Here is a 44,245-nt window from a genome sequence, read left to right as displayed (position 1 = left end):
CGGCAGCTCCAGATGTGTCTAAGAGACCGCCTCCCCAGCCTCGTCACCGGCGCTACGCGCCGGTTGCAAGCGAGAGCGAAGCTCTCGCCCTGTCGACCGCCCTCCGCTTCGCTCCGGCCGACCGACTCCCTCGCACGCGCTCCTCGCGGTCGTTTAAACGACCGCTCGGAGGCGCGCGCCACCAAGTTTGTTTATAAGTAACATCGCGAACGACCGCCTGTGCGATTCGGTACCGTCGTCTCGGCGGGAAGGTCAAAGCTTACTTACACGCACGCCGCCGTAGTTCGGGTAATGAGTAGCGACGTCCAAGCGGCGAGCGACGACCGGCGGAAGTACGAGTTCCGCAAGGTCATCGAGGAGCTCAAAGACTTCGAGGGCTCCGGCACCCAGCTCGTCACCATCTACATCCCCGAGGATCGGCAGGTTTCCGACGTGGTCGCGCACGTCACCCAGGAACACAGCGAGGCGTCCAACATCAAGTCCAAGCAGACCCGGACGGCCGTCCAAGACGCGCTCACCTCGATCAAAGACCGCCTCCGCTACTACGACACCTTCCCGCCCGAGAACGGGATCGTGATCTTCTCGGGGGCGATCGACGCCGGCGGCGGCCAGACCGATATGGTCACCCGGACGCTGGAGTCCCCGCCACAGCCCGTCGAGTCGTTCCGTTACCACTGCGACTCCGAGTTCCTCACGGAGCCGCTCGAACACATGCTGGAGGACTCCGGGCTGTTCGGGCTCATCGTCTTGGACCGCCGCGAGGCCAACGTCGGCTGGCTGAAGGGCAAGCGCATCGAACCCGTCAAGTCCGCCTCCTCGCTCGTCCCCGGCAAACAGCGGAAAGGGGGGCAGTCCGCCCAGCGGTTCGCCCGCCTCCGGCTCGAAGCGATAGACAACTTCTATCAGGAGGTCGCGGGGATGGCCGACGACCTGTTCGTCGACAAGCGCCACGAGCTCGACGGCATCCTCGTCGGCGGTCCTTCGCCGACGAAAGACGAGTTCCTCGACGGCGACTACCTCCACCACGAGCTCCAAGACAAGGTGCTCGGTAAGTTCGACGTGGCCTACACGGACGAGTCCGGGCTGAAGGACCTCGTCGACAACGCGAGCGAGGCGCTCGCCGATCAGGAGATCGTCGAGGATAAGCGCCACATGGAGGAGTTCTTCGAGAAGCTCAACACCGGCGAGGAGGCGACCTACGGCTTCGAGCAGACCCGACGGAACCTGATCATGGGGTCGGTCGACCGGCTGCTCATCTCAGAGGACCTCCGCTCCGACGTCGTCGTCTACGAGTGCCCGAACGGCCACGAGGAGTACGAGGTGATCGACTCGCGGCACTCGACCCCGGACCACGAGTGTTCCGAGTGCGGCGAGCCCGCGGACGCCGACGAGCGCGACGACGTCATCGAACACCTGATGAGCATCGCCGAGCAGCGCGGCACGGACACGAAGTTCATCTCGACCGACTTCGAGAAGGGCGAACAGCTGATGGACGCGTTCGGCGGTATCGCGGGCATTCTGCGGTACTCGACCGGCGTCTAAGAGCCTCCTGTCGCCGAGAGAATCGATCCCTTCGTCTCACTCCGACTCGACCGGTGCCACCGCGACCTCTAGACACGCGCAGGCGTCGGTCTCGGGGTCGAAACAGTCCGGACACTCCGGCTGGCGGTCGATGATCGTGTCGAGCCGCTCGGCGACGGTGTCGTCGATGACGGCCTCCAGCTCGCGGGCCTCCGCGCGGAACTCCTCGACGCTGAGCACGTTTGTGAGAAAGCGCTCGATGATACAGTACGTCTGGAGCGCGTCCCGCGCCCGGATGATTCCGTCGTCGGTGAGCTGGACCCCCTTGTACTTCTCGTGTTCGGCGAGCCCGCGCTCCTCTAACTTGCCGATCATCTCGTTCGCGCTCGCCGGGCTCACGTCGAGGGCGTCGGCTATCGACCCCGTCGAGGCCGGCCCGTCCTCCTGTTTCTGTACGACGTATATCGTCTTGAGATACTGGTCTGCGGTGTTCACGATGCTCCTCTGTCGGGGCTCGTCGTCGGTTTGATACGCCGATTCATCGTCGCTCCATGACCTCCGTGACCTCGCTGACGCCCTCTGCCTCCTCCTCCCGGATCGTTCGAAGCGTCTCTAAGAGCACGTCTCGGTCGACGGAGAACTCGGCGTCGGACGCCTCGATCGCCTCGATGAGGTCGTCGTAGAACTTGTAGGCCGTCTCCTCGTTACACAGTTGGTCGTAGAGGATCCCGTCGAAGTCCTCGGGCTTGGTCCGCCCGTAGCGGGCGTCGACGAGCGACTCGATCTCGTCGAAGGGGACGCTGTCGACCCCGAGACCGGCGATGAGCGACTCCAACCGCTCGCGGTGGTCGGCCGACTCCTCGGCCGCGTCCGCGAGCAACGCCTCGATTTCGTCGTCAAGCTCGTCGTTGACGCCCTGATAGTGATGGTGTGCCCGCGCTTCGACCACCTCCTCCAACACGATCCCGATCTGTAACAGCCGGGCGAGCTGATCGTCGGAGGCGATCCGCTGGCTCACGCTCACGGCCACCACCCGTCACCGCTCGATACGCCCGTTCGCATACACTCGCACTCGGGCGTAGTCCGACTTAAGCAGTTCCCCTTCAGCCGGGACTTGTCGGCGCGAAAAAACGGAACCTCCGACGACATAACCCTCGAAACGGCACCGACTACCGGAGCCGTTCGAGGACGAGATCTTCGACGTCGTCGCGGAACTCGTCGACCGCGATCTCCTCTAACACGGGCACGAAAAAGCCCTCGACGAGCATGTTCCGCGCCGTACGGGAGTCGATCGAGCGGCTCTCCAAGTAGAACAGGTCCTCGGCGTCGACCTGTCCGACCGTCGCGGAGTGGGACGCCTCGGTGTCGTGGTTGTGGATGATCAGCTTCGGCGACGCGTCGGCCTCGGCGTCGTCCGACAGCATCAGCGTGTTCTCGCGCTGGTAGCTGGACGTGTTCCACGCGTCCTCGCCGACGTCTTGGACGCCCTCGTAGACGGAGCGAGCCACGTCGTCGAGCACGCCGCGCGTGACGAGGTCGGCCGTCGTGTGCTCGGCTTGGTGCCAGACGCGGGCGTTCAGGTCGAAGTGCTGGTCGTCGGTGCCGAAGAACGTTCCGACGATCTGGCTCTCGGAGCCGTCGCCGTTCAGCTCGGTCTCGACGTCCGAGCGGGTGAGCTTCGAGCCGAAGTTGCTCTCGATCCAGTCGACCGTCGCGTACGCGTCCGTCACTCCGCGCTTCAGCGAGTAGGTGTACGAGTCGTCGTCGAGGTTCTGGAGCGAGCCGAACTGGACGGTCGCGTTCTCGCCCGCGGCGATCTCGACGAGGTTCGAGAAGTAGCGGTCGCCGTCGACGCCCTCCTCACCCGACTCGATCGATTCGAGGATCGTCACCGACGACGACTCCTCGGCGACGACGAGCGTCTGGCTGAACAGCGAGCGGGAGTTCATCTCCGCGCGCACCGTCACGTCCTCGACATCGACGCCCTCGGGGACGTAGACGAACGTCCCGGTCGTGAAGAGCGCGACCGACAGCGCGGTGAGGTAGTTGTGTTCGGGGTCGAGCACTGAGCCGAAGTTCGCCTCGATGACGTCGCCGTACTCGTCGAACGCCTCGGTGAAGGGGAGAACGACGACCTCGTCGTCGCCGGCCGTCCGCTCCGTGGCGTCGGACTGGTTCAGCGGGTCGACGAGCGTCTCGAAGTCGAGCGCCTCGAGGTCGGTCCAGCGGCGCCCGGGCGTCTGAATGACGTCTGGCAGCTCGGCCGTCTCAAGCGCTGAAAGCGCGTTCAGACGGGTCTCTAAGAGCCACTCGGGCTCGTCGCGTTCGTCGGCGATGCGTCGTACCGTGTCCTCCGAGAGGCTCTCGATTGCTTGCGTGCTCATGTTATCCGAGCGAGCCCTCCATCTCGAGTTCGACGAGCCGGTTGAGCTCGACGGCGTACTCGATGGGAAGCTCCTCCGTGATGGGCTCGATGAAGCCCGAAACGATCATCTGCTTGGCGTCGTCGTCGTCGAGGCCGCGCGACTGCAGGTAGAAGATGTCCTCGTCGCCGATCTTCCCGACGGTCGCCTCGTGGGCGACGTCAACTTTCGACTCGTTGATCTCCATGTACGGCATCGTGTCCGAGGTGGACTCGTTGTCGAACATCAGCGCGTCGCACTCGACGGCCGTCGAGGAGTTCTCGGCGCCGTCGGCGATGTGGACGAGCCCGCGGTAGTTCGTGCGGCCGCCGTCCTTCGCGATGGACTTCGACTCGACGGTCGACTTGGTGTCCGGCGCGTTGTGGTACACCTTCGCGCCCGTGTCGATGTCTTGGCCCTCGCCCGCGAAGGCGATGGTGATGTGGTTGTCGGAGGCGCCGCGCCCCTTCAGGATCGTCGAGGGGTACAGCATCGTCGCCTTCGACCCCATCGAGCCGGAGATCCACTCCATGCGCCCGCCCTTCTCCGCGATGGCGCGCTTGGTGTTCAGGTTGTACGTGTTTTTCGACCAGTTCTGTACGGTCGAGTACTGGACGTGGGCGTCCTCATCGACGAACACTTCAACGCCGCCACAGTGGAGATTGAACTTCGAGTACTTCGGGGCAGAACAGCCCTCAATGTAGTGGACCTCGGAGCCCTCCTCGGCGATGATGAGCGTGTGCTCGAACTGGCCCATCCCCTCGGAGTTCATCCGGAAGTACGCCTGTACGGGCATGTCGACAGTGGTGTTTTCGGGGATGTAGACGAACGAGCCGCCGGACCAGATGGCGCCGTGAAGCGCCGCGAACTTGTTGTCGCTCGGGGGAACGCACTTCGTCATGAAGTGCTCGCGGACGAGCTCCTCGTGCTCCTGGACGGCCTCGTCCATGTTGCAGAAGATGACGCCCTTCTCCTCCCAGCGCTCCTGCATGTTCTGGTAGACGACCTCCGACTCGTACTGAGCGCCGACGCCGGAGAGCGCGTTCTTCTCGGCCTCCGGGATGCCCAGCTTGTCGAAGGTGTCCTTGATCTCGTCGGGGAGCTCCGTCCAGTCGTCGACGCCAGCGCGGACGTCGACGTCCGGCCGGATATACGGGATGATCTCGTCGATGTCGACCTCGCTCAGGTCCGGCTGCCCGGGCCAGTCGGTCGGCATCGGCATCTCTTGGAACTGCTCGAGCGCGCGCAGGCGCCGCTCCAGCATCCACTCCGGTTCGTCCTTGTCCTCCGAGATGACGCGGACCGTCTCCTCGGTGAGGCCCTTCTCCGTCTGGAAGGCGGACTTCTCCTCCTTCTTGAACTCGAAGCGGGCCTCGGTGTCTGTCTCTTTGAGGTCGTCTTGTTGTGAACTCATGGTATTGTGTTACGTGGTCCCCCGTTTATTCCTGTTGCGTGACCATTTGTGGTTACGCCGCCTCGAACGCGTCCTCGCGGACCCAGTCGTACCCCTTGTCCTCGAGCTTCTCGGCGAGCTCCGCGCCGCCGCTCTTGACGACTTCGCCGTCGAGCATCACGTGGACGTGGTCGGGCTCGACGTAGTCGAGAATGCGCTGGTAGTGGGTGATCTGGAGGACGCCCGTGCCCTGTTCGTCACGGAGCGCGTTGATCCCCTTCGAGACGTCCTGGAGCCGGTCGATGTCGAGCCCGGAGTCGATCTCGTCGAGCACGGCGACGGCGGGCTCCAGCATCGCGGCCTGCAGGACCTCGTTCTGCTTCTTCTCGCCGCCCGAGAAGCCGGCGTTGAGGTAGCGCTGCATGAACTTCTCGTCCATGTCGAGCAGCTCCATCTTCTCCGAGAGGATCTGCTGGAACTCGGCGACGCCGATATCGCCGTCGTCGGCGGGCCCCTCCATCGGGGAGGTCTCGTACCCCTCGTCGTCCTCGTCGGCCTCTTCGGCGTCCTCGTCCTCGAACAGCTCCTCGCGCTCGTCGGCCTTCGCGTTGAGCGCCTGTCGGAGGAAGTTCGTCATGGTGACACCCTCGATCTCCGCCGGGTACTGGAAGCCGAGGAAGATGCCGAGCGCGGCGCGCTCGTTCGGCTCCAGCTCCAGCAGCTCCCAGCGGTAGTCTTCGTCGTTGAGCTCGGCGTCGACGTCGGCGACATCCTCCTCGTCGAGGTGGAGCAGAATCTCGCCGTCGGTGACCTCGTACGCCGGGTGACCGGCGATGATCTTCGCGAGCGTCGACTTTCCGGAGCCGTTCGGCCCCATCAGCGCGTGGATCTCACCGGACTCGACGGTCAGGTCGACCCCGAGAAGGATTCGTTCGCCGCCCTCTTCCGCCACTCGTGCGTGAAGATCGTTGATTTCGAGAGTAGCCATATGTATTCTCGTGCCTCGTACGTCGATGGTAGTGGTTGAGGAGGTTAATGGTTACGCATCTCCCCGTCAAAACTCTCAAATTTGGCAAGAATCTTTCCGATGATCAAAAACTCCTTTCGTGACGAGACGGTCAGCTTACATGAACGAGCCGAGCCCGGTCTGCTCCTGTCCGGTCTTGACCTCCTCCCAAGACATTCCGAGCGCCTCGATCACGCGCTCTATCGGCCCTTTCAGCGTCTTGTCCAGCATCTTCTCCCAGTCGACTTCGAACTCCTCGGGAACCTGGTCGGCGTACTCGAAGCAGATCACGTCCGGATCGCGCTTGAACTCCCCGTACAGGTGGTCCCGTTGCGGGTCGAGCCCCTCCCCCTCTTCCATCCGCTGCCAGAAGTCGGGGTGAACCTTCTCGATGTAGAGCCGCTTCGGCTTCGACCCGCTCCCGAAGTTGGTCCCGAGCATGAGATTCGCGTACTTCGCCCCCCGGACCTGTGCGGTCGGGGTGTCGTAGGCGTCTAGCTTCTTGCCGATCCCGCCCGGGATCCCGATCTCGTCGAGGTCCATGTCGCCGTCGAGCACGCGTGCGATGACGTCCACGAGGTACGCTTTCACCTCCTCCATGTCCTCGTCGATGTCGTCGCCCGTCACGATCGTCTCGATGACGTTCTGCTGGACCTCCTTCGTGATCTGTGCGATGTCGGAGCGCTTGTACTCGAAGCCAGTGATGTCGATGTCGTCGACGTCTTTCCCTTCCTTCCAGATGATGTGGCCGGCGTACCGCTTCTTCTTGCCCGCCTGAAAGAACCGCCGGTAGAGCTTCTCGAACTCGATCTGGAAGCGATGGAACTCGGCGTTCAGCTCGTCGCGCGCGAAGTCGTCGTAGCGCTCGTTGATATGATCCTCTATCTCGAAGGAGGTCTCGATTGCCTCTTGCTTATCTACTTCTTGGCCCAGGGACAACATGACCGAATCGGTGTTATGTAGGACGATACCGCCGACACCGTCGACGAAGTTCTCGTTCTCGGCGACGCTGAGATCGTACACGTACCCGTCGTGATCCACTTTCTCGACGACCGGGTCTCGTCCGCCGCGGTAGTAATCACACGTTCGAATCGTGTAGCTTCCTTTGTTTTCCCTGTACTTCAGCGAGTGTTTCTCCCCGCGCTGGGTGAGAAGCGTCGAGAGGCCCGCCGCGAGTTCCCGGCTCGTCGTCTCGAAGTCGAAGTTTCGCTCGCAGTATTCGGTCGAGTATCGCGGGAATTCGCGTGAGCCGTCGCCCTCCACGAGCACGTCGACGAAGAGCTGTTGGAGATCCTCGGGGAGATTGAACACGAACCCCGGAATACGCTTTCCACGCGACGTTTGTCCGGCGAATTCACGGAAGAACACCGCCGAGAGTTCGTTCATCATCTGGAGCTTGTAGGTGCCATCGTCGTACGTAACCGACTGACCTCCGTCGTCCGTTTCGTACTCGACCGTTCGCTCGTCAGACGTGTTTGACGCGATGACACTTGCAGTCGCTCCGTCGAACAGACGGAGGTAATCGTCTCGAAGGCTTTCTAGCCACTCCGTTCTGGATTCGGCGATGCTCGCGCCGAACCTGGAATCGGTCGTCTCGATCGTCGACGCGCTCCCTTCGGTGACGTACGCGGCGAGCAGCCGCACGAGCGCCCGACCCTCTTCCGAGTCCAACTCGACGTGTCGCTGTACCTTGATACTCCGCTCTATCGTGTTGTGGTGCTTGTGGCCAAACCAGACCCAATCATCGTTTGCGTGGACTCGCTTGACCTTCGTCTCCGCGTTCTCACTGCCGACGCTTCGACCGTCTTCGTACTCGCGCGTGTACCCCTCTAACACGTCGTATATGTCGATCCTCTCTACCGTTTTGACCTCGGGGAGACTGGGTACCCGAAGCGGCTCTTCGACGTCTTCCGGCTTCGTTTCGACGAGTCTGCCGTTTTCTTCGACGACGTACGAATGGTCTCTGGTCGTCGTGGACTCACCGAACTTATGTTGGAGGTTGACGACCGGCTTGTCGGTCTCGTGCCGGATCACCTGCTCGATCGGTTGCCACTCCGGTTCACCGTCCTCGGTCACCGAAAGAGCCTTCCACCCGTCCACGCGACCCCGTTCCTTCTCGACCGACATCGAAGCGACAGGCCCGCCGTCGGCGGTAACAATCAGATCCTCGCTCGCAGTCGCGTCCGAGCGCTCGAAGAGATCGGCAATCGGCAAGATTCGAACGATACCCTCAGGATCGCGCACGACGACGGGTCTGTCGCCCGTGACGCTGTCGCCGTACGCAACGTCGTGGCCGAGCTCGTTGGCTGCCTCCTCGGTGAAGTCGATGACCTCGCGACCGGTCGCCGTGACGGCCGCTGCGCCCTCTTTGTCGTACAGCCGGAACCGATCCCACCCTGTCACGCCGTATAACGACTGGCCGACAAACTGGAACTTCCCGTTCCGCCCCGCGAGGAGCGTGTGGTTGTCTTCGACGGTCACGCAGTAAACACCGTCTTCGGCCTCGCTTCGGGACCCGCTCCGATGCATCCGGAGCGTGTTCTTCCCGTCCTCCGTGACGTAAATCCGCCAGCTCCCGCTGTCGCGGTTGTAGCTCGCGGTGAGCCCGAGGTGGGCACACAGGCGGAGCACGTCGTCTCGAAGCCGCTCGCTCGATGTCGTGTACCGCCACGATCCGCTCTGCCGGTCGCCGTCGCCGTCGATCAGGGTTTCCAAGAACGCGCGTTTCTGCGCCCGCGTCGCCTCGAAGACGCGGTCCGGGATCCGCTTCTCGAAGCTCCCGGCGCCGCAGCGGTCCCGGAGGAGGTCCCCGAGCAGCTCCGAGGTGAACTGGTAGCTGCGGTCGTCGACGTAGTAGTCTAACCCCATCCGATCGAGGAGATCCCCGATCGTCTCGTGGTCGGAGTCGCCGCCGTCGGCCACGGCGTCCTGTGCGATCTGTACCGTGGTCGCGGGGCCGCGAAGGTTGCCGCCGAACCGCTTCTCCTCGGACGTGTACACGTTCCCCTCCGTGACGTACCACGCGAACAGTTCGAGGACGTCGTCGCCGTCGAACGTCCGCGGGATCCACTTCCGCCCGGACTCGCGGTGAACGTAGCTCCGCTCGCACACCGACTCGACGTACTCGCGGTGTTCCTCGAACTCCGCCGCCGTGAACACGTAGCCGGTCTCGCCGACGTCCGCCTTCGGAACGCGTCGCGGCGTCCAGCCGAGTTCGGCGGTGAACGTGTGGCCGTGGACGCTCGGTCGGACCCACACCTCGTACTCGCCGTCGACGAGTTCGGTCAGGTCGACCTCGTCAACCCGCTCCCCGTCCGGGCCGTCCCAGTCGTGGGGCAGTTCGTAGTTGGTCGCCCGATCGAGATTTCCGGCTTCCACGAAGCTGTATCCGTCCTCGGTGATCGCGTTCGTCTCGTTTTTCCGGACCAGCATCCGGTGGTTCGGCGTCACGCGGAAGTCGATCTTCGAGGTCTCGACATCGACGAGTTCGCCTCGATAGTCGGGGTACGCGTGTGTCTCCTCGACCGTCTTGAGTTCCATTTCCTCCGTGTCGGGATCGAGCGAGTACACGTCGTCGCCGACCTCTAGATCCGTGATCGACCGAATGCCGTCGGGAGTCACGACCTCGGTGTCCGGCGTGAAGCAGTTCATAATAACCTTGACGGCTCCCTGCTGTCGGTCGTACTGCTCGTACGGTTCGGTGCCGGGGTCGTGGTCGTTCCGGAGCGCCTTCTTCTCCTCGCGTTCGGAGAGGAGCTCGTCGACCATCTCGCGCATGATCCCGTCCGGCTCCTTCCGGAAGTGCGTCCCGTTGGGCGCGACGTACGTCTCGCCGTCGTACTCGACGGGGTCGACCTTCGTCTCCGGGCCGGCGTTGATCGTCACCATACACATCGGGTAGAGGCTCTTCAGGTCCTGGACCGTCACCATCTCCTTGACGCCCGTGATCGGGTCGAAGACGGCGCCGCCCTCGAACTCCTCCGACTCCTGCTGGCCCTTCGTCGGGAGCGCGAACTTCCCGAACGCCTTGTGGAGGACGTACATGTCGACGGTGTCGCCGGGAGTCGGCGCGTCCTCGATCTTGCAGCCGACGAAGGTGCGCACCTCGTCCCAGAAGGCGATCACGTCCTGTTTCCGGTCGATCTCGACGCACAGCTCGACGTCGCGGATGCTGTACTCGAGCAGACGCTCCGGATCCTGTTCCCAGAGGTCGCCGATGTCGCCCGTGTAGCGCTCCTTGCCGACGCCGAGCTCGCGCTCGCCGACGGCGTCGAGACGGTACGACTCCAGCTCCGTGAACATCGTCCGCTTGTACGCGTACAGCAGGTCGAAGACGACCCGACCCTTGATATCGGGACCGCCCCAGTCGGAGCGCCACACCTCCCCGATCCGGGAGAGCCGGTCGACGGAGAGGTCGTACTGGCTCCCGCCGTCGAGCACGTCCATCCGGTCGAGGACGTACGGCGCGTCGAAGTCCTCGAAGTTCCACCCGGTAAAGAGATCCGGGTCGGTGTCTTGGATGTAGTCGACGAACGCGTCGAGCATCGCGGCCTCCTCCTCGAAGGTGCGCACCCTAAAATTGAGCTTCTCGCCGTCGCCCACGATCCCCTCATAGCCGGGCAGGTCCTCGGGCGGCGGAATCTCGGCCTCGGGGGCGTCGTACAGCCAGACGACGTACTCGTCGTCGTAGGAGTCGTGACTGGTGAGACAGATGATCGGCTCCTCGCCGTCCTCGGGGAAGCCGCGCCGGTCGTCGACCTCGATGTCGAAGGTGTTCACGCGGAGGTCGGCGTCGACCTCGGCGGGCTCTAACTGCCCCTCGTGGACCTGTATCGTTCCGGAGCCGTCGTCGAGCCGGCGCTCCTCGACGCGCATCCCGCCGTTGAGCCCGTTGTCGATCAGGAAGCGGTTCGGGAAGAGGATGTCAGCCTCGAAGCTGGTCTCGAAGTCGTCGCGGATGTTCCCGACGTCACGGGGCGTCCGCGTCACGATCCGAGTGAGCGGCTCGCCGCGGATGCTCTCGTACGGCTCGCCGTCCGGGCCCTCCTCGCGCGTCCCGATCACGACGTCGTACGCCTCGACGGGGTCGCGGTCGAGGTCGGCCGTGGGGACGTAGAAGTACGGCTCGACGCCCAGCACGCGGACGTGCTCGCGGACGTCGTCCTCGACGTCGCCGTCGACGTTCTCCGCCGGCCGCCGGCCGAAGACGTGGACGACGGGGTACTCGTCGCTCCCGTACCCCTCCACGGCGTAGTCGATCTGCGTGATCATCAGCTCGACGGTCCCCGTCGGCTCCGGGAACTTCGCCTCGTCGACGTCGACGACGTCGCTGACGCGCCCTCGTCCGCCGCCGGCGACGACGGCCGCCTCCTGCGCGGCGAGGTCCTCCCGTTCGGCCTCCGTGCCGTCGTCCCCCCCGCCGCCCGCGTCTCCGGTCGGCGAGAAGTCCGACAGCCCCGACTGAGTCATATCGGTCCTTCGGCGGCACCCGGCTAAAAAACTCGGCTTTCGGGTCCGGCGAGGAGCCCCGTCACGGAAAGGCCTTTAATGTGTGACTACTTACCACGGTCTATGTCTTCGGACCCACGTTCGGAACCCCAGGGTGCTCGCCCGGCCGGTCGCGACGCGGTCGACGCCGAGGTGGAGGTGTACGAGGACGACGGTAACGTGGTGTTGTTCGACGCCGCGAACCCCCTCGCGTGGGTCGAGGCGAGCCGAACGGTCCGGCTCGTCGACGCGGTCTGAGGCGGTCGGCTCGGTCGCGACGGAACCCCTTTGTCCCGCCCCCACGTAGGTCGGCCGTGTTCAGTCTCGACGAGGACGACGAGGGCGAGGTCTCCTTCGGCGAGAGTTCCGACGCCGAGCGGGAGATGACCCCGGATATCCCGAAGGCGCCCTCGGTGAAGACGTTCGACGACGGCGGCGACTTCGAGGGGGCGAGCGACGTCGACTCCGGCACGCTCCGCGCGTTCGTCGTCGCCGTGATCTACGCGAACGCCGCAGTGCTCCTCGTCGCCCTCGGCCCGATGGTGTGGTACTTCGAGGGGTGGTCGCGGGTCGGGCCAGTCCTCCTCGTCGCCGGGGTTCTCGCGGGCGTCCGGACCTACCAGACGTACCGGGCTTGGAAGCGCTCGCGTGACGAGGCGGGCGCAGACGGCGACGACAGCGACGACGACCCCGCAGGTGGCGATGAGGGCGACGGCGTCGCACCCCCGGAAGCGTAATGACTCCGGGCCACGCTCCTCCACCCATGCAGACGGTCCGCGACGCCGACGGCGACACGTACCTCCTCGTGAAGCGCTCCGCGGAGTCGAGCCGGGTCCGCGACCCCGCCACGGGCGCGGAGCGCTACGTCGACAACGACGAGATCCGCGTCGTCGACGGGGAGTCGCCGCTCGCGACCGCGGCCTCCGGGATCCCTGTGTCGATTCGACGGACGATACGCGCGGTCCACGACGACCGGTCGCTCGGCCTGCTCGCGGTGGTCGTCGACGAGGGACCGATCGCCGTGATCGAGCTGCTCGATACGGCCGACATGTGCGAGTCCGACCTCCACGGAACGGTCACCGAACTGCGCGCGGCTGACCTCATCGACGAGGTGGACGTCGGTGGACGACGGGGGTACGCGGCGACCGATCCCGCGAGCGACGCGCTCGAACTTCTGCGGGGCGGACCGGACGCGAGCAACGACGCGTAGTCGGTCGCGTGCTTCCCCCGTGACGCGATGAGCGACACCGCCTCGCGCCCGATCAGTCGTCCGCGAGCGAGGCGACGTCGAGCTCGGCGGCGTCCGCGCGGCGGGCCGTCGAGCGGTTCGAGCGCGGCTCCTTCTCGACGGTGACCAGCTCGTCGGCGGCGCCCACCAGCTCGTCGTCGTGGCTGACGATGAGGATCTGCTCCACGCCGAAGCCGCGCATCTCCTCGACGAGCCGAACCAGTCGAGAGACGTGCCCGGAGTCGAGGAAGACGGTCGGCTCGTCGAGGATGAGCGGCGGCGTCGGCGCCGCGCCCTCGATCCCCTCGGAGAGCAGCCGGTAGATCGCGCAGCGCAGCGAGAGGTTGAATAGGGCGCGCTCGCCGCCGGAGAGCTGCCCGGGGTCGAGCGCCTCGCCGTCCTTCTGGTAGACGGTGAGCGCGTACTCGCCGTCGAGCTCGATGTGCGAGTAGGCGTCGTTGCCGTACACCAGGTCGAACGTCTCGTTGAGGGTGCGCTCCAGCTCGGCGACGTTGCGTTGCCGGAGCTCAGCGCGGAGGTCACCGTACATCGCCTCCAGGTCGCTCGTCTCCTCGTGGAGCCCCTCCAGCGCCTCGGCGGTCGCGGCAAGCCCCTCGCGCTCCCCGCGGAGATTCTCTAACTCCCGTACTTCGCCGTTCACGCTGCCGATAGCGTTCTCCAGCTCCGTCCGCCGCTCCGCGAGCCGGTCCAGCTCTCCGTCGACGCGTTCGAGGTACTGCTCTGCCTTCTCCTTCCGCTTCTTCGCCTCCTCGACAGCCGCCTCGTCGACCGCGGTCGCGAGCTCGTCGCGCCGCTCGCGCTTGTCGGCGAGCCGGTCGCGCCGCTCGTCGTTCAGCTCCGCGAGGGTCTCGCGCTTCTCGCGGCGGCGCTCGATTCCCTCTTCCGCGTCGGCGATCGCCTCCATTCGCTCTTCGACGGCGTCCACCGCTTCCCGGGCGTCGTCGACCTCCGCGAGAGATTCTTCGAGCTCCGAAACGCGGTCTCCGGCCGCCTCCGCCTGCTCGCGTTTCTCCGCGGCGATCTCGCGGGTCTCCTCGACCTGCCCGCGTTTTTTCTCGGCCTGCTCGCGCTTCTCCTCTGCTTCCGCGCGCTTCTCCTCTGCTTCCGCGCGCTTCTCCTCGACCCGTTCTTCGAGCATTTCGGTCGTCTCGTCGATCTCGTCGAGCCGGTCCGCCGCCGCCGCGAGGCCGTCCAGTCTCTCGATCCGGTCGTCGAGGTCCTCCTCGCGTTCGCGGGCCGACCCGATCTCGGACTCCAGCTCGCCGACGCGCTCGCGGTCTTCCTCGATCCCGGTCGCGTGCGGCGAGTCCTCGACCGGCTGGCCGCATTCGGGACACTTCCCAGCCGCGAGCAGCTCCTCGGCCTCTTCGACGCGCTTGCGGGCGTTCTTCAGCTCCGCGGACAGCTCCGCGATCCGCTCGCGGACCTCGCCGCGTCGCTCTCGGAGCGCCTCGCGCTCGTCGGTGACGTCGCCGCGGTCAACGTCGGCGGTCGCGAACCGTTCGCGGAGGGTCCCGGCCTCCCCGCGGAGCTCCTCGATCGAGGACTCGCGCTCGTCGGCCTCGTCGGCGGCCGTCTCGGCCTCGTCGGCGAGGTCGTCGGCCTCCGATTCCAGCTCCGTCGCGCGCTCGGCGAGGTCGTCGGCCTTCCCGGCGAGGCTCGTCGCCTGGTTCCGGAACGCCTCTGCGCTCACCCGCTCGTCGCCGAGCTCCTCGCGGACCGTCTCCTCCCGATCGTCGAGCTCCTCGCGGCGGGCCGCGATCGCCTCCGCGTCGGCCGCCTCGAGGCCGGAGTCGTCGAGCCCGTCGCTGATCGCGGCCTCGATCTCGCCGATCCGCTCTCGGGCCTCCCGGATCGCGTCCCGGTGCTCGTCGCGCTCGCGCTCGGCCTCGCGGATCGCCTCCTCGATCTCGCCGATCTCCGCCTTCACCGACTCCAGCTCCTCTCGCTTCTCCGCGTGGGTCGAGAGCGTCTCCGCGGCGTCGTCGCGCGTCTCCCGTGCCCGCTCGCGCTGGTCCTCGTAGCGATCGATCTCGTCGGTGATCTCCGAGAGGTCGCTTTCAAGCCCGTTGAGCCGCTCGTGGAGGTCGCGCTCCTCCTTCGCCGCGATCTGCTCGTCGAGCTGGTCGAGCCGCCCGCGGCGGTTCTCCAACACGTCCTCGACGCCGAGCCGGGCGTCGCCGGCGCGCTCGCGGTACTCCTCTAACTTCCCGAGCTGGAGCAGGTCGTCGATCGTGTCCTGTCGCTCCCGGGGTGTGGCGTTGATCAGCTCGTTCACCTCCCCCTGCCGCACGTACGCGCAGCCGACGAACGCCTCGGCGTCCATCCGGAGCAGCTCGGTGACGAACTCGCGCACCGCCCGAGCGCCGTCGCGACTCACGTCGCTCTCGTCGGTCGATTCGAGCGTGCATTGGTGGTCGACTCGGTCGTCGTACACCCGGAGCCGTCGCTCGATGCGGTACGGCGTTCCGTCGTGGGTGAACCACAGTTCGACCTCCGTCTCCTCCTCGCCTTTCGTGACGACGTCGTCGAGGGTGCCGTCGAGCGCTCTCGACCCGTACAGCGCGAAGAAACAGGCCTCCAACAGCGACGACTTGCCGCTGCCGTTGAGCCCGTGGATGACCGTGACCCCCTCCGTCAGACGGAGGTCGGCGTCGCCGTACGGCTTGAAGTTCGAGAGGCGGATTCGGTCGAAGTTCACAGGTAGTCCTCCATGGACACTTGACCGTCGGTCGCAGGGGTCTCGCGGCTCCGTTCGTCGGCGGTGTCGCCGTCGGTCTCGGTTTCCTCGTCGACGTCGCCGTTATCGGCGCTATCGTCTACCCCGGTGTCGCCGTTATCGGCGCTGTCATCCTCGTCACCGGCGTCGCCGTCGGCGTTTTCGCCCTCCGCGCCCGCGCCGGGCTCACTCTCGCCACCGACGGCGCCCCGATCGAACGCGTCGAGGTCGTCGATCCGCTCCTCGATCCGACCCTTCACCGTCGCCCTGACGTTGCTGTCGGGGAGCGTGTCGGCACGGACCGCCTCGTCGACATCGCGGGCGGCTTCGGACAGGCTCATCTCCTCGATCCGTTCGCGGACGGCGTCCTCCGGGTCGGCGAAGCTCACGTCGACCTCGGCGTCGGTCTCGACCTCGCGGCGGTCGGTGACCCGGGCGATGAGCGCCCCCTCCTCGGTCGCGAACTCCTCGATCGCGGCCGGGGTGACGGGGTCGCCGTCGCCGGTCACGTCGACGAGGACCACGGCGTCGTCGAGGTCGTGTTGGCGGACGCGCTCGCGCACCCGCGCCGCGCCCTCGCCCTCGCGGAGTTCGACCTCGACGAAGACGAACGGGCGCGTGTCGAGCGCGCGCCGCCGGATATCCACGCGGTCGTCGCCGCCCGCGGCGTCGGCGTCGAAGGTCACGAGGTTGTAGCCGCGCCCCTCGCGCTCGCTCGCGCTCGCGCGTTCCGTGGAGCCGGGATAGGTGACCCACGTGTCGCTCACCTCGGCGACGTCGGGCGTGTGGTTGTCGCCGAGGAGCATCGCGTCGAACGCGACGTCGCTCTCCGCGAGCACTTCCTCCGTGTCCCAGTCGGCGTAGCCGAACGGCTCGAAGAGGCCGTGCGCGACGAGGGCGGCGTAGTCGGCGTCGCGGTCGGCGAACGCGTAGTCGAGGTCGTCGCGGCGGGAGACGGGGACGTGGTCGAGTCCGTAGAAGGCCGTGTCGCCGACGACCATCGGCTCGTCGCCGAGGCGGGTCGCGAGTCCGAGCCGCTCGAACAGATCGAGCCACTGGCCGCCCCGCGTCGACTCGTGATTCCCGACGACCGCGAGGAAGGGGATCCCGGCGTCGTCGAGCCGGCGGAGAATCGATATCGTCCCCATCAGGTCGGCGAGCTCGGGCCGCCGGTCGTGAAAGAGGTCCCCCGCGTGGACCACCGCGTCGACGTCGCCGTCGATCGCGTCGTCGATCACGGCCGCGAAGGCGTCGAGGAAGTCTTGGCGTCGGACCGGCGAGTGGTACTGCGCGTACCCGATGTGGGTGTCGCCGGTGTGGATCACCCGTGTCATCTGCCCGGCTCTTGGCCGGTATCGGGTTTAGGGGTTCCGGGGGCGGAGCGGAAGTGGTCGGCGGCCCGCTCACCTCACTCTCCGCCGGCCGCCACTTCGCGGAACTCTCGGTAGGTCGCCAGCGCCGCACGACCCCGTTCGGCCGCGCCCTCGTCGCCGTCGCGCTCGGCGGCCGCGACCGCCTCCGACAGCCGGTCCAGTCCCACGGATTCGACGAACGCGGCGGCGCGCCGCAGGTCGGTTCGCGCGGCCTCGGCCTCGTCGATCACGGCGACGTACGGCCGAGTCGCGGTGTCGGTGCGGGTCGCCAGCGCGGCCAGGGCCCGCTTGACGGCGGTAGTCGAGACCACGTCGTCTCTGCGTCGGCATCGGGGATAAGCAGGGGCCTCCCGACCGTCGGCTGTGCGCCCTCGCCGTGGCCGCTTCGCCTGCGTCTCGTCGACTCCGTCGACCTACACCGCGAGCGTGTACAGCCGCTTCCGGGCGTCGGTGAAGGAGAACCGCGAGTCGACGACGTCCTCGTCTTCCAGCCGCGAGAGCGCGTACCTGACGGTCCGGGGCGGGAGCAGCGTCTCCTCGGCGAGTTCGCTCTGCGTCAGCGTGTCGTTGTAATCAAGGACCTTCGCCACGAGCTTCGCGCTCGGCGGCAGATCGCGGACGGCGCTCCAGCGGTCCGTGACGTCCTCGTCGGCGGTGACGGAGTCGGTGGTGCTCATGCGTACCTTCCCTTATCTCATGCTGTTAGATAATATTTACTATCCTATTTAATTACCATTGTGCATTTCTTTTCGATTCATCCCGCTCGACTCTCCCCCACCCGAAACCTCTTACGCGCGAGACGCCTTATTACGAACAATGACAGACACCGTCGACGACGTCGAGATGCCCTACGACGAGGGGGCGGCGTCGAGACAGGAGAAAATCGAGTCTCTCCAGGAAGAGCTCGACGTGCTGGAGTCTCAAAACGAGGAGATGCGCGACAAGCTCCTCGACGCCAACGCGGAGAACAACAAGTACCAGCAGAAGCTCGAACGGCTCACCCACGAGAACAAGAAGCTGAAGCAGTCCCCCCTGTTCGTGGCGACTGTCCAAGAGATCACGCCCGACGGCGCCGTCATCAAACAGCACGGCAACAATCAAGAGGCGCTCACGGAGATCACCCCAGAGATGCGCGAGAAGCTCGACCCCGACGACCGGGTCGCGGTCAACAACTCGCTGTCCGTCGTGAAGAAGCTGGAGAAGGAGACCGACGTGCGGGCTCGCGTGATGCAGGTCGAGCACTCACCCGACGTCACCTACGCCGACATCGGCGGGCTCGAAGACCAGATGCAGGAGGTCCGCGAGACCGTCGAGATGCCCCTCGAACACCCCGACATGTTCGAGGACGTCGGTATCACGCCGCCCAGCGGCGTCCTGCTGTACGGCCCGCCGGGCACGGGCAAGACGATGCTCGCGAAGGCCGTCGCCAACGAGACGGACGCGACGTTCATCAAGATGGCCGGCTCCGAACTCGTCCACAAGTTCATCGGCGAGGGCGCGAAGCTCGTCCGCGACTTATTCGAGGTCGCCCGCGAGAACCAGCCCGCCGTCCTCTTCATCGACGAGATCGACGCGATCGCCTCGAAGCGGACGGACTCGAAGACCTCGGGCGACGCCGAGGTCCAGCGGACGATGATGCAGCTGCTCTCCGAGATGGACGGCTTCGACGAGCGCGGCGAGGTCCGGATCATCGCCGCGACCAACCGCTTCGACATGCTCGATCCCGCCATCCTCCGCCCGGGTCGGTTCGACCGCCTCATCGAGGTGCCCAAGCCGAACACCGACGGCCGCGAGATCATCTTCCAGATCCACACCCGGAAGATGAACCTCGCGAGCGACATCGACTTCGACGAGCTCGCCGAGATGACCCCGGAGGCGTCCGGCGCCGACATCAAGGCCATCTGCACCGAGGCCGGGATGTTCGCCATCCGCGACGACCGCACCGAGGTCACGCTCGACGACTTTCTTGAGGCTCACGAGAAGCTCCAGCAGGACGACGACGGCGGCGCCGACGACTCGCTCGCGTTCGCCTGATCCCAGCCCGCCGCCTTCAGATCCGCCTTTTCCTCGTCACAACGCCCGCACGATCAGGTACGGGACCGCGAACAGCAGACCGAATATCAGGGCGGTCGCGAGCGCGTACCCGACGCCGACCCCCGCGAGCGCCCGCCAGCCGTCGTCAGTCAGGAAATCGATGTTCATACCTTCCACTCCGCGGCTCGACAGTTAAAAACTAGCGTCGAGCGCCGCGTCTCGTTCGCGGTCCGGCGACGATCACACGTCGCCGGCCATGGCTCGGAACAGCGCATCGGCGAGCTCGTCCCGATCGACCGTCTCCGGTCCGTCGTCGCTGGTCGGGTCGATCCGCGGCGCGATGGTTCCGCCGCCCATCCGGGAGTGGCCGCCGCCGTCTCCGCTTTCGACGTCCGACAGTACCGAGTCGAGCGCGTTACCCATGTGGACCCGGTCGTCCCGGGAGCGCCCGGAGAGATGGACCGTTCCGTCCCGCTCCCCGATCACCACGACGGCGCTGACCCCCTCGAGCTGGATCAGCTCGTCTGCCGCCTGCGGAATCGCGTCCACGTTGTTCACGCCGCCCACGTCGGCCACCGCGAATGACCCCTCGATTCGGCGCCCGGCGATGGCTCGCGCTTTCACCTCCAACACCTCCGCGTCGACCGCGGGGTTCGCGATGCGGTCGAGGCGGTCTTGGTCGACGCCGGGATACACGTACGCGGCGGCCGCGAAGTCCGGATCGCTGGCGCCGACGGTGAGGTGCTTCGTGTCGGTGAGGATCCCGTACAGCAGTCCGGTCGCGGTCTCCGTCGGAAGCGTGAACTCGCTGTCGGCTTCGCTCGCGTGCTTGTCCGGCGGGACCGGGGTCGCGTCGTTCTCCTGGAAGTATTCGGCGATGACGGACGCCGTCGCGCCGTAGTCAGTGCGGACGTCGGTGAACAGCTCACCGGCGCCGTCGCCGGGGTGGTGATCGACGACCGCCACGGGGAGCACGCCGTCCGCGCCGGCGAACCCCCGCGGCTCATTGTGATCGACCAACACCACCGACTCCGCGGCGAGATCGCTCACGTGCTCGATCGGCTCTAAGTCCAGGTCAAGCACCGTTCGGAACGCGCGGTTCTCCTGATGGCGGATCTGTCCGGGGTACTGCACCGTCGCGTCGACGCCGATCTGCGTCGCCAGCGACGCGACGCCGAGGGCGGACGACATCGCGTCCGGATCGGGGTTCGGATGCATCAGCACCGCAATTTCGTCCTGTTCGGCGAGCAGTCGCCTGAATCGCACTCCCGGCGTCCAGCGGGCGCGGAACAGGAAGTACCCACCGATGATCGCGACGAGCACGATGGCGACGGCGACCGCCGTCACCTCCGGATTTTCCCGGACGAGCGTCTCCGCCTGCGAGAGCCGCTCGCCGGCCGCGCTCAGGCTCCACATATGTGTCAGAGACTCCCTCCCGACACATGAAGGTTCGTCACTGTTCCGACCGACCGACGACGGGACCGGAGTCGGCTCACTCCTCGGCCGCGCGGAACGACCGCACCGCATCGTGGTATCCCTCCCGGAACGTGGGATACGCGAACTCGTAGCCGAGCGCGCGCAGCCGGTCGTTCGAACAGCGCTTGCTGGTTCGGATCCGCCGTTCGGCGGCCGCGGAGAGGTCTCCGGCGGCGATCCGCTCGGCCTTCGACCGCTTCGCCGGCCGCGGAACGCCGCACTCGCCGGCGAGCCAGTCGGCGAACAAGTGTTTATCGACCGGTTCGTCGTCGACCACCACAACCGACTCGCCGCGTGCAGCGTCCGCCTCGAAGAAGTACCGTATCGCCCCTGCGGCGTCGTCCCGGTGGACCATGTTGAGGTACCCCGCGGTGACGGGACCCTCGATGTACCGCTCCAATCGATACCGCCCGGGTCCGTATAGTCCGGCGAACCGGGCCACGGTCCCGTCGATTCCGGCGTCGTCCGCCGCCTCCAGCGCGATCTGTTCCGCCTCGGCGAGGACCCGCGTCTTCTCCGTGGTGGGCTCGATCGGCGTCTCCTCGTCGACCCACGCGCCGTCGTGGTCGCCGTACACGCCCGTCGAGGAGGTGTAGACGAGCCTGTCCGGCGGCGACGGCCGCCCGTCGTACGCCTCGATCACGTTCCGAAGGCCGTCGACGTACACCTCACGGGCCGCGTCGGCTCCCCGCCCGCCCGAACTGGCCGCGAAGACGACGGCGTCCGCGTCGGGTAGCGCGTTGAGCGACCCCGGATCGGTTGCGTCCGCGCGCACCGCATCGACGGTTCCCGCGGCTTTCCCGCCGCTCTCGGTAATCTCCGTCCCGACCGCCCCGATAGCGTCGAGGCCCGCGTCTGACCGCCGCACGCCCGTTACCGCGTGACCCCGATCGGCGAGCTGCGCCGCGAGTTCGAGCCCGACGTAGCCGCAGCCGACGATGACGACCCTCATCGCTTCCGGTGCTCGATGACCGCCATGAGCTCCGCGAGCTGTCCCAGCGTCATCCCGGCGCGTCCCTCGAGGGCCTGCTGGACCTCCTGCCCGGTGAGGTCGGCGTCGATCGCCGCCGCGAGTGTGTCGACGTCGAGCACCGCCGTCGCCATTCCCATCAGGAGGTGGTCGCGAAGCTCCGCGACGACCGTCTCGGCGTCGCGATCGGCGCTCACGGCCACGATTGCCGCCCCGTCGGTAACGCCGAGTCCGGCCACGTTGCCGTCGGCGGCCGCCTCGATCGCCGACTCGTCGACGCCGGTCTCCTCACCGATGCGATCGCGGCCGGCCTCGGCCACCGCCCCGCTCACCAGCGTCTCGAACGCCGCGAGGAGCGCGCTCGCGGTCACCCCGTCTGCGTCGGCGTCGGGGCTCCCACCGACGCCGGAGACATCGGGTACCGTCCCGTCTTCGACGACCTCGTGAAACATGGTCGCCCTCGGTCGGCGTCTCTCAAAACGACTGCGGTCGACTACGCGGCCGTACACTCCCCGTCTCCTCCACTCGGCGCTTCCGTCGGACCCGGACACGGCCACCCGGCGGAGGCCTCGTCGCGGGTGCCGTCGACGTCGCCGACGCCGGGCGGACCGGCTGGCACCGCGACCGCGACGACGGTTCCCGTCTCGAACCGGACCGGTTCCGTGGCTCCGAGCCGCACGGTTTTCCCGTCGAGATCGAGCGTCACATCGCCCTCCTGTCGGACGTACTCGAACGGTTCGCCCGGCGTGCCAACGTCGGCCCGCAGCGCGAATCGGGGATACTCCCCGCGGACCTGCACGCGCCAGGCGTTCACCGTCGTCACCCAGTAGCCGGGCACCGGTGCGACCGGCAGTCCCGCACCGACGCTCCGAACGGGCTTCAGCGACCACTCCTCACCGAGCTCTTCGGCTGCCCTCTCGCTCAACTCCCCAGTCGCGGCCTCACCCGCCCGCGCCGCCTCGCTCTCTATCGCGCTCTCCATGCGGTCTCTGAGCAGGAGCCGCGCGCCCTTCGTCGGAGGCTCGACGAACCGCGTCGGGACACGGGCGTCGTCTCGGCCGGCCGCCTGCCGGGTCGCGACGCGGAGATGCGCGGCCAGCGATTCCTTCCCCGTGGTCGAAAGGGCTCCTGCGGCAGCGGCCTCGACGGCGACGCGCTCGGCGTACTCACCGCCGCCGACCGCGGCTGCTCGTTCCCCCGCCGAACCGTAAGACTCGGCGGCCGCGTCGATCGCTTCACGCCGCTCCTCGGGCGTCAGCGAGGTCCGATCCCGAAGTACGCCTTCGAGCTCACGATCGACGGCGCGCAGCGATCCTTCCACCCGCTCCGCGAGCGCGTCTCGCTCGGTCCGGAGCTCCGGGTCGTCGCCCGCGGCCAGCGCCTCGTCAGCGAGCAGGAGCGCGCGCCCGGCGGTGCCGACTCGGATCGTGTCGCCGGCGCCGAGGATCCGGTCTACGATCCCGCTCGACAGTTCGCCGTACGGGACGGTGGCGTAGTTCACGTTCCGGACCACGAGCGGCCGCGTCGAGATTTCGCTCGCGCCGTCAGTCCGTTCGCCATCGATCGTCGTCCGCGGCAGGTACCCCGGTGACCCTCTCGGTGAGAACGTCACCGCTCCCCCGGGACCGTCGCCGGCGACCGTGTACGTGCCCGGGTTTCGGGCGGCCTCGCGGGCGGCGATCGCCTCGCCGACAGAGGGGCCGCCGAAAGCCCCGTTCACCCGATCGAGGAACCCGTCGGTCGCGCGTTCGCGGTCCGCCGCGGCGGCTTCCAGCTCCGCGACGACGGCGTCGACGTACGCCGCGCGTGCGGCGACCCGCGCCCGGTCGGTCGCGCCGTCGTACGTCGTCGGTGCGTCGACGAGCGCCGCGCGGCGGTCCCGGACCGCGTCCGCGAGGTCGGCGTACGGCTCCGCCTCGCCGACCGCCGCCGCCTCCATCGACGCGTCCGTCTCGAACTCCCGGACCGTGCTCGCGAGCGCGGCGACATCGGCCGCCACGCGGTCCCGCCCGGTGTCCGACCGAGATCCGTGGACGACCGTCGAGTCGTCGATGTCACCGCTCTGCACGGCGTCGCGGGCGAGTCGGTCCACGCCAGCCGCCGTGTCGATGCCGAGCGCCGAGCGCGCGGCCGCCGGCGTCTCCCGCAGGTCCGGGCCGCCATCTGAGCTCCCCGCCCCGAACGTCGCGGCGGGTCGGGCGGGCGCGCCGTCGGTCGGTGAGTGTCGGCCCGTCACCGAGACACGAACACGGTAGCGGTCGGTCGCTTCGTCGTACGTGGTCCTCCGGTGGACCGTGCGGTCAACGACCGTCCCGTTCGGGCCCCGTTCCACGATCTCTCGCTCCCACGTCGTCGTCGCGGTACGCTCGACTGTCACCTCGCGGCTCGCGTCACCGAACGAGACCGGCTCACCGGGTTCGACAGTTCCCGCGGGAATCCCTCTCGGCACGTCACTCCCGGAGATGCCCGTCAGGCGCTCCGACCGCGACACGCTGACGCGGTCCCATCCGCCGCCCGGTGCCGGCGGCGAAAGCCGCCCGCCGTCCGCGACCTGCGCCGTCGCGGTCTGCACGTCGGCCTCGACTCGGTACGCGCCCTCGATCACTTCGTCGAGATCGTCGTGGATGCGGGTCGCTCCGACGTCCGCTGCATGCCCGATCGGGACCGGCGTTTCTTCGTCGGTCCGGTCTCGTTTCGGCTCGAACGCCGCGTCCTCGATCGGCTCTCTGTTCGGATCTGTCCCGGCGTTCGGTCGCGGCGCGGCCTCCCCGTAACTGGTCGGCGTCGGCGCCCCGAGCACCGCGTCGGTCCACGAAGCTTCGTGGACGCCGGTCGGTGCGAGGAGATCGCTCACGCCGGTCCGCGCCGTCGCCCGTGCCACCCCGCCGCGGGCGTCCGGATCGCTCGTCCCGAAGACGGCCCGCTGAGTCCGGACGAGCCCAGCATTCGTCGACAGCTCCGCGTGTCGATTCGCGAGGACGTTCTCGACTGGCGCCCCGGCGTACTGCGCGTAACCGCGCGCCCAAGTCATCGGGTAGAGGCTCGCGGTGAGCTGTCGACCGAGTCCCGGCCCCTCGACCGGTCCCCTGTTGAGCCGTTCCTCGAACCGCTCCGTCCGTTCGTGAGCGGCGAGCGTCGGCACGGCCACCACGACGGTCCTGTTCTCGGTGCGGTTCACGACCGTCCGTCCGTTCCGGACCGCGGTCGTCGTGACCTCCTCGAAAGTCACGCTCGTCGCCGTCCCGTTCGCCGCCGGCTCGACGCGAACACGGTCGCGGGCCGCCGAGAGGTCCTCTCGATCATCGACTGCCGGTAACGACACCGTCGCGGTCACCGGCCCGATCTCGGTGTCGACGGCGGAAAGTGCATCCGCGCCGGCGACCCCGAGCCGGATCCGGAACGCGTCCGCGAAGGGTGATTCCTCGCGCACCGCCTCGGCTGCGGCACCGCCTTCGGGCGCCCGCGTCACCGGCTCGCGCGCCGCGTCGTGCGCCGCCTCTCGCGCTGCGGCCCGCAGCGCGGCAGTGGCGTCCGCGTCGACGCGCTCGACGGCCCGCTCGACGCTCCGGTCCTCGCCGACGAGCCCTTGGTCCGCGATCCCCGCGGCGTACGCCGTGCTCGTCACGAGGAGCAGCACGCCGATCAGCGCGAAGGGGACGCGCGCACGCTCGTCGACTGTGAACCGCCGCCCGACCCTCTCGCCGTCGAACGTCTCGTTGCGTTTCGACACGCTCACCACCTCCTCACGACGATGCGGACGGAGGCCTCCCTCCCGGTCGCGCTCGGCGCCGGGTGCGTGATGACCGCTGTCGCGACGTCGACGTTCCGCGGCGGTTCGACGCCAACGGCGACTGTCCTCTCGTTCCGGGTCGCCCCCGACCGCCGCCCTTCGTCTCCCCGCGGGTCGCCGTCAGCGTGGGGCCCGACTCGTCGAGGGACTCGCGGCGCGTTCGGCGTCCCCGTCACGGCTATCGGACCGGCGGCTCGCCGGCCGCCGCGGTGATTCGGGACGCGTCGGTCGGATGTCGGCCTCTGCGTTCCGCGCTCCCGGCTTTCGGGCGCCGGGACCGTCGCATCGATCCGCGTCCGTTCGTCGAGTCCCGTCGCGACCGCCGCCGCCGCTCGCGCTTCGAACCCGTTTACATCCGTGGCGTCGCGATCTCTGGTGGCACTACGTCCGCCATCCGTCTTTCCGGGACGCGCGACAAGCAGCGCGAGCAGCTCGGCGCGCGTCGCGTGTATCGTCCGGCTACCGTTCGCCGCTTCGGGCGCTCGGTATCGCACGGTTACCGTCTCGGTCACCAGCCGATCGGCCGCCTCGTCAGCGGTCGGCCCCCTCATGCCGACCTCGCCGCCGACGCCGCCGAGCGCGACGATGCTCGCCGACACGCACAGAAGCAAGACCGTCACGTCGAGCACGGTGCTCGTCACCGACGGACCACCACGCGAAACGTCCCGCGCACGTTCCGGCCCGGACCGACTCGCACGGTCACCGGTCGCTCGGTTACCGCGGCCCTGCCGTCGCCGCCGACCGCCGCCGGTCCAGGCGCGTCGTCACCCGAATCGATCCGCCACGTCCTCCCGCCGGCCGTCACCGTCACTGTCGTCGGATACCGAAACGTCTCAATGTCGCTGAGCCGCTTCGGCTCCACGACACCGCCGACCGTCGCCGTCCGCTCGGCTCGGTCGAGGGCCGTCTCGGCGCTCGGGCGCTCTCGATCGACCGTCGCGTCGTCGAGTGCGACGGTGTACAATCCCAGCGCCGCGCCGACGGCCAGCACTGCGACGAGCGCGGCGAGCGGTTCGACCGCCGCACGGTCCACGGCCGCATTCCGGGCGTCGGACGGCTCATCCGACGAGCGTGACATGTATTCCTCCGTAGTGGACTCGTCTCACGGTGAGCCGCTCCGGCGCCGGCCGCCAGCCGTGGTCGGCGCCCCGGGCGCGCTCCGCCGCCGTCGACAGCGTATCGGGATCGTCGAACGCGGCGTCCGGCGGGACGCCGTCGAGCACTTGCCGGAGCCGGTTATCGTCGGCCCCGCCTCGATCGCTCGGCGGGACCGGCGTTATCCGTGAGGCGTAAAGCGGCGCCCGAGCGCTTCCGCCGTTTCCGTCGAGGGAGACGGACCGGGGCGTGAGGCGGACCCGCTCCGCCGCGAGTCCGTGTTCCGCCGTCGCGGGATACTCTCCGCCGGCGACCGTCTCGATCGTGTGTGCGGCGCCGGCCGCGTCTGGTGGTGGCGACGCCGGGAGCGTTGCGGTGACGCCGGCCGTCGCAACGCTCACCACAGCGAGGCCGAGCCACGCGTACGTCGCGTCGAGGTGCGTCTCGAGCATGGAGCGGCTGGCCGCGGCTTGGTATTTAAATGTCGGCCGCAGACCCGAGCCGGTCGCTACAGCAGCGCCCCCGCACCGGCGAACGCGACGAGGTACGTCGCCGTCGCGGTCGGCAACGCGATTCCGATGCGGTAAGCCACCAGCGTCCGGTCGAAGCCGCGCTCCAGACCGGTCGCCAGCGCAGTGAGTAGCGCTGCGAGAATCAGCACGTAGACGCCGACGATCCGGCCGAGCACCGGAACCGAGAGCGCTCCTGCTCCGGGGTCGCCCGCGGAACCCGCGGTCGCCTCGGCCGCACTCGCGCTCTCGACGCCGGTAGTACCACTGGTCCCACCGACCCCAAGCGCGTCCGCACCGGCGGTCGCCCCGGCTCCCAGTCCCCCGGCGTCGACCGCGTCGATCCCCGTCGCGAGCGCGACCGTCGCACCGCCGACGAGCGGCGCGAACACCGCAGCGGTGTTCGTCAGCGTGCCCGTCACGGTCGCGAGTTGCCGCCGTGCGTCGGTTTCGAGCGCCCGGAGCTCCTCCAGCTGGTCGGCGAGTTCGAGGAGCACGTCGCCCGCCGGACGGCCCTCTCGCGCGGCGACGGCGAGCAGGGCGACCGCCCCCCGAACCCGCGGCGACGGAACCGGAACGGCGGGCCCGCCCCGGCCGAGAAACGCCTCTCGAACCCCAACCCGGAGGGTCTCGCTCCGGCGCCCGGCACGCTCGAACAGCTCGCCGGTGGCGCCGTCGAGTCGCTTGCCCGCGTTCGCGATCGCCGTCTCGACGGCGACCCCTTCGGCCACGTCTCCGCCGATGACGGTCATGGCGTCCGGAAGCCCGCGCTCGACGGAGCGAATCCCCGAGAGCGCCGCCCGCCGCCTCCGAACGCCGACGAGAAGCGCTGTCCCCGCTCCAACGCCGATCCCGGCCACCGGTGCGGCCCATCCGGCGACCAGCCGTGGGGCCAGGAGCGCCGCGACGATCCCGGAGATCACGCCGGCCGCGACCGCGTGCCGCGCTCGGTCCGGCACGTCCGGGTGGTCGCCGTCGATCGACGGCGGCGCGAACGCGACCGGTCTGCGCGAGAGGAGCCACGCTGAGGCGGCGAACAGTCCGGCGGGAAGCACGCCGAGGTAGAGCCCCGCGACGACGCCGGTCCCGATCGCAACGCCGGACGCCGCCGCCGCGGGAAGCAGGGCTATCAGGGCCAGCGGGAGGAGCACTCCGAAGGCGTACAGCGCCGAGACGGGGCCGCGGACCTCACCGACGAACGCAGCGAGGCGATCGGTCGTTCCGGCGATCGTCGCGTCGAGCGCGCGGTCGAGACAGCGTCCCCGCCGCTCCGCCGGCGCCGACGCCGCCGTCCGCACCAGCGCGGCGGCGCGGTCGATCGCGGGGAACCACGGCCGCCACTCGCGGGCGAACGCGCGGAGCCCGCTCGTCGGTCCGTCCGCGCTCCCCCGCTCGTGACGCGCCAGTCCGTCGGCGAGCGGTCCGTCTCCGGTGCGGGCGGCGAACCGGACGGCGCGCTCCGCCGACGGGTCTAGACGCATCCGCAACACGAGCCGGCCGACGAGTCCGGGCGCGGCTCCGAGCGCCCGCGTCCGTCGGAGCGTGGCGAGCCACACCGGTGTCCGATGGACCGCGTGGGTCGCTGTCAGTCCCCCGGCGAGCCCGGCGAGCCCTCCCGGAACGGGGCCGATAGCGAGGGAAAGCGCGACGGCACAGAGGAGGCCGACGCCGACGCCAGCCCGATAGCCGAGCTCGACGACACGTTCGGCCGATGCGTCCCACCCGAGGAACGCGATCGCGCGACGGAGCTCGGGCGACCCGTTCGTGTCGGCGTCTGTCCGCCGACGCGTTGAGCTGTCGGTTGGGTCGTCGATCGGCTTCGTCATCCGGTCTCACCGTCCACGCCGACGAACTCGGCGTATCGATCCGGCTCCGTTCGTCCGGCGGCGACTGCCTCGCCGATCCGCTCGCCGCGTTCCTCGACGGCCGTCCTCGCTGCGGCGTACGATCCGTCGGTTCCCGCGAGCCGCTCGATGAGCCGACTCTCGCCGCGGTCGATCCGTCCGGTCGGCGTCAGCCCTCCGGCCGTGCGTTCGAACAGCGGATCGAACGCGGCACCGTCGTTGTGACCGACCACCTCGGCGATCACGTCGATACGGTGGTCGTCGAGCAAGACGATCAGGTCGGTCGCGGCGAACGACGACGACGACACGCCGAGATCGGAGACAACTCGCTCTCTGACGGCGGCCGGATCCTCGCCGTGGATCGTTCCGAGCACCGTCTCTCCGGTCGCGCCGACGCGCATCGCCTCGTAGAGCGCCTGCGCCTCCTCGCCGCGGACCTCGCCGACGACGATCGCACCGCCGCCGAGTCGGAGCGCGGTCCGGACCGCGTCGCTCGGCGACGGTTCCGCCCCGTCGCCGACGCGGAGGCGCTGCGCGTCTCGTCCGGCGGCCGCCAGTGCGCTCGCCGGGAGTTCGGGGGTGTCCTCTATCAGTATTGACCGCGTCTCCGCGGGGAGCTCCCACAGGAGCGCGCCGAGCGCGGTCGTCTTCCCCGCACCGCGTCCGCCGGCCACGAGACCGGTCACGCCGCGCTCGACGGCGACGGAGAGGAGCCCGGCGGCCGTCGGGGTGATCGTCCCGACGTCAACGAGCCGCGCGAGGGTCCACGCGTCGGGGTCGCCGCGGCGGAAGGCGAACGAGAGCCCGTCGCTGGCGGGGTCGGTCGTCGCGGCGACGCGGACGCGGCCGGCGGCCGTCTCCAGCGTCGCGTCGAGCGTGGGGCTCGCTCGTGAGAACCCCCGCCCGCTGGTCCGGCGAAGTCTAGACGCGAGCGTGGCGGCTCCCTCGGGGGGGAGCCTGACGTTCGTCCGACAACGCTCGCCGTCGACGACGACGCGCAGCGGGTTCTCGGTCACCGGCGCCGACAGCGTCGCGTCGCTGACCCGGTCGTCCGCGAACACGTGCTCGAACGCGCCGTACCCGCGCGTGTACCGACGGAGTACCTCGGCCAGCGTCGAGACGGGGTCGTCGTCCTCGGCGGCCGCTCGGGCCGCGCGACCGGGAGCCCGCTCTCCACCGGCCGGATCGTCGAGTAGCCGCCGCTTGGCGCCGTCGAGCCGCTCGGTTGCCCCGTCGTCGAGATCCCGAACCGGCGGCGTGAGGTGGTACGTCCGGAGCGCCCCCGACCCTTCGTACAACCGGACGATCGCCCCGGTATCGAGCTCCCAACGATCGACGAGCGCGGCCTTCGGCGGCGGCGCGGTCGCGACCCGTGCGGCCGCGATCCGAGGCCCAGTGTGCGCCCGCACCACGTCCCCGACCTCGTCGGCTCCCTCGACGACCGTCGACAGCCCCGTCTCTGCCGCGATTCGGCTCGGCGGTCCCTCGCGTCCGGCGGCCTCCCGGGCGGCGCCGACCGGATCGCGAAGCACGCGGTCGGCGAGTCGCGTCTCGTGGAAGCCGACGCGTTCGCGGAACCGACCCGCTGCGACCAAGCACGCGGCGGCGCGCCCGGTGTACGCCCGCTCTCGTCCTCGGTGACGGGTCCTGATCACGTCGGCGTCGCGCTCGGCGAGCGCCTCGACGACGGTCGCCAGGCAGCCCGGGCTCTCGGCGAGGTCGCCGCGGCCCGAGCAGTCATCGGCGTCGACCGCCAGCACGACACGATCGCCGACGCCCGTGCCGACCGGCTCTCTGAACGTCGGCTCGCACCGACAGTCGCGCTCGTCGTCCGTCCACGGCAGCGATCGCAGCGGGGGATCGCCGCCGCCGATCCGTGGCAGCGAGGGGAGATCGAGGTTCACGGCGGGCGTGCTCCCGGCTTCGTATATAAACGATCACCCCACTCTGGCGATCCGGACGGTCGGTCCGCCGTCGTCGACGAGCCGGAGTACCAGCCGGCTCTCACCGCCCGGTCGGAGCGCGATCGCGCCGCCGTCGACAGCGACGGCTGCGCCCACGCCTCCGGGTACGATCGGCACCGACCGATCGGGGCCGCCGTCGATCCGGTATCGGATCGCGACGTCCGCCTCGGCGGCGTTCGTCTCTGCGGTCTCCGCTCCGTCGACGCCTTCGGTTTCCACGAGCACGACGCGCTCGACCGGTGCCGCCCCGAACCCGCTCGGGACCCGGACGGTCACCGTCGTCCGCGCGGCGAGCGCGGGGTCCGCGACGCTCACGGAGCCCGAGACGAGGCCGCCGACGGCTCGCTCGACGCGGTCCGCCTCGGTGTCGAGCCGTTCGACGGTCGTGGCCGCTCGGGCGTCTTCCAGCGCCGGCGCCGCGGCCGCGAGGAGGGCGACGGCGACGAGGACGGTGAGGACGACGCGGATCACGGCCCGATCGCCTCCTCCGTCGCGACCCCGATCCTCGCCGCGCTTCTCGATCCCGCCGTACGGTCCGGCTTACAGGGACTCACGGAGCCGCTCCAGTGCCTCGTCTCGCCACGATCCGTCTGCGTCGTTTCCCCCGTCGGCGGCGTCCCAATCGGCCGATGCTCGCGCGTCGGTCTGACCGGCGTCGTCCGCTGGGACGGCAGCGTCGAGGGCCGCCTCGCTCGGCACCGCAGTGGCGTGACCGTCGTCGCCGGCCATGTCGTCGGGCTCACCGTCGCCTTGGGCCGCGTCGCTGAGATCGGTCTCGTTTGCGGATCCCGTGTCATGGGCGCCCTCCTCACCGCGGTTCGCTCTCGCCAGCGCGAGATCGGCTCGCCGTTCTACCTCTCTATTGACGGCTCGGATCGATCCCACGTACCCTCTGATAGCCTGCGTTGCGGCCTCCAGCTCTTCGACACGCGATTCGAGCTCGGCCACGCGCGACGCTAGGGCCTCGCGTTCCGCCGCGGCGGCCGCGTCGTCACCGAGGTCCGCGACGGCCGTGTCGGACCCGGTCAGAGCACGCTCGACCGCGCGGAGACGCTCCTCGAGGTGGTCTTCGGCCTGTGCGTCGCTCGGTCTGCCGGCTTCGGCGCCGGGCGGCCGTTCTCCGCGGTCCGATGTCCGACTCCTCTCGTCGGTAGCGTTCGACATGCCCGCGACTGGCCTCGGTTTGGTACTTAAACCGCGGGGGAAAGCGTAATACGCCGGATCGGTTATCATCCGAACATGAAGGCAGTCCTCCTCGGCGTCGGACAGGCGGGCGGGAAGCTCACGACCGCCCTCGCTCAGTTCGACGCCGATGCCGGCTACGGCGCGGTGCTCGACGCGCTCGCGGTCAACACGGCCGCGGCGGACCTCGATCCGCTCCCGCTTGAGACGGTCCTCGTCGGTCAGTCGCGGGTGAACGGTCACGGCGTCGGCGGCGACAACGAGCTCGGCGCCGAAGTGATGAACGAGGACGCAGTCGAGGTATTAGGCGCGATCGCGTCAAAGGTGACGGCGGAGGCCGAGGCGCTGTTCGTGGTCGCCGGGCTCGGCGGCGGCACCGGGTCGGGCGGCGCGCCGGTGCTCGTCCGCGAGCTGAGCCGGGTGTACGACGTTCCCGTCTACGCGATCGGAATTCTCCCCGGCCGCGACGAGGGGGCGATGTACCAGGTGAACGCGGGCCGGTCGCTGAAGACGCTGGTACGGGAGGCGGACGCGACGGTCCTTCTCGACAACGACGCGTGGCGCTCTTCCGGGGAATCGGTCGAGGGGGGCTTCGCCGCGATCAACGAGTCGATGGCGCGGCGCGTCGGCCTCCTGCTCGCCGCCGGCGAATCGGTCGAGGGCGTCGGCGAGTCGGTCGTCGACACGAGCGAGGTGATCAACACGCTGCGGGCCGGCGGGATGGCGGCGATCGGGTTCGCCTCGGCGCCGGCCGCCGAGGGCCCGGAGGAGAACGTCACGACCGTGATGAGCACCGTCCGGAGCGCGGTGATGACGGGGATGTCGCTCCCGAACGCGACCGACGCCGACGCCGCTCTCGTCGCCGTCGCCGGCGACCCCGACCGCATCTCCCGGAAGGGCGCGGAGAAGGCACGTAAGTGGCTCCAAGAGGAGACCGGCTCGATGCAGGTGCGCGGCGGCGACTTCCCGCTCGACTCCGACCGGATCGCGGCGCTCGTGCTGCTCGCCGGCGTCGAGCGCTCCCGCCGGATCGAGGCGTTCCTCGAACGGGCTCGGCAGGCGGTCCGCGACGAGCCGGAAGAACGGGTCGACCCCGCGATGGCGTTCCAGAACGACGAGCTCGACGATCTGCTCTGAACGGGAGGTCGAACGGTTACGGATTGTCCGGTTACGGATTGTCCGGTTGTGGATTGTCCAGTTGCGGGGTGAGCGACGAGGCAGGTTCCGCACCTTTTTGGTGCCGCCCGGTGGAGTCGTTCCCGATGAGCAACCCGTGGGACGACTGGGACCACGTGCTGAAGGTCGATCCCGACAAGGAACTGCGGGACGGCGAGACCTTCGAGGACGTCTGCCGCACCGGCACCGACGCGATCGAGATCGGCGGGACCCTCGATATCACCGCGGAGAAGATGACGCGCGTCGTCGACGCCGCGGCCGAGTACGACGTCCCGCTGTACCAGGAGCCGTCGAACCCGGGCGTCGTCGTCGACTCGCCGGCGCTCGACGGCTACCTGATCCCGACGGTGTTCAACGCCGGCGGTCCGTTCTGGATCACGGGCGCGCACAAGGAGTGGGTCCGCATCGACGACCTCGACTGGGACCGGACGCACACCGAGGCGTACATCGTCCTCAACCCCGACGCCGCGGTCGCGGAGCTGACGGACGCGAACTGCGACCTCGCGGCCGACGACGTGGGCGCGTACGCGAAGGTCGCCGAGCGCATGTTCGGCCAGGAGATAATCTACGTCGAGTACTCGGGTACCTTCGGCGACACGGAGAAAGTCGCGGCCGCCCACGATGCGCTCGACGACGCCACCCTCTTTTACGGCGGCGGGATCGGCGACTACGAGTCCGCCAACGAGATGGCCGCCCACAGCGACGTGATCGTCGTCGGCGACCTGCTCCACGACGAGGGCGTCGACGCCGTCCGCGAGACGGTACAGGGAGCGAAGGACGCCTAACGCGTCCGGAGCTTCTCTGCTTCTCTCGACGTCCGCCTATCCCGCGTAGCCGTCGAGCATGTTCTCGACGTACTTCGCGATCACGTCGACCTCCAGGTGGACCGGGTCGCCGACCGACTTCTCCGAGAGCGTGGTGAGGTCGTACGTCGTCGGGATGACCGCCACGTCGAACTCGGCCTCGCGCTTCTCGGCGACCGTCAGCGAGATGCCGTCGAGCGTTACCGACCCCTTGTCGACGAGGTAGTCGGCGTGCCCCTCCGGGATCGCGAACGCGAAGCGCCAGTCCTCGCCGACGCGCTCGATCCCCGTCACCTCGGCGACGGTGTCGACGTGACCCTGCACGACGTGGCCGTCGAACCGCCCGTCGGCGGGCATCGCGCGCTCGACGTTGACCGGGTCCCCCTCCTTCACGTCGCCGAGGTACGTCTTCGCGACCGTCTCGCTCGCGAGGAACACCTCGAACCAGCCGCCCGCGTCGCCGTCGGTCTCGTACTCCTCGACGGTCAGACAGACGCCGCTGACGCTTATCGACTGGCCGTGGTGGAGGTCGTCGAACCCCTCGACGCCGATCCGAAGCCGGAGCCCGTCCGCGGTCTCGGTCCGTTCGCGGACCGCGCCCGTGTCCTCGACGATACCGGTGAACATACCCGATCTGAGCGCGCGCGACACATATCGGTTCGGTGTTCGGGGCGGCTCGCGGCCCGGGACGGCCGGCGGTTCGACGCGGCGGAGCGTCTGCCGCCGTCGACGGTGCCCGAGCGACCGCCGCCGCGCAGCTTTTGAACGCCGGGCGCAAATCAGGGTCCAATGAATCTCGGGCTGATGGACATGATCGGGCTGGCGGCGTCGCTCGTGTTCGCGCTGCCGCTCGCGAACTACGCCGTCATCCGGCTGTTCGCCGGCGAACTCGCGCTCGGCGCCGGACTGCTCGTCGTCGCCGTCGCGATGGTCGCGCTCCCGCAGTACTTCCTCGATCCGGGGCGGATCCTCCGCGGGCTGGTCTCGGGGCTGCTCCCGCGACAGCTCCGCCCCGGGGACGAGGCGGTCGCCGCGGAGTCCGAGAGCGATTCCGGCGAGCAGTGATCGGTGGCCGGGGCCGGCCTCACTCGCGTTTTTCGGGGACGATCCCGAACGGGTACTCCGCCAGTATCTCGTGCCCGTCGCCGGTGACGACGACGAGGTCCTCCAGTCTGACGCCGCCGACGCCCGGGTCGTAGACGCCGGGCTCGATCGTCACCACGTGGCCCGGTCGCAGCTCGCCCCCGCCCGACAGCGACGGCGACTCGTGGAGGCTCACGCCCACGCCGTGGCCGGTGCCGTGGGTGAACCCGGCCTCCCCCTCGCCGGCGTTCGGATCGAACCCGTAGGCGGCCAGCTCCGCCGCCGCCTCGCCGTGGACGGTCTTGGCCGGAACGCCCGGTTCGACCTCCGCGAGCGCGGCCTCCCGCGCGGCCTCGACCGCGACGTACGCGCGTCGCTCCCACCCGCCGTCGCCGTCGACGACGAACGTCCGGGTCATGTCGCCGTAGTACCCGTCCGGGCCGCGGGGCGAGACGTCCAGCAGGACCGTCTCGCCTGGTCGGATCGGCTCGTCGCCGACGAAGTGGAGGTCCGCGGCGGACGGGCCGGCGCCGATCACGGTGTTGCCGGCGTCCCGGACCCCGCGGGCGGCGAGGACCGCGTTGATCTCGCGGCGGAGCCGCGCGGTCGTCAGCGAGGCGCCGTCCCAGCGGAGGCCGGGCTTCACCGTTCCCTCCGTATCCTCGCTGGCCTCGCTCTCCGCCAGCACGGTCTCGGCGCGCGCCATCCCGGCCGCGGCCGCGCGCTGGGCGCGGCGGAGGCGGTCGATCTCGGCGTCCGTTTTTTCGGCTCGCGCCGTCGCTACCGCGTCGGTCGACGCGAGCCGGTTGCCGGCGCGTTCGAGGTAGACGGCGGCGTCGTGGGGGATCGACGGCGGGACGAGGAGCGTGGGTTCGGCGGCAGATTCGCCAACTAACTCCTCGACGGCCGCGGCCGCGCGCTCCCCCGCGTGGTCGCCGACGTTCTCGGTCTCTACCGCGCGGGCGACGCCGTCGCGGAAGCCGGCGACGCCGTCGCGGTCGTCCCCTTCGCTGTCGCCGCGGTCGTCGCCCTCGCCGTCGATCCGAGCCCTCGCGCCGGCGACGAACTCCCGCTCGGCCTGCTCGGCGAACAGCCCCGGGGCACAGCAGACGGCGCGGTCGGCGTCTTGGTCGCCGTCGCTCTCGCCGCCGCTCTCGGCGTCGCTTTCGCCGTTCGGAATCACGACCAGCGCGTACGGCCGATCCGGTCCGGAAAAGCGCGTGAGATACCGGAGGTCGTCGTCGAATCGGTCGCCGACCGCGACGAACGCGTCGGCGCCGGCGGCCTCGACCGCCTCGACGATCGGCGTGAGATCGGTCCCGATCGGGCGGAGCGCGGAGACGCGTCCGACGGGCGCGGTGTCGTCGCTTTCGCCGTCGCCGATTCCCTCGTCGCTCCCGTCGATCACGGCTCCGGTTCGGGGACCGCCAGCTCGGCCTGGGCCTCCTCGACGAGCTCCTCGGGGGTCTCGTCGCGGAGCTCGTTGAACAGGAGGACGCTGATCGGGAGCGTCGGCGCCCCGCTGATGAGGCTCTCCATGATCACGAGCCGCTCGCGGGCGCGGGACATCCCGACGTAGAACACCCGGCGCTCGTTGTCGGTGAGGACGGGGACCGGACTCGTGGTCTTGGTGAACTCCTCGACGCCGTCCACGTCGGTCGGGTCCTCGATGGAGGCCGCCATCTGCTCGACGACCTTTTCGGTGAGGTCGGTCGCGACGAACACGTGGTCGGCCTCGCGGCCCTTCGCGGAGTGGATGGTCCCGACGCGGACGCGGGTGGGGTCCGTCCCCTGATAGTCGCCGTCGAAGTACGCGCCCATCGACTTCCGCTGGAAGCTCGTCACCTTCCGGACCATGTCGTCGGCGCTCGCTGTGTCCGGCATGAACGGAATGAACTCGTCGAGCCTGTCTGCCGCCACCTCGATCAGGGAGACGTCGTCGGCGTCGGCCGCCTCCTCGCGGTCGTCGAGGAAGTCGTAGAACTCGTCGCGCTCGTGGGTCCCGAACGCGGAGTCTTGGAGCATATCGGCGAGCCGCCGCGCTTCCAGTCCGTTCACGGGATCGCCCGCCTCTGCCTTCTCGATGGCGCTGACGTAGTCCTGCACGCGGTCGGTCCACATCCGGCCGTCGGTCAGCATCGTGAACGGGATCCCGTGGTCGATGAACTCGTCGATGAAGTCGAACATCTGGTACCGGGCCCGGAACAGGCACATCACGTCGCCCTCGTCGTCGTCGACCGTGTACCGGACGTTCCGGACGAGCTCGATCATCGACGGCGATTGGATCGCTTCGACGGTCCCGCCCTCCTTGCGCGGATGGAGGTCCTTCTCCTGGCGCTTGTCGATGTGGCGGATCTCCGCGTTAACGACGTTGAGGATCTGCGAGGGGAGCCGGTAGGAGTTCGGGAGGACAACGTCCTCGTCGACCTCGGTGTCGAGGAGGAGGTCCGGATCGGCGCCCTGCCACGCGTAGACGACCTGGTCGTCGTCGCCGGCGATGAGCACCTTCTCCATGTGCGGGCGCCACTCCTGGAAGACGTTGTACTGCAGCGTCGTGATGTCCTGGAACTCGTCGATGATCAGGTAGTCGACGTTGGGCACGAGCGAGCGCTGCGCGACCCGTTCGAGCATGTCCGCGAAGCCGACCAGATCGTTGTCGCCTTTGTAGGCCCGCCACGCGCGGATCGTCTCGGGGATGTCGATCCGGTCGTCGTCGGAAGGCCACGTCGGGGTGTACTTGTTCCCTTCCTGGGCGTTGGGGTCCTCCTCGGGCGGCAGTCGAACCTCCTCGACGTTCCACTGGAAGGGGACGTCGTACCAGTCGGCGACGTCGCGCTCGGTCCGCTGGAGCCACTGGGAGGTGGCGATGATCTTGTTCCCGATCGTCGTCGACCGCGCGGTCCGGCGGCCGGCGCCGCCGTGCTGGTCCTCGAACTCGATGCCGTACTCCTCGCAGAACGACTCCTTGTCGTCCTCCCCGACCACGTCGCCCCGCGAGAGGTCCAACAGCTCGTACGCCTTCGCGTGCATGGTGCTGACGTTTCCCTGGAGGCTGCGGGGGGAGACGTCGAGCCGCTCCGCGAGGCGCTCGCGGATCTCGGCGGCGGCCGCGCGCGTGTACGAGACGACGAGCACGTCGCGGACGTCCGCGTCGTCGTCTTCGAGGATCCCCTCGACGCGGTCCAGTAGCGCCGTGGTTTTTCCGCTGCCCGGACCGCCGAACAGTCGCGTCACCGTGGGATCGGTCATTATCTATCCCTGATCCCGGTTCTCCTTAAACGCCGTGGCTCGGGGCCGATCCGGTCGAAACCCTACGATTCCATCGTCTGACAGATCAATCCTGTCGTCTACCGATCAGTTGCTTCGGGTCGCGCGCGCTTCTCGAACGTCGGCACCGTCGCGGACGAGATCCTCACAGGCGGGGCAGACGCGGGGACGGTCGACCTCGTTCGGGGTGAACACCCGAACGTAATCGGTCGTGACGAACGAACCGCAGTTCTGGCAGGTCGGCATAATCGTCACTATCGAGTGATCCCACATAATACTGCCGCCGAGTACCACCGAAAGAAAACCGCTCACCGCCCGTGCGCCGTCGTCGGCGTCAGGTCGGGCGCCAGTCGCAGACGTTACACCGCGCCGTTCCCTCTGGATGGAGTGCACCACACTCCGGACATTGGAGCTTGTTATAGGATCGCTCCCAGCGTGCGATCTCTGTCTCGTGGCCGCGGTCGGAGAGGAACTCGTCGAGCACGTCGTCGTCCGAGCTGGGTGCACTACTAGACATGCATGTTAGTGAATGGCACGCGAGTATAAATATCTTCTCACGCTTCCCATCTCGCTGCCGAGATGCGCACGAACGATCGATATCCTCGCCGAAAGATGGATAATTCGGCTCAGTCGTGCCCCTGTCCGAGGGCCTCGTTGCACATCTGGTTGAGTTCCGTTATCTTCTCGCGGACGGCATGCGGCTTGTCTTCCGGTGGGTCATCGAGCGCGGGCTGCTCGTGTGCGTCCGGTTCGCCGACGATGACGCTGCCGATCATCCCGCCGGTCTCGTGGGGAGCGCAGTAGTAGTGGTAGACGCCCTCGGTCTCGAACGTGTGCTCGAACGTCTCCCCCTCTTCCGAGAGCATTCCGCTGTCCCAGGGCTCGGTCCCGTCCGGCACGAGCTGCGGCTGGTCGTTGTCCGGGTGATACGCCGTCGCGGTGTGGCTCCCGCTCTCGAGCACCCACGTGACGGTGCCATCGGCCTCGACCCGCGTGACGTGCGGGCCGAAGTGCGCCTCGCCGTCGTCGGTCGTGTTCACCCCGACCTCCGCGGTCGCGGTGGGCTCGCCCACGGTCTCGTGGCCGCCCTCCTCGTCGTGGCCGCCCTCCTCGTCGTGGTCGTCTCCGGACGTGTCGGCGGTCTCCGACTCCGCTCCGTCGCCGCCCGTCGACACCCCCGAACACCCGGCGAGGCCGACGGCCGCAGCGGCACTCGACAGCTGTACAATCTGCCGACGCGTGTAGTGTGATCGGTTTGTCATTGTCGGATACCTCTCCACCTGAGAGTACAGGGGGGAGTATCATAGACGGGCTCCCTGTTTTGCACGCGACGCAAAACGGCTCTTATATTACAACTCGACAGTCACTAGTGGTATCCGGAGGTATCTCTGTGTCAACAGACGGTAGCAACGACGAGCTCCTCGAACTCCTCGGCCAAGAGCGCGTCCGACAGGTTCTGGCCGCGACGAGTCGCGAGCCGCTGTCTGCCAAGGAGCTCAGCGACGAGTGCGATGTCGCGCTCTCGACCATCTATCGGCGAGCGGAGGAGATGGTCGCCCACGACCTCTTGGTCGAACGGACACAGATCGAGCCGGACGGGAGCCACCACAGCGTCTTCGTGGCGAACATCGACCACCTCGACATCGATGTCGACGGCGGCACGATCGATGTCAACGTCCACATCCGCGAGGACGCCGCACAGCGGTTTTCACGCATCTGGAGCGACATCAGGGAGCTATAACAATGCACATCGAACTCGTCATCGCGAAGTTCATCACGGTCGGATTAGGGCTGTTAATAACGAAACAGGCGTACAACGGATACAGAGCCTACGGAAGCGAACCGATGCTGTACGTGGCCATCGGCTTCCTCTTCATCACTGTCGGCTCGGTGCTCGAAGGGGTCCTCTTCGACGTGATCGGTCTGTCGATCTTCTTAGCGGGGACGATCCAGACCGGTCTCGTCGCCGTTGGGATGCTCGTAATCCTGTACTCGTTGCACGGTCGGTTCTCCGACCGGCCGAGCGGGGGTGATGCACCGTGACCGGCGACTGGGCGAGCGTCCTGACGCTCACCCGCGCCGTCCTCCTCTCCTTGGGACTCGCGACGACCGCGGTCAGTTTTCGCGCCTATCTTCGCGAGGAGACGCGCTATCTTCGCGACGCGACGATCGGATTCGCGTCCATCACGTTCGGCGTTCTCATCGAGGGGTTCCTCTACCAGCTCACCGGCCTGACGCTCACGCAGGTTCACGTCGCCGAGTCCGTCGCGCTGGCCTGCGGATTCGTCGTCTTACTCCGGTCGTTCCTCCGGTGAGTCGGTCCCTGCGTCGCGCCTACCACGGCTCGTTCTTCAGGCCGAGGCCGTACGCGCCGACGTTCGTGACCACGTGGAGGACGGGCGTCATCACGAGGACGACCGCGAGGACTGACGGGGTGAACACCGCGAGCGCCCAGTCGGTGTCGACGACGAAGACGGCGAGCAGCGCTCCGACGACGAAGTCGAGTTGGTCCAGTCCGGGGAACGCGGCGCCGCGCTCGCGGCCGGACCGGCGCTTGAGGAAGGAGGCGCCGATGTCGCCGCACATCGCGCCGAACGCGAGCGCGACCGCCGCGGGGAGCGCGAACGTCGGGAGGTCGACGCCGAGGGCGGCGCTGGCCGAGTCGTGAAGACGGTTGAGCGCGAGCGCGAGGACGACGCCCGTGAGGGTGCCGACCGCCGTCCCGCGCCACGTCTTCCCGTCGCCGAGCAGGCGGGCCCCGCGCCACTCGCGGCCGCCGTCGATGGGGCGGCCGCCGCCGGCGAGCACCGCGGCGTTGTTGGGCACGTACGCGGGCACCATCGCCCAGAACGCCGTCGCGACGAGCGAACCGATCATACGCGGTCCACAGCCGTTGGGGGGATATAAATCACGGATCCGCGCCGACCGACATCGAACCCCTCGATTCGACAACAGTGAAGTCGTCGCCGCTCCCAGATCCGATATGATCCCTCCGATCGCACGGCGATTCGTCGCCGGCGAGAGCGTCCCGGAAGCCCTCGACCACGTCCGAACGTGCAACGGGGACGGCGTCTCGGTCATCGTCAACCTGCTCGGCGAGCACTACGACGACCCGACGGCCGCCCGCGCCGACGTCGATACGTACCTCGCGCTGGTGGACGACATCGCCGACAGCGGTCTCGACGCCTGTCTCTCGGTGAAACCCTCCCAGATCGGCCTCGGCGTGTCGGCGGACCTGTTCGAGGACCACTACCGCGAGATCGTCGCTCGCGCTCACGAGCGCGACGCCTTCGTCTGGTGTGACATGGAAGACGCCGACACCACCGACGCCACCCTCGACGCCTTCGAATCGATCGCGGCCGAGTACCCGTGGAGCGTCGGACAGTGCGTGCAGTCGAACCTCAAACGGACCCGCGAGGACCTCGGGCGCCTCGTCGACGTACCCGGGAAGCTCCGCCTCGTGAAGGGGGCGTACGACGAGCCGGCGTCGATCGCGTATACGGAGAAGTCCCGCGTCGACGAGGCGTACCGCGAGGATCTCCGCTTCCTCTTCGAGCGCCGGGATAGGGGAGTCGCCGTCGGCAGCCACGACCCCGCGATGATCGCGCTGGCCGACCGGCTCGCTCTGGAACACGGCACCGACTACGAGGTCCAGATGCTGATGGGCGTGCGCGAGGACGCCCAGCGCGATCTCGCCGCGCAGGGCGTCGACGTGGTCCAGTACGCGCCGTACGGCGACAAGTGGCTCTCGTACTTCTCCCGGCGCGTCCGCGAACGCAAGGAGAACCTGACGTTCGCCCTGCGGGCGGTCGTGGGTCGGTGACGGAGGATCGCGGGTCGGTCACCCCGCTCCGAATCGGGCCCGCACGTGGAAGCCCTCTTAAGGGTCGCCACCACATACCAACTCGATAGATGTCCACGTGGAAACGCGACTTCGCCAGCGGGCTCATCGTGTTGGCACCCCTCCTCGTCCTCCTCCTCGTCATTCAGTGGATCTACCGATACATCGCCTCGATACCCCTCATCGAAGGGCTCCAGCCGGCGATCATTCCCGGTCCGTTAGAGCCGATCTCACGGGTTATCATCGCGCTCGCGGTGTTCGCGACCGTCGTCCTCGCGGTCGGCTACTTCATGCGAACGACGTTTGGGCGGCTGGCCGAGTCCGTCGTCGACGGCGCGATCAACCGGATCCCCGCGCTGCGCGTGGTGTACAACGCCTCCAAGCTCGCGATCGAGACGGCCGTCTCCGGGACCGACGAGCTCCAGAGCCCGGTCTACATCGAGACGTGGCCGGGGATCCGCATGACGGCGTTCCGGACCGGAAAGAAGACCCGCGACGGCAAGATCGTCTTGTTCATGCCGACGGCTCCGAACATCACCACCGGCTTCGTCATCGAGGTCGAACCGGAGCGCGTCACGGAGACCGGCGAGAGCGTCGAGGAGGGGATGACCCGCGTCCTCTCGGCCGGTTTCGCCGAGTCGGCCCATCAGGTGCCCGTCGAGGAGGAGTCGCCGCCGGAGGGCAGTACTCACCGCTCGGGCGGCGTCGGCGGCGTTCGCACCGACGGCACGCCGGGCGAGACGGAGCGCCCGTCGTCGGACGCCGGAAACGACTGATCGGGGCGGTCTCCCGTCAGCTCACAGGTACGTGAACCACTCGTCGTGGTCGTCCGTCCGCCGCTCGACGAGGTCGAAGAAGGCCTGCTGCAGCTCCTCGGTGACCGGGCCGCGGGTGCCGGTGCCGATCTCGGTGTCGTCGACGGAGCGGATCGGGGTGACCTCGGCCGCGGAGCCGGTGAAGAACAGTTCGTCGGCGGTGTACAGCTGTCCGCGGGAGATGACCGCCTCGTCGTGCACCTCGTAGCCGCGCTCCTCGGCGAGGGCGATGACGGTGTCGCGGGTGATCCCCTCGAGGATGGACTGCGCCGGGCCGGTGGTGTAGATCTCGCCGTCGTTCACCATGAAGATGTTCTCGCCCGGCCCCTCCGCGACGTTCCCCTCCTTGTTGAGGACGATGGCCTCGACGTAGCCGTTCCGGCGAGCCTCCTCGCCCGCGAGCATGGAGTTAACGTACAGGCCGGTGGTCTTCACGTTGGTCGGCACCTGCGAGGAGGCGTGTTTCCGCCACGAGGAGACCATCACGTCGACGCCCTCTTCGAGGGCCTCCTCGCCGAGGTACGCGCCCCACGGCCACGCCGCGAGCACGAGGTCGGTCGGGCAGTCCTTCGGCGAGACGCCGAGGGAGTCGTACCCGTAGTAGGCGATCGGGCGGATGTACGCGGAGTCGAGGTCCTGCCGGTCGAGGAGTTCGAGGGTGGCCTCGGTGATCTCCTCGCGGGAGTGCTCGATGTCCATGTCGTACATCTTCGCGGAGTCGAACAGCCGGTCGAGGTGCTCCTCCCACCGGAACACCGCCGGGCCCCGCTCCGTGTCGTAACAGCGGACGCCTTCGAACACGCCGCTCCCGTAGTGGAGCGCGTGGGTCAGAACGTGGGTCGTCGCGTCCTCCCAGTCGAGGAACTCCCCGTTCTTCCAGATCGTGTCGACGTCCATCTCGTCGAATCCCATACCCCGAGGTTGCGGCGGTCGGGCTTAAATCTGTGACATGCGGAGAACGCGACGAGTACGGACACGTCGCTGGCAACGACTCCGTCGATCGCTTATAAGTGGTTGCTCCCGGCTCGGCGTGGAACACCGCCAAAGCCTCAGCCGCTCGGTTATACGCACCCCCCGACAGATCGTCGGTGAACACCGCCAAAGCCCCAGCCGCGAGGCGGGCGCAGGCGACGTAAGCACTGTAGGGAGCGAGCACCGCGAGCGACCGAAGCGCGCAGCGAGCGTGCGCCCGCCTCGCGGCTGCCCCGAAGCGTCCCAGTCTCATATACCCCTCACCGGGCCCACG

The 44,245-nt window shown here is 68.4% G+C and carries 40 protein-coding genes and 1 pseudogene; 13 read left to right on the top strand and 28 right to left on the bottom strand.

The features are described 5' to 3' along the window. Nucleotides 1-291: 291 nt before the first annotated feature. The gene (prf1, locus tag OQF71_RS02990; RefSeq protein WP_280585715.1) at nt 292-1,542 is read left to right on the top strand and encodes a peptide chain release factor aRF-1; all 1,251 of its coding nucleotides are present in this window, start codon (nt 292-294) and stop codon (nt 1,540-1,542) included. Nucleotides 1,543-1,578: 36 nt separating this feature from the next. Here prf1 and OQF71_RS02985 read toward each other — a convergent pair whose 3' ends face one another. The 6 genes from OQF71_RS02985 to OQF71_RS02960 form a co-directional block, all read right to left on the bottom strand. Next, on the bottom strand, nt 1,579-2,016 hold the full coding sequence (locus OQF71_RS02985; protein WP_280585714.1) for a metal-dependent transcriptional regulator: 438 nt from the start codon (nt 2,014-2,016) through the stop codon (nt 1,579-1,581). A gap of 43 nt (nt 2,017-2,059) precedes the next feature. After that, complete coding sequence (locus OQF71_RS02980) at nt 2,060-2,545, bottom strand: ferritin-like domain-containing protein (protein ID WP_280585713.1); 486 nt, start codon at nt 2,543-2,545, stop codon at nt 2,060-2,062. Between the two features lie 145 nt (nt 2,546-2,690). Further along, nucleotides 2,691-3,905 carry a Fe-S cluster assembly protein SufD gene (sufD, locus tag OQF71_RS02975; RefSeq protein ID WP_280585712.1) on the bottom strand — a complete coding sequence of 405 codons (1,215 nt, stop codon included), beginning with the start codon at nt 3,903-3,905 and terminating at the stop codon, nt 2,691-2,693. Nucleotide 3,906: 1 nt separating this feature from the next. Further along, a complete protein-coding gene (gene sufB / locus OQF71_RS02970) occupies nt 3,907-5,337 on the bottom strand; it encodes a Fe-S cluster assembly protein SufB (protein WP_280585711.1) in 1,431 nt (476 codons plus the stop codon). 52 nt (nt 5,338-5,389) lie between these two features. Continuing rightward, entirely contained in the window at nt 5,390-6,304 is a 915-nt protein-coding gene (gene sufC, locus OQF71_RS02965; protein ID WP_280585710.1) for a Fe-S cluster assembly ATPase SufC, read from the bottom strand. 135 nt (nt 6,305-6,439) lie between these two features. Next, a complete protein-coding gene (locus OQF71_RS02960) occupies nt 6,440-11,791 on the bottom strand; it encodes a DNA polymerase domain-containing protein (protein WP_280585709.1) in 5,352 nt (1,783 codons plus the stop codon). Nucleotides 11,792-11,893: 102 nt separating this feature from the next. On the opposite strand from OQF71_RS02960, the gene OQF71_RS02955 reads away from it, so the two are divergent. Genes OQF71_RS02955 through OQF71_RS02945 form a run of 3 tightly spaced genes read left to right on the top strand, consistent with a single transcriptional unit; the run spans nt 11,894 to nt 13,019 of the window. After that, nucleotides 11,894-12,067: a hypothetical protein gene (locus OQF71_RS02955; RefSeq protein ID WP_280585708.1), complete on the top strand. Its 174-nt coding sequence runs from the start codon at nt 11,894-11,896 to the stop codon at nt 12,065-12,067. A 56-nt stretch (nt 12,068-12,123) separates the two neighbouring features. Then, nucleotides 12,124-12,546: a hypothetical protein gene (locus OQF71_RS02950; protein WP_280585706.1), complete on the top strand. Its 423-nt coding sequence runs from the start codon at nt 12,124-12,126 to the stop codon at nt 12,544-12,546. Between the two features lie 26 nt (nt 12,547-12,572). Further along, nucleotides 12,573-13,019: a hypothetical protein gene (locus OQF71_RS02945; RefSeq protein ID WP_280585704.1), complete on the top strand. Its 447-nt coding sequence runs from the start codon at nt 12,573-12,575 to the stop codon at nt 13,017-13,019. 52 nt (nt 13,020-13,071) lie between these two features. On the opposite strand, the gene rad50 is transcribed toward OQF71_RS02945, so the two are convergent. The 4 genes and pseudogenes from rad50 to OQF71_RS02925 all read right to left on the bottom strand — a co-directional run bounded on the left by rad50 (nt 13,072) and on the right by OQF71_RS02925 (nt 17,827). Further along, nucleotides 13,072-15,759, bottom strand: a complete 2,688-nt coding sequence (gene rad50 / locus OQF71_RS02940) for a DNA double-strand break repair ATPase Rad50 (RefSeq protein WP_280585702.1) — start codon at nt 15,757-15,759, stop codon at nt 13,072-13,074. After that, nucleotides 15,756-17,111 carry a DNA double-strand break repair protein Mre11 gene (gene mre11 / locus OQF71_RS02935; protein ID WP_280585700.1) on the bottom strand — a complete coding sequence of 452 codons (1,356 nt, stop codon included), beginning with the start codon at nt 17,109-17,111 and terminating at the stop codon, nt 15,756-15,758. Before mre11 ends, rad50 begins: the two co-directional genes overlap by 4 nt. Continuing rightward, a pseudogene (locus OQF71_RS02930) lies at nt 17,108-17,461 on the bottom strand (hypothetical protein). The gene mre11 and the pseudogene OQF71_RS02930 overlap by 4 nt, the downstream one beginning before the upstream one ends. A 102-nt stretch (nt 17,462-17,563) precedes the next feature. Beyond that, nucleotides 17,564-17,827, bottom strand: a complete 264-nt coding sequence (locus OQF71_RS02925; RefSeq protein ID WP_280585699.1) for a helix-turn-helix domain-containing protein — start codon at nt 17,825-17,827, stop codon at nt 17,564-17,566. A 139-nt stretch (nt 17,828-17,966) separates the two neighbouring features. On the opposite strand from OQF71_RS02925, the gene OQF71_RS02920 reads away from it, so the two are divergent. Next, nucleotides 17,967-19,184, top strand: a complete 1,218-nt coding sequence (locus OQF71_RS02920; protein ID WP_280585698.1) for a proteasome-activating nucleotidase — start codon at nt 17,967-17,969, stop codon at nt 19,182-19,184. Between the two features lie 36 nt (nt 19,185-19,220). On the opposite strand, the gene OQF71_RS02915 is transcribed toward OQF71_RS02920, so the two are convergent. From OQF71_RS02915 to OQF71_RS02865, 11 genes are all read right to left on the bottom strand, one after another. Next, complete coding sequence (locus OQF71_RS02915) at nt 19,221-19,352, bottom strand: hypothetical protein (protein WP_280585697.1); 132 nt, start codon at nt 19,350-19,352, stop codon at nt 19,221-19,223. Between the two features lie 72 nt (nt 19,353-19,424). After that, the gene (locus tag OQF71_RS02910; protein WP_280585695.1) at nt 19,425-20,600 is read right to left on the bottom strand and encodes a DHHA1 domain-containing protein; all 1,176 of its coding nucleotides are present in this window, start codon (nt 20,598-20,600) and stop codon (nt 19,425-19,427) included. 76 nt (nt 20,601-20,676) lie between these two features. Then, complete coding sequence (locus OQF71_RS02905) at nt 20,677-21,612, bottom strand: NAD-dependent epimerase/dehydratase family protein (RefSeq protein ID WP_280585694.1); 936 nt, start codon at nt 21,610-21,612, stop codon at nt 20,677-20,679. Next, nucleotides 21,609-22,082 carry a DUF5791 family protein gene (locus OQF71_RS02900; protein WP_280585693.1) on the bottom strand — a complete coding sequence of 158 codons (474 nt, stop codon included), beginning with the start codon at nt 22,080-22,082 and terminating at the stop codon, nt 21,609-21,611. Before OQF71_RS02900 ends, OQF71_RS02905 begins: the two co-directional genes overlap by 4 nt. A 41-nt stretch (nt 22,083-22,123) precedes the next feature. Beyond that, a complete protein-coding gene (locus OQF71_RS02895) occupies nt 22,124-25,360 on the bottom strand; it encodes a hypothetical protein (protein ID WP_280585692.1) in 3,237 nt (1,078 codons plus the stop codon). A gap of 697 nt (nt 25,361-26,057) precedes the next feature. After that, the gene (locus OQF71_RS02890; RefSeq protein WP_280585691.1) at nt 26,058-26,498 is read right to left on the bottom strand and encodes a hypothetical protein; all 441 of its coding nucleotides are present in this window, start codon (nt 26,496-26,498) and stop codon (nt 26,058-26,060) included. After that, nucleotides 26,479-26,967 carry a hypothetical protein gene (locus OQF71_RS02885; protein WP_280585690.1) on the bottom strand — a complete coding sequence of 163 codons (489 nt, stop codon included), beginning with the start codon at nt 26,965-26,967 and terminating at the stop codon, nt 26,479-26,481. Before OQF71_RS02885 ends, OQF71_RS02890 begins: the two co-directional genes overlap by 20 nt. Before the next feature lie 56 nt (nt 26,968-27,023). Continuing rightward, nucleotides 27,024-28,850: a type II secretion system protein gene (locus OQF71_RS02880; RefSeq protein WP_280585689.1), complete on the bottom strand. Its 1,827-nt coding sequence runs from the start codon at nt 28,848-28,850 to the stop codon at nt 27,024-27,026. Next, the gene (locus OQF71_RS02875; protein WP_280585688.1) at nt 28,847-30,772 is read right to left on the bottom strand and encodes an ATPase, T2SS/T4P/T4SS family; all 1,926 of its coding nucleotides are present in this window, start codon (nt 30,770-30,772) and stop codon (nt 28,847-28,849) included. The genes OQF71_RS02880 and OQF71_RS02875 overlap by 4 nt, the downstream gene beginning before the upstream one ends. A 33-nt stretch (nt 30,773-30,805) precedes the next feature. Then, the gene (locus OQF71_RS02870; RefSeq protein WP_280585687.1) at nt 30,806-31,303 is read right to left on the bottom strand and encodes a hypothetical protein; all 498 of its coding nucleotides are present in this window, start codon (nt 31,301-31,303) and stop codon (nt 30,806-30,808) included. 69 nt (nt 31,304-31,372) lie between these two features. Further along, nucleotides 31,373-31,996 (bottom strand): hypothetical protein, encoded by a 624-nt coding sequence (locus OQF71_RS02865; RefSeq protein ID WP_280585686.1) that lies wholly within the window; start codon nt 31,994-31,996, stop codon nt 31,373-31,375. Nucleotides 31,997-32,071: 75 nt separating this feature from the next. Here OQF71_RS02865 and OQF71_RS02860 point away from each other — a divergent pair, with 75 nt between their 5' ends. Together OQF71_RS02860 and OQF71_RS02855 are read left to right on the top strand one after the other, a co-directional pair. Then, nucleotides 32,072-33,151: a tubulin/FtsZ family protein gene (locus OQF71_RS02860; protein ID WP_280585685.1), complete on the top strand. Its 1,080-nt coding sequence runs from the start codon at nt 32,072-32,074 to the stop codon at nt 33,149-33,151. 125 nt (nt 33,152-33,276) lie between these two features. After that, nucleotides 33,277-33,975: a phosphoglycerol geranylgeranyltransferase gene (locus OQF71_RS02855; RefSeq protein WP_280585683.1), complete on the top strand. Its 699-nt coding sequence runs from the start codon at nt 33,277-33,279 to the stop codon at nt 33,973-33,975. A gap of 36 nt (nt 33,976-34,011) precedes the next feature. On the opposite strand, the gene OQF71_RS02850 is transcribed toward OQF71_RS02855, so the two are convergent. Further along, nucleotides 34,012-34,620, bottom strand: a complete 609-nt coding sequence (locus OQF71_RS02850; protein WP_280585682.1) for a riboflavin synthase — start codon at nt 34,618-34,620, stop codon at nt 34,012-34,014. A 162-nt stretch (nt 34,621-34,782) separates the two neighbouring features. On the opposite strand from OQF71_RS02850, the gene OQF71_RS02845 reads away from it, so the two are divergent. Further along, the gene (locus OQF71_RS02845) at nt 34,783-35,058 is read left to right on the top strand and encodes a hypothetical protein (RefSeq protein ID WP_280585679.1); all 276 of its coding nucleotides are present in this window, start codon (nt 34,783-34,785) and stop codon (nt 35,056-35,058) included. Between the two features lie 19 nt (nt 35,059-35,077). On the opposite strand, the gene OQF71_RS02840 is transcribed toward OQF71_RS02845, so the two are convergent. The 4 genes from OQF71_RS02840 to OQF71_RS02825 form a co-directional block, all read right to left on the bottom strand. After that, a complete protein-coding gene (locus OQF71_RS02840) occupies nt 35,078-36,460 on the bottom strand; it encodes a M24 family metallopeptidase (protein WP_280585717.1) in 1,383 nt (460 codons plus the stop codon). A gap of 20 nt (nt 36,461-36,480) precedes the next feature. Next, nucleotides 36,481-38,325: an ATP-dependent helicase gene (locus OQF71_RS02835; protein WP_280585677.1), complete on the bottom strand. Its 1,845-nt coding sequence runs from the start codon at nt 38,323-38,325 to the stop codon at nt 36,481-36,483. Between the two features lie 352 nt (nt 38,326-38,677). Continuing rightward, nucleotides 38,678-38,860, bottom strand: a complete 183-nt coding sequence (locus OQF71_RS02830; protein WP_280585675.1) for an HVO_0416 family zinc finger protein — start codon at nt 38,858-38,860, stop codon at nt 38,678-38,680. A 109-nt stretch (nt 38,861-38,969) separates the two neighbouring features. Further along, a complete protein-coding gene (locus OQF71_RS02825) occupies nt 38,970-39,605 on the bottom strand; it encodes a plastocyanin/azurin family copper-binding protein (protein WP_280585674.1) in 636 nt (211 codons plus the stop codon). A 128-nt stretch (nt 39,606-39,733) separates the two neighbouring features. Between OQF71_RS02825 and OQF71_RS02820 the strand changes: the two genes are divergently transcribed. Genes OQF71_RS02820 through OQF71_RS02810 form a run of 3 tightly spaced genes read left to right on the top strand, consistent with a single transcriptional unit; the run spans nt 39,734 to nt 40,658 of the window. Then, nucleotides 39,734-40,084 (top strand): helix-turn-helix domain-containing protein, encoded by a 351-nt coding sequence (locus OQF71_RS02820; RefSeq protein WP_280585673.1) that lies wholly within the window; start codon nt 39,734-39,736, stop codon nt 40,082-40,084. Between the two features lie 2 nt (nt 40,085-40,086). Further along, the gene (locus OQF71_RS02815; protein WP_280585672.1) at nt 40,087-40,386 is read left to right on the top strand and encodes a hypothetical protein; all 300 of its coding nucleotides are present in this window, start codon (nt 40,087-40,089) and stop codon (nt 40,384-40,386) included. After that, nucleotides 40,383-40,658 (top strand): hypothetical protein, encoded by a 276-nt coding sequence (locus OQF71_RS02810; protein ID WP_280585670.1) that lies wholly within the window; start codon nt 40,383-40,385, stop codon nt 40,656-40,658. The genes OQF71_RS02815 and OQF71_RS02810 overlap by 4 nt, the downstream gene beginning before the upstream one ends. 19 nt (nt 40,659-40,677) lie before the next feature. Here OQF71_RS02810 and OQF71_RS02805 read toward each other — a convergent pair whose 3' ends face one another. Next, nucleotides 40,678-41,220 carry a CDP-2,3-bis-(O-geranylgeranyl)-sn-glycerol synthase gene (locus OQF71_RS02805; protein WP_280585668.1) on the bottom strand — a complete coding sequence of 181 codons (543 nt, stop codon included), beginning with the start codon at nt 41,218-41,220 and terminating at the stop codon, nt 40,678-40,680. 106 nt (nt 41,221-41,326) lie between these two features. Here OQF71_RS02805 and OQF71_RS02800 point away from each other — a divergent pair, with 106 nt between their 5' ends. Together OQF71_RS02800 and OQF71_RS02795 are read left to right on the top strand one after the other, a co-directional pair. Next, nucleotides 41,327-42,166: a proline dehydrogenase family protein gene (locus tag OQF71_RS02800; protein WP_280585666.1), complete on the top strand. Its 840-nt coding sequence runs from the start codon at nt 41,327-41,329 to the stop codon at nt 42,164-42,166. Between the two features lie 89 nt (nt 42,167-42,255). Then, nucleotides 42,256-42,960: a DUF502 domain-containing protein gene (locus tag OQF71_RS02795; protein WP_280585665.1), complete on the top strand. Its 705-nt coding sequence runs from the start codon at nt 42,256-42,258 to the stop codon at nt 42,958-42,960. Nucleotides 42,961-42,981: 21 nt separating this feature from the next. Here OQF71_RS02795 and OQF71_RS02790 read toward each other — a convergent pair whose 3' ends face one another. Next, nucleotides 42,982-43,911: a branched-chain amino acid transaminase gene (locus OQF71_RS02790; RefSeq protein ID WP_280585664.1), complete on the bottom strand. Its 930-nt coding sequence runs from the start codon at nt 43,909-43,911 to the stop codon at nt 42,982-42,984. Nucleotides 43,912-44,245: the final 334 nt, after the last annotated feature.

Origin of the sequence: Halorubrum sp. Boch-26 (assembly GCF_029889805.1) — an archaeon.
Taxonomy (GTDB): Archaea; Halobacteriota; Halobacteria; order Halobacteriales; family Haloferacaceae; genus Halorubrum.
The sequence above is the reverse complement of the archived record's forward strand: the minus strand, read 5'-3'. Positions and strand labels throughout refer to the sequence as shown.

Coding starts and splice junctions, on each gene's coding strand:
- prf1 (WP_280585715.1), top strand. CDS start 292: ATGAGTAGCGACGTCCAAGCGGCGAGCGACGACCGGCGGAAGTACGAG.
- sufD (WP_280585712.1), bottom strand. CDS start 3,905: ATGAGCACGCAAGCAATCGAGAGCCTCTCGGAGGACACGGTACGACGC.
- sufB (WP_280585711.1), bottom strand. CDS start 5,337: ATGAGTTCACAACAAGACGACCTCAAAGAGACAGACACCGAGGCCCGC.
- sufC (WP_280585710.1), bottom strand. CDS start 6,304: ATGGCTACTCTCGAAATCAACGATCTTCACGCACGAGTGGCGGAAGAG.
- OQF71_RS02960 (WP_280585709.1), bottom strand. CDS start 11,791: ATGACTCAGTCGGGGCTGTCGGACTTCTCGCCGACCGGAGACGCGGGC.
- OQF71_RS02955 (WP_280585708.1), top strand. CDS start 11,894: ATGTCTTCGGACCCACGTTCGGAACCCCAGGGTGCTCGCCCGGCCGGT.
- OQF71_RS02945 (WP_280585704.1), top strand. CDS start 12,573: ATGCAGACGGTCCGCGACGCCGACGGCGACACGTACCTCCTCGTGAAG.
- mre11 (WP_280585700.1), bottom strand. CDS start 17,111: ATGACACGGGTGATCCACACCGGCGACACCCACATCGGGTACGCGCAG.
- OQF71_RS02925 (WP_280585699.1), bottom strand. CDS start 17,827: ATGAGCACCACCGACTCCGTCACCGCCGACGAGGACGTCACGGACCGC.
- OQF71_RS02920 (WP_280585698.1), top strand. CDS start 17,967: ATGACAGACACCGTCGACGACGTCGAGATGCCCTACGACGAGGGGGCG.
- OQF71_RS02915 (WP_280585697.1), bottom strand. CDS start 19,352: ATGAACATCGATTTCCTGACTGACGACGGCTGGCGGGCGCTCGCGGGG.
- OQF71_RS02910 (WP_280585695.1), bottom strand. CDS start 20,600: ATGTGGAGCCTGAGCGCGGCCGGCGAGCGGCTCTCGCAGGCGGAGACG.
- OQF71_RS02905 (WP_280585694.1), bottom strand. CDS start 21,612: ATGAGGGTCGTCATCGTCGGCTGCGGCTACGTCGGGCTCGAACTCGCG.
- OQF71_RS02900 (WP_280585693.1), bottom strand. CDS start 22,082: ATGTTTCACGAGGTCGTCGAAGACGGGACGGTACCCGATGTCTCCGGC.
- OQF71_RS02890 (WP_280585691.1), bottom strand. CDS start 26,498: ATGTCACGCTCGTCGGATGAGCCGTCCGACGCCCGGAATGCGGCCGTG.
- OQF71_RS02885 (WP_280585690.1), bottom strand. CDS start 26,967: ATGCTCGAGACGCACCTCGACGCGACGTACGCGTGGCTCGGCCTCGCT.
- OQF71_RS02880 (WP_280585689.1), bottom strand. CDS start 28,850: ATGACGAAGCCGATCGACGACCCAACCGACAGCTCAACGCGTCGGCGG.
- OQF71_RS02865 (WP_280585686.1), bottom strand. CDS start 31,996: ATGTCGAACGCTACCGACGAGAGGAGTCGGACATCGGACCGCGGAGAA.
- OQF71_RS02860 (WP_280585685.1), top strand. CDS start 32,072: ATGAAGGCAGTCCTCCTCGGCGTCGGACAGGCGGGCGGGAAGCTCACG.
- OQF71_RS02855 (WP_280585683.1), top strand. CDS start 33,277: ATGAGCAACCCGTGGGACGACTGGGACCACGTGCTGAAGGTCGATCCC.
- OQF71_RS02850 (WP_280585682.1), bottom strand. CDS start 34,620: ATGTTCACCGGTATCGTCGAGGACACGGGCGCGGTCCGCGAACGGACC.
- OQF71_RS02845 (WP_280585679.1), top strand. CDS start 34,783: ATGAATCTCGGGCTGATGGACATGATCGGGCTGGCGGCGTCGCTCGTG.
- OQF71_RS02835 (WP_280585677.1), bottom strand. CDS start 38,325: ATGACCGATCCCACGGTGACGCGACTGTTCGGCGGTCCGGGCAGCGGA.
- OQF71_RS02830 (WP_280585675.1), bottom strand. CDS start 38,860: ATGTCTAGTAGTGCACCCAGCTCGGACGACGACGTGCTCGACGAGTTC.
- OQF71_RS02825 (WP_280585674.1), bottom strand. CDS start 39,605: ATGACAAACCGATCACACTACACGCGTCGGCAGATTGTACAGCTGTCG.
- OQF71_RS02815 (WP_280585672.1), top strand. CDS start 40,087: ATGCACATCGAACTCGTCATCGCGAAGTTCATCACGGTCGGATTAGGG.
- OQF71_RS02805 (WP_280585668.1), bottom strand. CDS start 41,220: ATGATCGGTTCGCTCGTCGCGACGGCGTTCTGGGCGATGGTGCCCGCG.
- OQF71_RS02800 (WP_280585666.1), top strand. CDS start 41,327: ATGATCCCTCCGATCGCACGGCGATTCGTCGCCGGCGAGAGCGTCCCG.
- OQF71_RS02795 (WP_280585665.1), top strand. CDS start 42,256: ATGTCCACGTGGAAACGCGACTTCGCCAGCGGGCTCATCGTGTTGGCA.
- OQF71_RS02790 (WP_280585664.1), bottom strand. CDS start 43,911: ATGGGATTCGACGAGATGGACGTCGACACGATCTGGAAGAACGGGGAG.